Source organism: Duganella rhizosphaerae (assembly GCF_040364205.1).
Classification (GTDB): Bacteria; Pseudomonadota; Gammaproteobacteria; order Burkholderiales; family Burkholderiaceae_D; genus Rugamonas; species Rugamonas rhizosphaerae.
Genome location: NZ_BPWK01000025.1, coordinates 1 through 47,577, shown reverse-complemented (window position 1 = coordinate 47,577; position 47,577 = coordinate 1). Strand labels below are relative to the sequence as shown.

The following is a 47,577-nucleotide window of genomic DNA, read 5'->3' as shown; positions in this document are numbered from 1 at the left end:
CGGTTATGCACAAACTGGCCCACTTAATTTATGGGGTGATACACAATGACAAGCCTTTCGATCCCAATTACCTATCGAAAGGGCTTGTCATTCAAGACGGTATCTGACCCCCGGGGTTTAGAACTTGTAGTTGGCGCGCACGTAGTAGTAGCCGCCGTTGATGCCGATCGGCGAGAACGATGGCAGCACCGTCACCGCCGCGTTGTCGCCGGCAGCGCGCTCGTCCGCCAGCAGCGCCGGATTCACGCCGTTCGGATACTTGTTGAACAGGTTGTTGGCGCCGACCGCCACCGACCATGCGGGACTGATCTTGTAACCCACTTCCAGGTCGGTGATCGCCTTGGCCGAGATTTCGGTCAGGTGATAGACCGAGCCGTCCTCGCTGCCGTACTCCGACGACTTGCCGTAGATCGCCTCGCGCAGGTTGATGGTCCAGGCGCCGATCTTCCACAGCGCGCCCAGGTTGATGCGCACTTTCGGCGAGGCCGTTTCCAGGTCGGAGATGGCGGTCTTGTCGAGCAGCGTCTGCGGCAGCAGCTGGGTCGGCGCCTGGTTGATCTTGGTGACCTCCACCTTGTTGTAGTTGGCCGCCACCGACCAATCCACCTTGCCCGCCGTGCCGTAGTTCTCGTTCAGCGTGGCGACGAATTCCAGCCCGCGGCTGCGGGTGTCGACCGCGTTGGAGAAGATGTTGATGCCGGTCTGGCTGACGGTGCTGTCGAGCACATTGCCGTTGGCCTTGATCGCCGCCACCACCGCCGGCGAGTTGACCGATCCGCCCGAGCCGTACAGCGCGCCTGAACCGACGATGCGGTCGCGGATCTTGATCTGGTAGGCGTCCAGCGTGATGGCCAGGTTGGCGGCCGGGTTCAGCACCAGGCCCAGGCTGAAGTTGGTCGAGCGTTCAGGCTTCAAGCCATCCACGCCCACCAGCTTGGCGCCGGCCGAATTCGGCGCCAGCTGCACGAAGGCGGTGGTCGGGCCGACGTTGGTGGCCGAATAGTATTCCTCGGCCAGGGTCGGCGCGCGGAAGCCGTTGCTGAAGGTGCCGCGCACGCCCACCAGCGGCGAGACGTCGTAGCGCGCCGTGAACTTGCCCACCTTGGCGTTGCCGAAGTCGGAGAAGTGTTCGTAGCGGGCCGCCAGGTCCAGCGTCAGGTCGGCGACCGGGTTGCCGGCCAGGTCGATGTAGGCCGCTTCGTTGGTGCGGCGGTGGCTGCCGGCGTCGGTTAGCGAGAAGCCCGGATAGGACTGCGAACCTTCCTTGTAGCGCGAGGCGGCGTCGCCCGCTTCGATCTCGTACTTGTCGATGCGGTGCTCCAGGCCTGCGGCCACGTTCAGCGGCTTGGCCCAGCCAACCGCGAACTCGCGGCTCGCCTCCAGCGACGTGGTCAGCTGGCTGGCGATGAAGGAACCGGCGCGGAACACGGTGGGCGTGGTGCCGGTGTCGTTGAACAGCGAGACGTTGCCCGAATCGGCGACGCCGATCTTGCTGGTGTCCTTGCCGTAGGTGGAGCTCAGGTCCAGATTCCAGCCGGCCAGCACGCCCTTGACGCCGCCGGTCAGCGCGTAGTCGTCCTGCTTCATGGTTTCCTTCGGCGAGAAGCCGGTCGGATAGACCTTCGGCAGGCGGCTCGGCAGGCGGTAGTTCTCGTAGGCGCGCGCTTCCTTGTGGCCCCAGGTGGCGATGGCGTACAGCTGGCTGTCCGGCGCGAAGTCGTAGCCGAAGTTGGCCGCCAGGACGTTCAGGTGGTATTGCGCGTCGCCCGAGATGTGGTTGACGTGCGGGTAGCCGGCCTGCTGGAACATGCCGGGATAGGCCGCCATGTTGGCGGCGGTGATCACGCGCGGATCGATGCCGCCACGGTCGCTGTAGCCGTGGTACTTGGATTCGGCGGTCAGGCTCAGGTAGGCGTCCTTGAACGGTTCGACGCCGACGTTGGCCGAGGCGTCGCCGGTGCGCCCGCCGCCGTCGGAGTAGCCGCCGCCGGTGGCGCTGGCGGTGCCGCCGTGGTTGTTCGATTTGAGGATGATGTTGATCACGCCGGCGATGGCGTCGGAGCCGTATTGGGCGGCGGCGCCGTCCTGCAGCACCTCGATGTGGTCGATCGCGGAGACCGGGATGTAGTTCAGGTCAGCCGCCGCGCCGCCCTGGTATGGCCCGCCCAGCACGGCCAGGTTGGCGGTGCCGTGGCGGCGTTTGCCGTTGATCAGCACCAGCGTGTTGTTCGGGCTCAGGCCGCGCAGGCGGGCCGACAAGGTCAGGTTGGCGGTGTCGCCGCCGAAGGCCTGCGCGGTGAACGACGGCAGGTTCTGCGCCAGCGCCTGGATCAGGTCCGGCTGGCCGGTGCGTTGCAGGGAGGCCGCGTCCAGCACCTGGATCGGCGAGGCGCTGTTCTCCACCTTGATGCCGCTGGAGCGGGTGCCGGTGACGATCACCGCGCTGACGACGGCGTCGTCGGCTGCCGCCGCCGCGTCGGCGGCGTAGGCGGAACCCATCGACAGGGTGGACAACACGGCGGCGACGCCGGTCTTGAGTATGGCCTTATGCATAGTTAATCCCCATTGAATAAAAAAGAAAGTAAGACCCTGCTACGTAATTATTTTTTTGCGGCGACGACTTCGATTTCCACCAGCCAGCCCGGATTGCTCAGGGCCGCCACCTGCACCACGGCGCGCGCCGGCAGCTTGGTCTGCGCACCCCCGAAGTGCTGGGTGTAGGCCTCCATGAAGCCCTTGGTGTCGGCCTTGCCGCCCTTGGCCGGATCGCCGACCAGGTAGACGGTCATCTTGACCACGTCCGTCATATCGAGCTTCATGCCCTCCAGGACTTCCTTGATCTTCTTCAGCACCGATTCGGACTGGGTTTTGGTGTCGCCAAAGGCGGCCAATGAATCCGGCGCGGCGCTGGCGTCGGCGATGGCGGGCACCTGGCCGCTGACGAAGTGGATGGTGGCGGTGGCCGGCACCGTGACCGCCAGCGCGATCGGGAAGTCCGAGCCGGGGATCTTGTGACGGACGATATCGGCGGCGGCGGCTTTCGGCGCGGCGCTGGCGGCGCCCGGCAGGAGCGCCAATGCGGCAGGAATCAACAGTGTGGCGAGTGCTTTGTTCATGCGTTCTTCTTTCAGTGTTTGTTGGACATCTGGCCGTTACTAAAATGGTCGACTTGCAGCGCATCGCGCAGCGCCAGCACCTCCGGCTCGCTCAGAGGCGCGGCCTGGTTGCCCCAGTTGCTGCGCACGAAACTGAGAACAGTGGCGATCTCCTGGTCGCTCAGGCTGTCGCTGAAGTCGGGCATGCCGCCGCGCCCTTTCAGCAGCACCGTGGCGACGTCCGCGCCTTTCCCCTGCACGAACTTGTTCCCCGCCAGCGCCGGGAAGGCGCCAGGTATGCCCTTGCCGCTGGCCTGGTGGCAGGCCGCGCAGTTTTTCATGAACAGCGCCTTGCCGTCCGCCGTCGCCGCGTCCTGCGCGCGCGACGGCGCCGTGGCGCCGGCCGCCAGCACGGCGATGATCGCCATCGCCGCCTTGATCAACGCCTCCTTCATGCGCTGGCCCTTTCATGGATCTTGGCGATCTGCTGCCACGCCGATTCGATGGCGCCGGCCTGCCAGCCGGTCAGGTAGCTCAGGTGCTCGCCGGCCAGCAGCACGCGGCCCTCGCCCTCCACCAGGATTGGATAGGCGGCGGCGCGGGTCTTGTCGGTCCACTCGGCCCAGCCGCCCAGGTTGTACTGCACGCGATGCCAGGCGACAGAGAACGCGGTCTCGAAGTTCTCCGTGTATTGCGGGAAGATCTTCTGTCCCGCCTCCAGCGCGAAGGCGGCGCGCTCCTTGGGCGACAGCGCGCTGATCTCGATCGCGGCCGTCTGGTACTGGTAATAACCGAGCAGCACGCCCTTCTTCTTTTGCCAGCCGTAGGACGGCATCGAGATGGTGTTGATGCCTTTGAGGTCGGTGAGCACATGGCCGCCGTACAGATGCTCGTCCTCTTCCCAGAAGCGGCGCTTCATCTGCAGGCCGATCTTGCCGACCGGCGCGTAGGCCACAGTGGCGACGGCCTGCTTGAACTTGTCCGAGAAGTCGGTATCGATCTGGCGCAGCACCGACAGCGGCATCGCCACCAGGCAGTAGTCAGCGCCGATGCTGCCGCTTTTGCCGGTGCCGGTATCCTTGTAGGTGACCGTGACGCCCTTGTCGTTCTGGCGGATGGTCTGCACTTCGGCGCGGTAGCGGATGTTCTTGCCGACGCGCTTTTCAAACGCCTTGGCGATGGCGTCCATGCCGCCGACCGGCTGGAACATGGTGTTCTGCATCGGGAAGTCCTGCACCGCGCTGTAGACGTTGCCCAGCTTGGAGGCCAGCAGGTCCTTGAAGCCCAGCGGGTCGGACGGCGTGCCCGCTCCCGGTGAGATGCCGGCGCCAGGGTTGACGGCGAAGCCGCGGCCAGTGCGGCCCTTGTATTGCAGGTCGGCGCCGGCCAGCTGGCCTTCGTGCGCCAGGTAGTCCAGCAGCAGGCGCTGGTCGTCGGCCGTCAGTTCGGCGTCCAGCTGCTTGCTCTTGACCGACTTGGCCAGCAGCTCGGAGACGTGGCCGCGCATGTCGGCCTTGATCTCGGCCACCCGCATGCGCTTGCCGGCGTACGGGCCGGCGTTTTCCGAGTAGACGAAGGAGTGGTCGTTATCGTTGACCATCACTTCCAGCGGCACCTCGAACAGCCGCGTGTAGTGCAGCGTCGACTGGTGGTGCAGCGGGATGCGCCACGGGCCGTGGTTGATGTACTGGCCGTCGTCGAACTCGCAGGTCTGCTTGTCGCCGCCAAGCTCGGTGAGGCTGAAGCCCTTGCGCGCGGTCTGGCAGCGGCCGCCGGCGAAGGCGCGCGCTTCGAGGATCTGGCAGTGGTAGCCCAGCTTCCCCAGCTCGTAGGCGGCGGTCATGCCGGCCAGGCCGGCGCCCAGTATCAGCACCTTCTTGCCTTTGCCGCTGCCGCTCAGCGCCGGCGGCGCCGAGGCCGTCGAGCCTATGCCCATGCCCCAGGCGTTCATGGTGTTCAACAGCAGGCCGGTGCCGCCGACCGCCGCCGCCCGATACAGGAAATCCCGCCTTGTTAACGCACTAAACGATTTAAACGATTTGGCTGTTTTACTATTCATCGATTTCCTCTCGTGACTTGCGTATGTATAGTCCTCATCTAGCAATCGCCGTGCCACAAATCCAAGCAAAATAAACATGCTTCGTCGCTGAAGCGATCCTTATGGAATAAGGCGATACGCCATCCTGAAAGGCACTTGCGGCGACAGACTTTATTTGCGGATTATTCAGCGCGCGGAGCAGGCAAAAACGGCGCGCCGCACCAGCGGGAGGCGTGCACCGGAATGGCGAGAAGTGGCATGCACGGCGCTGGACAGCGCCGTGTGCTATCGACTTTGGAAATCAGTTAGCGTAGCTGGCGACAGCGTGCGTAGTGCTACGTAGGGGCGCCGCAGAGGCGGCGGGGATGGGGCGCGGCAGGCAAGCGATTTCCGCCGCCGAGAGGTGGCGCTGCGCGCTGCTGCTGTCGGCCATGTGGCAGGCGTGGAATTGCATGGGCGCGCCGGCGTCCAACAAATAAATCATGTCCATGTCGGCCGGGTCGTAGGCGACCCGCACCTGCCACTGCCCGCGCTGGCGCGCCCGCTCGAACCAGTGCTCGTTGATGGCGCGTGCGCAGGTGTAGACGCTGTCGAACAGCACGATGCCGTCGGCGCTGACGGTGGCTTGCGTGGCCGGCATCAGGCTGCAGCGCAGCAGCTGCTCGGGATAGGTCTTCAGGCTGCCGCCACGCTGGGCGACGCCCCACTCCCACAGTGCGCGCGGCGTGGCGTCGCCGGCGTGGCGGCTGTTGTTGTGGTAAAGGATGGCGTCGATGACGATGCGGGTGAACTGGTCCAGGTCGAGCACGCCGTCCAGCCGGCAGGCCGTGCCGGCGTCGCCCGGCGCCAGTAGCAGGAAGCGTTTTTCCAGCACGGCCTTCCATTCGTCCGGGCCCTCGCCGGCGTCGGTGCAGCGCAGGTTGAAGTTGTTGAGCAGTGTTTCGCACTGGGCGCCGCCGCTCAGGGCGGCGTTGGCGGTCAGGGTTTCCGGCAGGTGGCGGCAGGGCCACTGTCCGGCCTCGATGGCGCGGCCGTATTGCTGGCTGTAGCGCTGCTTGTCGGCGCCGCAGTTGGCCAGGGCCAGCATGGCGTGCTGCCAGCTGGGGGCGCCCAGGCCGATGTAGACGCCGGCCACCATGCGGCTGAAGGCGTCGACCGCCACGTACACCAGCGGACGGCCGATGGCCCGCTGGCGGTCGGCGCGCGAGACCAGCTGCACTTCGGCGCGCACCACGTCCAGATAGAAGCCGGCGCCGGGCCGGCCGGGCGGCGCCGCGGCATCGACGGCCAACTGGCGGGCGTCGCCGCTGCGGCCAACGGCGCCGTGACCGTCGGCCTGCGCGCCGCGCGCCGTGGCGGCGGCGCTGCGGCGCACCACTTCCGGCGGCCGGTCGTCGTCGTGATCGAGCCAGTAGTTGAACTGGCCGAAGGTCGGCAGCGCGTCCGGCAGCGCGCCGGACGCCGCCAGCACGCGGCCGCTGTCGGCGTCGATGCGACGCTCGCAGAAGAAATCGGCCAGCATCTGCTGGTAGGCGCCCAGCCGCGAGAACTTGGCGTGGCCGGCCGCGTAGTGCGCGATGGCGACCCGGAAGGTGCGGCGGATTTCCTCGTCGGCGTTCATGCCGGGACCATCGTCGACGCCGTTCTTGCGCGGGCGGCCGCGCTTGACGCCGGCCGAAGCCTGGCGCACCTTGCCGCGCCCGCCGGAGTTGCAGTAGTCGGGCAGCAGCGCGTTGGGCGTCTGGCCGCGCTGCCAGTAGCGGCGCAGGTAGCGGTAGATGGTGGGATGCGATACGCCGTGGGTGGCGGTGGCCTGGGCGATCAGCTGGCCGCGCTGGCGCGCTTCGTAGATGCCCGGCTCCAGCGCCACCAGCGCTTCGACGATGCGCCACGCGCGCGCGCGCAGCTGCAGGTGCTTGGGCGGCAGCAGCTCCTGGCTGACCACCATCAGGTAGGGATCGGCCGCCAGCACGCGCGCATGGCCGGCGCGGATGTCGGCGTGCAGCGCCGGCAGCGTCACCAGCTCGACGTCGGCCGACCGCGCCGCGACGTCGAACACGTAGGCGTGGCTTTGCTCGGGGGCGATCCACAGCACGCGGACGGTGCGCGGAGACGGGTGCGTGTAGTGCAGCAGGTCATTCCGCAGCAGCATCGGCGCCTCGTGTGCGGGAGTGTAGAAACAATGCGGTCATTCCGTGCTCCTTGCTCAACGACTTGTCGGTTATCCTATCTTCAATGCAATAAACGGGCCAGAGGCCGCGCTCCTATGAAAACGCCGCCGGCCGGACCGGCCGGCGCCCACGCCGGGCGTGCTTGTGGTGCAAGGCGGCCGCCGGGCGCACCGTGCGCGTGCAGGCGGCCCATATGAAAACAGGGCCTTGCGGCCCTGTGGTGTGAAACGATCTATAAGCGATCTATAACCGATCTATAACCTAGCGATCAATACTTCTTCTTGAACGCACCCTTGGCGCCCGGCGCCGGCTTTTTAGGCGGCGTCGATTTGCCGGACTCCGGCGGCATGCGCTCGGCGTGGCTGATCTTCAGCTGCGCGCCGCCGACCCATACCTTGCCCAGGTGCTTGAACAGTTCCGGCGGCATCCCGTCCGGCAGCTCCAGCATGCTGTAGGTGTCGAAGATCTCGATGCGGCCGATATGCTTGGCTTCCAGGCCAGCCTCGTTGGCGATGGCGCCGACGATGTTGGACGGCGTGGCCGCATGGTTGCTGCCCACTTCGATGCGGAATGCGCTCATCGGCAGGGTGACCTTGCCCGGCTTTTCCTTTTTCTTCTTCGGCGCGGCGTCCTCTTCCACTTCGGCAGATTCAACGCGCGCGGCCTTGGCCAGCGGCGAAGCGGCCGGCGCAGGGGCTGCCGGCGCGCGCGCCGGTACCGGACGGGCCGCAACCGGCGCAGGTGCAGGCGCCGGCGACGGCGCGCCCTCGCCGCCATCGCGGCTGATGCGCAGCTGCTGGCCGGCGACCTTGATGCTGGCCAGGTGATCGAGCACGTCACCGGTCAGGGTGTCCGGCATATCGAGCACGCTGTAGTCGTCGTAGATCTCGATGCGGCCGATGTTCTTGGAGTCGATGCCGCCTTCGTTGGCGATCGCGCCGACGATATTGCCCGGCTTGACGCCGTGCTGGTAGCCCACTTCGATGCGGAAGGTCTGCATGCCCGGATCGGCGGCGCGTACGATGCGTTCCTTTTTCGGGAAACGCTCGCTGCGGTCCGGACGTTCGCCGCGGTCGGCGCGTTCGAAACGGTCGCCGCGATCACCGCGGTCGCCACGGTCACCGCGGTCGTTGCGCTCGAAGCCCACTTGACGGCCCGGACGCTCGTCCCAGGTGGCGGCGGCCACTTGCTGCTTTTTGTCCAGCAGCAGCGGCACGTCGCCGCGCGCCATCTTGGCCAGCGCGGCGGCGATCTCGATCGCCGGGATGTTCTGTTCGCGCTCGAAGTCCTCGATCAGCGACTGGAACTGTTCCAGCTCGCCCTGGGCCAGGGTTTCGCTGATCTGCGACTTGAACTTGGCGATGCGGACGTCGTTGACGGCCTGGATGGTCGGCAGCTCCAGCATGCCGATCGGCTGGCGGGTGGCGCGCTCGATCGATTTGAGCAGGTTCTTTTCGCGCGGGGTGATGAACAGGATCGCCTCGCCGCTGCGGCCGGCGCGGCCGGTGCGGCCGATGCGGTGGGTGTAGCTTTCCGGATCGTGCGGCACGTCGTAGTTGACCACGTGGCTGATGCGCTCCACGTCCAGGCCGCGCGCGGCGACGTCGGTCGCCACCAGGATGTCGATCTTGCCGTCCTTGAGCTGCTGGATGGTGCGCTCGCGCTGCTGCTGCTGGACGTCGCCGTTGATGGCGGCGGCGGAGAAGCCGCGTGCCTGCAGCTTGCTGGCCAGTTCCTCGGTACCGAGCTTGGTGCGCGAGAAGATGATCATGCCGTCGAAGTTCTCGGCTTCCAGGATGCGGGTCAGCGCGTCCAGCTTGTGCATGCCCGACACCAGCCAGTAGCGCTGGCGGATGTTCTCGGCGGTGCCGGTCTTGGCGGCTACCGTGATTTCCTTCGGATTGCGCAGGTAGGTGTTGGCGATGCGGCGGATGGCCGACGGCATGGTCGCCGAGAACAGCGCGGTCTGGCGCGATTCCGGGGTCTCCTGCAGGATGCGTTCGACGTCGTCGATGAAGCCCATGCGCAGCATTTCATCGGCTTCGTCCAGCACCAGCGTTTTCAGCTTGGACAGGTCGAGCGAACCCTTGTCCAGGTGATCGATGACGCGGCCCGGCGTGCCGACGACGACGTGCACGCCGCGGCGCAGCGCCGACAGCTGCGGGCCGTAGCTTTGGCCGCCGTAGATCGGCAGCACGTGGAAGCCGGGGATATGCGCGGCGTAGGTCTGGAAGGCTTCGGCGACCTGGATCGCCAGTTCGCGAGTCGGCGCCAGCACCAGCGCCTGCGGCGTGGTCTGTTTGATATCGATGCGCGACAGGATGGGCAGCGCGAAGGCGGCGGTCTTACCCGTACCCGTTTGCGCCTGGCCCAGGACGTCCTGGTTGTCCAGCAGCGACGGGATGGTCGCGGCCTGGATAGGCGACGGCGACTCGTAACCGACATCTTTCAGCGCTTTGATCAGGGGCGCGCTGAGGTTCAGGTCGGTAAAAAGGGTAATTGGGGAGGTTGGGGTTTCAGACATGGCGTCACTCACAAGTATGTTCGAATCGCCTAATTGCGAAAGAAATTTGTGCGTAGTTTACTCCCTATCGACGCTTTGAGCCGAATTTTGGGCAAAAACGGCCATTTGCAGGCAAAAGCGCGACGTTCTCAGCCAAAAAAAGGGACAGGCCTGAGCCTGTCCCTTTTTCTTGCGCCGCCCAGGCCTGAGGTCCGGGGCGGCACGTCCTGCGCTAGCGGATGCGACTTACTTGCTGGCGGCTGGAGCCGATGCTGCCGGCGCCGGGGTCGAAGCTGCCGGGGTTGAAGCTGCCGGTGCGCTGGCGGCTTTGACTGCCTTGGCCTTCTTGTGATGCACTTTCTTGGCCGGTGCGCTCGCTGCCGGCGCCGACGCGGCTGGCGCCGGGGTCGATGCGGCGGCGGTTGCGGAGGCCGAAGCGGCTGGAGCTTGAGCGAATGCGGCGCCCGCGAACAGGGTGGCGATCAGGGTAGCGATTACTTTTTTCATGATGTGATTCCTTTAAAATGGTTTATATAGTTTTTTAATTACTTGACTGCTGCTACTTTGGTGTCTGCTTTTGCCGCGGCGACTGGGGCTGCGACTTTGGTTTCTACTTTCGCATCGGCGACTGGCGCTGCGACTTTGGATTCTTTGGCTTTGTGATGGCCCTTGGTCTTCGCGGTCTTCACTTCAGCTTTGGCTTCGGTTTTCACTTCAGGCTTGGCTTCGGTTTTGACTTCTGCGGTTTTGACTGCGGCGGTTTTCACTTCGGCCTTCGCTTCGGTTTTCACCACGGCTGGCTTGGCGGCTGGCGCGGTGGTGGCGGCGACTGGCGCTTGTGCGAATGCTGCGGTAGCGAACAGGCCGGCGATCAGGGAAGCGATAATTTTGGTCATGATGAATTTCCTTTTTCTGGGTTTCGGCATCGGGACTATCCCGTGTCGCATGAGCAAAAAACGGCGCAGCCACCCGATCAGTTGACGCCCATTACAAGCGCTTACCGACTCTTACACTCGCTTACAACTCGGATCAACCATTTTTGCCCGCGCCGTTGGCATGCACAGGGCGGATCCGGTTTTTTCGGCTTTTACTAAAACGCGATAACCACTACTACCCAGCGCTAGCTATCGATATTTCGTGCGACTCCGCGCTATTTTCGGAACTAAAAAGTGCTAACCGCCTCTAACGAATACAGGCCGAAAAATATAGCGGTGTTTAGTATTCGGCCCAGCATTTTTAGTAATTGATAGCGCGCTGTAGTACAGGTCAGTAGTGGTTAGCAGCGCTTAGTATGCGCCTTCCCGGCAGTGACGAATGGCTGCTGGCCGAGGTTTGCCGGTCGGCGCGGAAAGCGGCGATCGCACGTTTGCATGGGGACGACAACAACTTCCCGGAAATCCGCGATGAACCCCAAAAAAAATGCCGCCCAGTGTGATCTGGGCGGCATTCGGGCCGAAGCCGTACTGCGTCTTGGATTACTTGCTGGCGGCTGGAGCCGATGCTGCCGGCGCCGGGGTCGAAGCTGCCGGCGCCGAAGCTGCCGGTGCGCTGGCGGCCTTCTTTGCCTTGGCCTTCTTGTGATGCACTTTCTTGGCCGGTGCGCTCGCTGCCGGTGCCGATGCAGCTGGAGCCGGGGTCGATGCGGCGACGGTTGCGGAAGCCGAAGCAGCTGGAGCTTGAGCGAATGCGGCGCCTGCGATCAGGGTGGCGATCAGGGTAGCGATTAATTTTTTCATGATGTGATTCCTTTAAAATGATTTATATAGTTTAACTAATTACTTGAATTATTTGAATTACTTGGCTGCTACTTTGGTGTCTACTTTCGCAGCGGCGACTGGCGCTGCGACTTTGGATTCTTTGGCCTTGTGATGGCCCTTGGTCTTCGCGGTCTTCACTTCTGCTTTGGCTTCGGTTTTCACTTCAGGCTTGGCTTCGGTTTTGACTTCTGCGGTTTTGACTGCGGCGGTTTTCACTTCAGCCTTCGCTTCGGTTTTCACCACGGCTGGCTTGGCGGCTGGCGCGGTGGTGGCGGCGACTGGCGCTTGTGCGAATGCTGCGGTAGCGAACAGGCCGGCGATCAGGGAAGCGATAATTTTGGTCATGATGAATTTCCTTTTTCTGGGTTTCGGCATCGGGACTATCCCGTGTCGCATGAGCAAAAAACGGCGCAGCCCAGCGATCAGTTGACGCACATTACAAGCGCTTACCGACTCTTACACTCACTTACAACTCGCCGCAACCGCTCTCAATGCGGTTTCACGTCATCCTTCAGCGCCGCCAGCGCCATGCGCTCCACCAGCCCGGGCGCGATCAACTTCATCCAGCGTCCCAGCTTGCCCTTGGCCGACATCACCACCTCGCGCCGGCGCGCCTGCATGCCGTCGACGATCAGCCGCGCGCACTCCTCCACCGGCATCGCCTTGTCCTCTTTCAGGCTGCTGCTGCCCAGCGCCCCGCCGGCCGCGTTGTAGCCGCGATAGCGGATCTGCGTCGCCACCACGCCCGGATAGGCGATCGTCACACTGACACCGGCCGCCTTCAATTCAGCGCGCAAGGCCTCGAAGAAGCCGCTCATGGCGAACTTGCTGGCGCCGTAGGCGGTACGCCCCGGCACCCCGACCAGCCCCGCCAGCGACGACACCGCGACGATGCTGCCGCGCGACTGCTTCAGATACGGCAGCGCCGCGTGGGTGCACCACACGCTGCCCCACAGGTTGATCTTCATGAGCTCCTCGTACCAGGCCAGGTTGTCGACCTCCTCGAACAGCGCGTGCGCCGAGCGGCCGGCGTTGTTGATCAGCGCATCGACGCGGCCAAAGCGCGCCACGCAGGCCGCCACCAGCGCCGTGCACTGCGCCTGCACCGAGACGTCGGTCGGCGCCACCAGCGTCTGCGCGCCGGCCGCCGCGCAATCGGAGGCCACCAGCTCCAGCGCGGCCGCGTTGCGCGCCGCCAGCACCAGCGCCACGCCGCCGCCATGGCTGCGCGCCAGCTGGCGCGCCATCTCGGCGCCGATGCCGTCCGAACTGCCGGTGATGATGATGACTTTCATGGCTCTCCTTTATTTGGGCAAATAATTTTGACAAGTACAGTAAGATAGCCCGCTTCTGCACCGAATCACACATCATGGAGTAAATATGCGTCTTCCAGCCCTCGCAATCGCCGCCGGTCTTGGCCTGGCTTCCCTCCACGCCGCCGCCCAGGAGGCGCCGGCGCTGACGGAAGCGCCGCTGCGCGCCCACCTGTCCTTCCTGGCCGACGACCTGTTCGAAGGCCGCGGCACCGGCCAGCGCGGCGGCGACCTGGCGGTGCGCTACCTGGAGACCCAGGCGGCCGTCATCGGCCTCAAGCCGCTGGCCGGCGGCGGCTACCGCATGCCGGTCAAGATCGAGGGCACCAAGCTGCTGGCCAACAGCGTCGTGCGGTTCGACGCCAACGGCAAGAGCATCACGCCGCAGAACGGCAGCGAGATCGTGTTCGGCACCGCCGGCGGCAAGGCCGACCTCACCATCGACGCGCCGCTGGTGTTCGTCGGCTACGGCGCCATCGCGCCGGAAGAGAAATGGGACGACTACAAGGGCGTCGACATGAAGGGCAAGGTCCTGGTCATGATGGTCAACGATCCGCAGCCCACCGCCGCGGAGCCGAACCGCTTCGCCGGCAAGGCCTACACCTACTACGGCCGCTGGCTGTACAAATACGAGGAGGCGGTGCGCCAGGGCGCGGCCGGCGTGCTGCTGATCCACACCACGCCTTCCGCCTCCTATCCGTGGAGCGTGCCGGCCAACGGTTTCAGTCACGAACGCTTCCACCTGACCGGCGCCGGCAATCCGCTCGAGGGCTGGCTGCAGGAGGACACCGCACGCGCGCTGTTCGCCGCCGCCGGCTTCGACCTGGACGCGCTGCGCGCCCGGGCCGAGACCCGCGAATTCCGCCCGGTCGACCTGAAGACCAGCGTGCACGCCGAAGTCCACAGCGCGATCCGCCGGATCGAACAGTTCAACGTGGCCGGCATCGTGCCCGGCACCGACGCCAAACTGAAGGCGCAGGCGGTGGTCTACTCGGCCCACTGGGACCACCTGGGCATGGACGAAGGCGTGCGCCGCGACGACCGCAGCGACCATATCTGGAACGGCGCCATCGACAACGCCTCCGGCGCCGCCGCGCTGCTGGCGATGGCGGCCGAGGCGGTCAAGCATCCGACCAGGCGCACCCAGGTCTTCCTGTGGCCGGCCGCCGAGGAACAAGGCCTGCTGGGCAGCGCCGCCTACGTGCAGAAACCGGCCTGGCCGCTGGCGCAGACCACGGCCGACCTCAATCTGGACAGCATGAACTTCGTCGGCCCCACGCGCGACATCGGCGTCGCCGGCGCCGAGCGCAGCAGCCTGTACGAGGCGGCCGGCGTGGTGGCGCGCAGAATGGGGCTGAAGCTGGCGCCGGCCATCCCCGACCTGTCCGGCGCCTACTTCCGCGCCGATCACTTCAACTTCGCCAAGGCCGGCGTGCCGGCGTTTAACGTCGGCTCGGCGGTGTTCTCCGGCGACGGCCACTTCGAGTTCGTCAAGGACCCGGTCAAGTCGGCCGCGCGCCTGGTCGCGTTCAAGAAGGACTACCACCAGGTCAGCGACGAATACCACGCCGACTGGGATTTGTCGGGCATGGTGCAGCAGGCGCAGTTCACGCTCAACCTCGGCTACGCGATCGGCAACGCGCCGGCCATGCAGAGCTGGAAGGCGGGCGACGCTTTCGGCAAGGTCAAACGCTAAACCGCAAAAAAAGGTAGGATGGCCGCTCCCCCGAACCACCGTACAAGGAACAGCATGGAAACCAACAGCCACTGGATCGATATCGCCACCGCCGACGGCAGCTTCGGCGCCTATGTCTCGCTGCCGCGCGGCGGCAAGGGGCCGGGCATCGTGCTGCTGCAGGAGATCTTCGGCGTCAACCAGCATATCCGCAACGTCGCCGACCAGTACGCGGCCGACGGCTACGTGGTGATCGCGCCGGACCTGTTCTGGCGCCACGGCGCGCGCATCGAGCTCGGTTACGACGACGCCGGCTGGAAGCGCGCCGTCGAACTGATGAACGCCAACGACTTCGCGCTGGCGCAGTCCGACATCGCCGCCACCGTCAAGGCGCTGCGCGCCACCGACGGCGTGGCCGACAAGATCGCCGCGATCGGCTACTGCTACGGCGGGCGCCTGTCCTACCACACGGCCGCCAACGGCCTGGTGGACGCGGCGGTGTGCTACTACGGCGGCGGCATCCACAACGCGCTCGAGCGCGCCGGCCAGATCACGGTGCCGATGCTGATGCACTTCGGCGGCGCCGACAGCCACATCCCGCCGGCCGCCGTGCAAAGCATCGCCGAGCGTTTCGGGGACAACGAGCAGGTCGAGATCCACGTCTACCCGGGGGCCGAGCATGGTTTCAACTGCAACCATCGCTCGTCCTACCACCAGCGCGCCGCCGCCCAGGCGCACGGCAACACGCTGCTGTTCCTCGGCGAGCAGCTGTAATCAGAAGGTGAGCCCATGGCCCGTTTAACGCTGGTCTTCCCGGAAGACCAATACTACTTTCAAACCCAGCTGACGGTGCGGGTGACCGACATCAACGGCGCCAACCACCTGGGCAACGACTCGATGATCTCGATGATCTCCGAGGCGCGCGCGCGCTTCCTGTACGACTTCGGCGTGCAGGAAACCGGCAGCGACGGCGTCGGCATCATCGTCACCGACCTGGCCACCACCTACAAGGCCGAAGCCCACGCGCGCGACCAGCTGCTGTTCGAAATCGGCGTGATGGACTTCAACGCCTACGGCGGCGACATCACCTTCCGCATCAGCCGCCCCAAGGACGGCAAGCTGGTGGCGATGGCCAAGTCCGGCTTCGTCTTCTTCAACTACCAGACCGGCCAGGTGACGCCGATGGCGCCGGAGTTCCTGGCCAAGTTCCCCAAGGTCAACCGCCTCGACTGAGGCCCGGCCTCGGCTCAGCGTGTGGCCACCTTCGGCACGACGACCTTGTTGAACCAGTCGTCGAGCATCTGCTTTTCATAGCGCAGCGTGTCGCTGTCGCTGTAGCGGCTCATGCCCTGCATGTAGTTCATGTTCGACAGCTGCTCGTCGCCGCTGCGCAGCACCTTGCCGTCCTGCTCCAGCGTGTAGCGCAGGTGCATGCGCGGCCAGTCGGCGCCGCCGTTCAGCACGCGGATGTCCTCGCCGCCGTGACGGCGCGGCCACATGCGGCCCGCCAGGTCGATATCGAGCACCTCGATTTTCAGGTTCTGGCCGGCCGGCAGCTTCTTGTTCAGGGTGGCGAAATAATCGCTGAAATCCTTCAGCACGCGTTCGCGGTCGACGGCGTTGCGCGGCACGTCGGCGTAGTCGTCCGGCTTGACGTAGCTGACGCTGACGTCGGCCCAGGCGGCGCTGGCCAGCAGCGCCAGAACGGCGGCCAGCATGGTACGGGTGAATACTCGCATTTGCTTCTCCTTCACTGGTTATGCTCAATATATGCTTTCAATATAGCCCGTTTCGCCGCCCCCGGCCCGCGCTGAATTGCTTTGTTACCGGATTTACTTTAGCCGCCGTTTTGCCCGATGTCACGCTCCTGTCATATCAAATCACTAATATTGCGCCCGTCGAGGTGAAGCCACCGCCTCGCATGATGCCGCGCCCGGCGCGGCACATGGAATGGCCACTATTACAACAGGATTCCCCCATGACCGACTCGCTCGATCTGTCCCGCCGCAGCATCCTCAAATTCTTGTCCAGCGCGCCGCTGCTGCCGCTGGCCGGCGGCAGCGCCACCGCCGCCCTGCTGGCCGCCTGCGGCGGCGGCGACACTGCCGCGCAAGCGCCGCAGCTGCTGTCCGTGACCTTCACCGGCATGGCCGCGCCGTCGCTGAGCGACGCCGCCGCCATGGCCACCACCACGGTCGGCTCGACGCTGAACATGACCTACTCCGACGGCAAGACCCAGCCCTACTCGCTGGCCTACCAGACCTTCTTCATCACCGGCGCCAAGGTCTCCAACGGCAGCGGCGGCACCGTGCTGGCCGGCGGCTACTACGACATCAACAACCAGCCCATCGTCGACAAGACCGACGCCGCCCAGCGCCAGTTCTTCTCCGACTGCCCGGACGGCACCTCGCTGCTCAAGCTGGCCGCGCCGACCGTGGCCGGCGTCAAGGGCAACACCGTGTTCGCCGTGGTGCAGTTCGAATACGCCACCCGCAACGTCAAGGGCGACTCGATGTACGGCATGCTGCCGTCGCCGATCGCGGTGCTGACGCTGGACCAGGACAAGACCACCGGCGCGCTGACGCTGGTGAAATACCACAACGTCAACACGGCCGGCGTCAACGGCCTGTGGATCACCTGCGGCGCCAGCCGCTCGCCGTGGAACACCCACCTGTCGAGCGAAGAGTACGAGCCGGACGCGACCACCATCGCCAGCAACAGCCAGTTCGCCGCCTTCAGCAGCAACCTGTTCGGCGACGCCGCCAAGGCCAACCCTTACCACTACGGCCACATGCCGGAAATCACCGTCAACCCGGACGGTACCGGCAGCATCAAGAAGCACTACTGCATGGGCCGCATCTCGCACGAGCTGGTGCAGGTGATGCCCGACGAGCGTACCGCGCTGATGGGCGACGACGCCACCAACGGCGGCCTGTTCATGTTCGTCGCCGACAAGGCGCAGGACCTGTCCTCCGGCACGCTGTACGTCGCCAAATGGAACCAGAAGACCGCAGAAAACGGCGGTTCGGCGACGCTGTCGTGGATCAAGCTGGGCAGCGCCACCAGCGCCGAGATCAAGGCCCTGGCCGACACCCTGAAGGCGGCCGACATCCTCAGCGCCAAGACCAGCGACCCGGCCGACGCCAGCTACACCAAGATCCCGTTCAGCGGCAAGAGCAACTGGGTCAAGATCGTGCCGGGCAAGGAAAAGGCCGCGGCCTTCCTGGAAACCCACCGCTACGCCGCGCTCAAGGGCGGCAGCATGGGCTTCACCAAGATGGAAGGCACCACCGTCAACGCCAAGGACAAGATCGCCTACTCGGCGATGAGCTACATCAACGGCGCCATGAAGGACGGCTCCGGCGGCATCAAGATCCAGGGCCCGAGCGCCGGCATCGTCTACGCGCTGAACCTGAAGGCCGGCCAGGTCGACGACAGCGGCGCCGCCATCAACAGCGAATGGGTACCGGTCGACATGGCCGCCGTGCCGGCGCTGGTGGGCGAGGACCTGGCGAAACCGGACGCGCTGGGCAACCTGGCCAACCCGGACAAGATCGCCAATCCGGACAACATCAAGTTCTCGGAAAAGCTGCGCACCTTGTTCATCGGCGAGGACAGCGGCCTGCACGTCAACAACTTCCTGTGGGCCTACAACGTCGACACCAAGGCGCTCACGCGCGTGCTGTCGACGCCGGCGGGCGCCGAGTCGACCGGCCTGCACGCGGTCGACGACATGAACGGCTTCGCCTACATCATGAGCAACTTCCAGCATCCGGGCGACTGGGAGACGGCGCTGCACGGCAAGGTGCAGGCCACGCTGGACCCGCTGATCCGCGCCAACTACCGCGACCGCTTCGGCGCCGCCGTCGGCTACCTGACCGGCCTGCCGACCTTGAGCTAAGCGCTTGAACTAGTTACCCCGGCTGTCCCGGCCCGCAACGAGCGTCAAGCTCCTTGCGGGCTTTTTTGCGTCCAGCGCTCCAGGCGCTCTACCAGCAGGCGCTCGTCGGGCAGCAGCATCTGGTACTCGGCGGCGACGATTTTGTTCGGCAGGCTGTCGAGCGCATAGCGCGCCTCAGCCGCGCCCTTGGCGGCGCACAGGATCAGGCCGACGGGTGGATTCTCGTCCGGCTTGGTCCAGTGCTCGCGGGCGTAATTCAGGTAGAGGTGCATCTGGCCGGCGTCGGCGGCGCCGAACTTTCCGGTCTTTAGTTCGATAACCATCTTGGTCTGATTCCTGGAAAGCACGGTACGTTCGTAGAACTGGCTATTCACCTGACGATCCAGCTGACGAACCGACCAGCCACCACGCAGCGCCTCCGTTTCGTAGAACAGCCGGGCGGCGGAGGTCTTTACGGACATCAAGCGAACATAGGCCGACCAAGGCAATCGCAATTCTCCAGACGGTGTCTGGAGAATTTCCGGCCAGAATAAATAGAATTTACGCATTTGCAACAAATTCTGCTTGCTGAACCCGCGACCAAACCGCGCAGTGAGATCGCCTCCAAGCCGCTCAATCAGTTCTTCACCATAAGATGCGCGGTTCGTTCCGGCCTGCTCACACTCGACAATCCGCCGCCCGAGCGCCCATCGGGCCGCCAACGCTTTGTTGCACGCCACGACAAAATATTTTTCACAGAGATAGCAATATTGCCAAAAACGAAGTATTGTTTCGGCTGCACATAAGCGTTACAGAAGACTAACGCTGCGCCGCCGCGCTCAGGCGCGTCGTACAATCAGAGCGCCCGGAAACACCTCGGGAGTGTTGTGCAAAGCAACAGGAATTTTTGTTGCCTGTTGTTAATAGCAGTGGGTAAGACTACAATCGAAAAACTATTTGGTAGTGCCATTTTGCGGAACCCGTCCCTATGTCTTTTTTGTCTTCTGCCTCGCCTAAGCTAGCGCCCTGGAAAGTCCTGTTGGTCGACGACGAACCGGACATCCATGACATTACAAAACTGACGCTGAGCCGCTTCCGCCTCGACGGCCGCGCCCTGAGCTTCGTGCACGCCTACAGCGGCGCCGAAGCCAAGGAAGTGCTGGCGCGCGAAACCGACATCGCCCTGGTGTTCCTCGACGTGGTGATGGAGAAGGAAGACAGCGGCCTGGAGGTGGCGCGCTGGATGCGCCAGGACCTCGACAACCAGTTCACCCGCATCGTGCTGCGCACCGGCCAGCCCGGCCAGGCCCCCGAGGAACGCGTGATCGTCAACTACGACATCAACGACTACAAGGAAAAGACCGAGCTCGACCGCACCAAGCTGTTCACCACCACCTTCGCCGCGCTGCGCGCCTACCGCGACATCATGAAGGTCGAGGAAGCCCGCCGCCAGCAGCTCAACTACCGCGAAGGCCTGGAGCGCGTGATCGCCGCCTCGGCCCACATCTTCCAGCAGCGTAATCTGAAAGACTTCGCCAACGGCCTGCTGCAGCAAGTGGTGGCGCTGCTGCGCCTGGAGCACAGCATGCTGCTGCGCCTGCGCGGCGCCACCGCCATCAGCGGCGAGAACGACTACGAAATCCTGGCCCAGATCGGCGACGAGGACGGCACCCTGCTGGACGCCGCCGTGCTGGCCCAGCTCGACGCCGCCAAGAGCAACAAGATCTCGCGCGTCGAAGGCGACACCTACATCGGCTACTTCCCCAACAGCAGCGGCAAGGCGTCGCTGCTGGTGCTCAAGGGCGTCGAGGAAATCTCCGAGATCGACACCAAGCTGCTGGAAGTGTTCTGCTCGGGCGTCGCCATCGCCTTTGACAACATCCTCTTGACCCAGGAAATCACCGACACCCAGGCCGAGCTGATCCTGCGCCTGGGCGACGTGGTCGAATCGCGCTCCAACGAGGCCGGCAACCACGTGCGCCGCATGTCGGAAGTGTGCTACCTGCTGGCCCAGGCCTCGGGCATGCCGGAAGACGAAACCGCCGTGCTGCGCCACGCCGCGCCGATGCACGACATCGGCAAGATCGCCACGCCGGACGCGGTGCTGCTCAAGCCGGGCAAGCTCGACGCGGCCGAGTGGGAAATCATGAAGCAGCACCCGACCGTCGGCCTGTCCATCCTCGACGGCTCGCAGCGCCCGATCCTGAAGGCGGCCGCCGTGATCGCCCACCAGCACCACGAAAAGTTCGACGGCAGCGGCTATCCGCAGGGCCTGAAGGGCCACGACATCCACCTGTACGCGCGCATCGTCGCCGTGGCCGACGTGTTCGACGCGCTGATGCACAAGCGCTGCTACAAGGAAGCCTGGCCGATCGACAAGGTGGTCGAACACCTGCGCGAAGTGGCCGGCCATCACCTCGACCCGCTGTATGTCGACCTGCTGTGCCAGAACATCGACAAGGCGGTCGCCATCAACGAGCGCTTCCCGGACTGAGCACCGGGCGGCCGCAGCGTTCCGCACGGAGCATCCATGAAGCGTCCACGCAGCGCCCTCCTGTTCGCCGCAGCCTGCCTCAGCACGCTGATGGCCGTGCAAGCCCACGCCACGAATGTTGACCCGCACGCCCTGGTGCTGCTGACCGACTTCGGCACCTCGGACGGCGCCGTCTCCGCCATGCACGGCGTGGCCTACGGCGTCGATCCCAGGCTGAACGTCTCCGACCTGACCCACAACATCCCCGACTACGACATCTGGCTGGGCGCCTACCGCCTGTACCAGACCGCCAACTACTGGCCGCAGGGCAGCGTGTTCGTCGCCGTGGTCGATCCGGGCGTAGGCACCAGCCGCAAGTCGGTGGTCTTAAAAACCAGGGAAGGCCGCTACTTCGTCGGCCCCGACAACGGCCTGTTCACCTTGATCGCCGAGCGCGACGGCGTGGCCGAGCTGCGCGAGATCGACGAAAAGGTCAACCGCCTGGCCGGCTCCGGCGAGTCCTACACCTTCCACGGCCGCGACGTCTACGCCTACGTCGGCGCGCGGCTGGCCTCGGGCGCGATCAGCTTCGAGCAGGTCGGCCCGGTGCTGCCGAGTGAATCGGTGGTGAAGATCGCTTATCAGAAGGCGGTCCGCCAGGGCAACGTCGTGCGCGGCATCATCCCGGTGCTGGACATCAAATACGGCAACGTCTGGACCAATATCCCGAAAGCCCTGTTCGACGAACTGGGCATCGGCGTGCACCAGCGCGTGCAGGTGCGCATCCTGCACAAGGGCAAGCAGGTGGACAAGGTGGTGGCGCCGTTCGAGCACACCTTCGGCGGCGTCGCGCAGGGCAAGCCGCTGGTCTATTTGAACAGCCTGCTGGACGTGGCGCTCGCCATCAGCCAGGGCAACTACGCCAGGCAGCACCACATCGATTCCGGCGTGGACTGGGAAATCGAGATCAGCAAGGCACCGAAGTAACCCGGCACAGCGGGGTCAGACCCCGTCCGGGGTCTGACCCCAGAGCGTCATTGCCGTGCGGGGTAGACCCGACCCTACTTGCGCTTGACCTTGGGGAAGCGCAGCTTGTAGTGCAAGCCCATGCCCGGCGCGCTGACCACCTTGATGGTGCCGCCCAGCGCGCCGGTGACCAGGTTGTACAGGATGTGCGCGCCCAGGCCGCTGCCGCCCGAGCCGCGCTTGGTGGTGAAGAAGGGATCGAACAGCTGCGCCAGCGTGCTGCTGTCCATGCCGGCGCCGTCGTCGCTGTACTCGAAGTCGACGAAGTCGCCGTCCACCTTGCCGGCGATCCTGATCTTGCCGGACTGCCCTTCCTCGAAGCCGTGCACCAGCGAGTTGACCACCATATTGGTGAGGATCTGCGACACCGCGCCGGGGAAGCTGGCCATGTTGATATGCTCGTCGCAATCGATCTCGACGGCGATCGGCTTGCCCTTCAGCTTGGGTTGCAGCGACAGCAGCACCTCGTCCAGGTATTTGCGCAGGTTGAAGCTGCGGATATCGTCGGACGACTGGTCCACCGCCACCTGCTTGAAGCTGCGCACCAGCGCCGCCGCGCGCTGCGTGTTGGTGGTCATGATGCGCAGCGATTGCGAGATGATGTCGAAGAACTGGTTCAAGCCGTCTTCGTCGAGCGTGCCGGCCGCCATGTCCTCGCGCGTCAGCTTGAGCTCCTCGACCAGGTGGCTGGTGGCCGTCACGCAGATGCCCAGCGGCGTGTTGATCTCGTGCGCCACGCCGGCCACCAGCCGGCCCAGCGAGGCCAGCTTCTCCTGCCGCACCAGTTCGCCCTGCGCGTCCTTGAGCGAGGTCAGCGCGCTCTCCAGCGCCGCGTTCTGCTCCTCCAGCGCCTCCTTGGCGCGGCGGATCTCGCGGTCGGCCTGCATGCGCGCGATCGCCACCGCCACGTGGCTGGCCATGAAGGCCAGGATGTCGAGGTCGGCCTGGGTGTAGGTCACCGAAACGTCGTAGCTCTGCACGATGATCACGCCGTAGGCCACGTCGCCCAGCAGCATCGGCGCGCCCATCCAGCTGGCGATGTCGACGTTGCCCAGCGGGTGGTCCATCTCGCCGCTGGCCACCAGCGCCTGGAAGCCGGCGCGGTCGAGCAGCATGGCCTGCTTGCGCTGCAAAACATACGACGACATGCCGACGCCGTAGTCGAAGCGCTTGACCGGCGCCTGCGCGTCCTTCTCGTCGACGAAATAGGGGATGCTGATTTCCTTGGTGTCCGGGTGGTACAGCGCCATCAGGAAATTCTGCGCCGGCACCAGCTCGCTGATGATCTGGTGCAGCCGCATGTTCAGGCGGCTGCCGCCGGTGGCCGTGGCCGACAGGTTGGCCAGCTCGTACAGCGCGCGCTGGATGTTCTCGGCGCGGCGCCGCTCGGCCACCTCGTGCGCCAGCAGGGCGGTGCGCTCCTGCACCGCGCGTTCCAGCCGGTCCATGCTCTGCAAGCCTTGCAGCGCGCTCGACACGTGGTTGGCGATCAGCGCGAACAGCGCCTGGTCTTCCTCGCTGAAGGTGTGTTCCTTGTCGTAGCTCTGGATCACGATGGCGCCCAGCGACTGGTGGTTCTGGTCCAGCAGCGGACAACCCATCCAGTGCTCGGCGATGGTGCCGATGCCGAAGCCGGCGTTCGCTTCCCGGCGCGACTGGTGCTCGGCCGCCGTCATCACCATGCGCGCGCGGGTGTTGATCACGGTCGCCGTCGGCGATTCGCCCTCGATCAGCTCGAACAGCTCGTCGCGGCTGGGAGGATCGTCGACCTCGTCGACGAAATACACGAAGCGCACCTGGTTGACCGGGCCGTCGCGGTCGCTCAGCGCCACGAAGAAATTGGCGGCATACATGATGCGGCCCAGCGCCGCATGCACGGCCTGCAGGAACTCGCTGATATCGGTGCAGCTGCTCGACTTCTGCCCGATTTCCAGCAGCATGGTTTGCACGGCTTCCAGGCGGGTGAGACGACTTTCCATCGATTTTCCTATTGTGAGGTAATGCGCATAGGAAATACTAGCAGGTCCGGCCCGCCCCGGCCACAGAAACAAAAACAGCCAGGCCGTCGCAACGGCCTGGCTGTTCGTCAGTGCGGCAAAGGCTTAAGCCTGCTTGCGCTGGCGGCGGCGCACCATGGCGCCGACCAGGCCCAGGCCACCCAACAACATGGCATAGGTTTCCGGCTCCGGCACGGCCGTCACGGTGACGCCGGACGAATACACGCCCGCCGAGTTGGACATGGCGCTGCCACTGATCAACACGTAGTAGTTGCCGGCGCCCAGGACAGCCGAATCGAGCTGCCACTGGTCGGTCGCGCCGGTCGACAGCTGATTGCCGCTCAGCAGCAGGCCGCCGGCGTTGTACAGCGCCAGGCCGCTGATGTCCAGGCCGTTTTTCGCATTGCCCGAATGCGAGTAGACGTCGGCCGAAATGGTCGAGGCGCCGGTCAGGGTGAAGGTGTATTTGTCGGCAAAGGTATCGTCCTTGTGGCCACCGGTAATGAAGTGACCGCCGAAGTCGGCACCGCTGCTCAGATCGAGCGGGGTGTCGGGATTGCTGATGTCTGCCGCGAACGCGCCTTGCGACAGCAAAGCGGCGCCAGCCATGGCGACCGCGCCAACCAGAACTTTGACTTTTATCATATCGAACTCCTTAAAAATGGGAGTCCAAAATGTAGCAGTCTCATCATTTCCAACCGGCCGCGCACGATACAATGTTACATTCCCTTACACGTTTATTTAACGAAATCTTAATTCCAGTAAAGAACAAATGACGCAGGAAACTATGGCTTGCGGTAGCCGTTTTCCATCCACGCCGACGCGCTGGCCACGCTCAGCTTGAAGGTCGGCGCCACCCGCACCCGCGCCAGCTCTTCGCCGTAGGGGTCGAAGGCGCTCAGCGTCGCGTAGGGGTCGTCCTCGTCGGGCACGATGTCGAGGCAGACCTTGACCTGGCCGTCCTCGCCGCTGACGAAGACGTTCTTGTGCAGCTGGGCGTGCAGCTGCTGCTCGTGGCGGCGGATCACCTCGTTGGCGGTCTTGACCAGGGTGTTGAAGGCGTTGACGTCCAGCGGCTTGGGGTTCTTCTTGTCGCGGCCCATGGTCCACGGCCCCACCAGCGCCGGTTCCGGCTCGCCATCCTTGATCATCGCCACCGCCCAGCCCTCGTCGTCATCGTTCTTGATCACGCGCGCGGTCCAGCCGTTCCCCTGCCATACGCGCGCCTCCTGGATCGGGGCGTCGTCGTCCTGCTGCTGTTCGGTGTCGGGGTGGTCTGCGCTCATGCTGTCGGCTCGTCGTGAAAAATGGGATGGGGGTGAAATGATAAGCGCCCCGCCGCATAACAACAATAAAAAGTCGTAGATCAAGTACCAAGCCGCCGGCGCCGGCCCGGCGCGGCCGGCTGTTTGTTTTTCGCACCGAACTGTGACCCGCACGGCGCACAGATTTAACTTTCCAATTGGAAACTCAACCGCCGCGCAGGGGCAAAACGCGGTATTTCCACCGTCGCGCGCCGCCGCCATCTCACAAACAGGCACAAGATTTAACACAAACCGAGCAAATCCTCTAAATTTTCCAGAGCGTTGCCAAGGAAATATTACTATTATCAATCTTGAATCATCAGTTTCCAGTAGTTAATAAAAGTCCAAGCCCGGCGCAATCGTTCGCCGGGCTCACATAAGGAATGTCCAAATGTCCATATCCAAAACCTTGCTGGCCCTCGGCCTGGCCGGCGCGGCGCTCAGCGCCAGCGCCGCCGTCACCTACACCGCCACTGCCGGCCTCACCTCCGGCGTCGGCGGCGTCACCACCAACACCTTTGACGACGGCCTGCTGCCGGCCGGCTTCGCCAGCTACGATCAACCTGGCGCCTTGATCCCGTCGCCGGGCAATTCCGGCTATGCGGCGCAGCCGCCGGGCGACCCGACCGCGTTCTTCTCGGTCGGCGTCAGCAACGGCCAGCCGTCGTCGTCCAGCGTCGCCTTCGGCGGCACGGGTGTCAGCTACTTTGGTTATTACATGGGCTCACCGGACACCTACAACATCGTCACCCTGTACAGCGGCAATACGATGGTGTTGCAGATCAACGGCGGCGACATGGCGACCGCCGCCAGCCTGATGGCCGACGGCAACCAGCACGTCGGCTTCTACATGAATTTCTTTACCGACAGCGGCACGACCATCACCCGGGTCACGTTCTCGTCCAACCAGAACGCCTTCGAGTCGGATAACCACTCTTACATCGCGGCGGTTCCCGAACCCCGCACCTACGCGATGCTATTGACCGGCATCGGTCTGCTGGGTTTCGCCGGCCGCCGACGCCAAGACATCAACCCGCGTTTTTACTAACTTAGGTTCGACAAGATGAAAAACATATTTCCAAAACTCGCCGCGGCGGCGCTGCTGTCGATCTCCGGTCTGGCCTCGGCCACGCCGGCCCCGCCCACCCCGCTGGCCCACTGCGGCCCGGGCGATATTTACTTCGACGTGCCCGGGGTGGCGGCGACGACCTGCTACGGCTACGTCGCCGGCAACCTGATCAACGACTCGCCGCCGGACCTGCACACCGTCAGCGGCATCCTGGGCACGACGTTCTCGTTCTCCGGCCAGAGCGGCGCGGCGATCGAGCATATCAACGTCAGCGCCGATCCCGTGACCCACATCACGACCTACGACTTTGCGCATCTGTTGACCGGCAACGTGATCGTCAGCCTGCACTTCGGCAACGGTACCGGCGGCCCGGGCAACGGCACGGCGTTCTACGCGTTCAACGCCGGCAGCGGCGTGGACAAGTTCTACACCACGCTCCAGGCCAGTTCCAACGCCGGCCTGTACCGGGTCACCTCGCCGGTGCCGGAACCGGAAACCTATGCCATGCTGCTGGCCGGCCTGGGCCTGGTGGGCGCCATCGCCCGCCGTCGCAAGGCGCGGGCATAAACACCCCGCCCAGCACAAAAGCCCGCGGCTAGCGGGCTTTTTTTACGTCTGGCGGGTTGGCGTTCAGCCGGCGGCGGTCAGCACGAGATGCACGGCCGCGGCGGCGGCATGATCGGCGGCCGCAGGGGCGTGACGCGCGGATCGATGGCCGGATCCGGCATGTGGTAACTGAACGGCGTGATGATGATAGGCGGTATCGTCGGCGGCGCCGATGGCGGGCCCTTCGGTCCCCCGCCGGAAAGCTGCTGGACGCTACGTTGGCGCCGAGTCCGCTTGCACATCGAGGATATCGATTGACCCTCGCTTAAATCTAGCCAAGCCATGTTAAAGCCCTCCCTGCATTGGTCAGAGTATCAGTATAGGCAGGCATAACTTTAAATCAAGGAACTTTCCCCGCTCATCGCGCCGGACCCGCATTCCATCCCGCCAATTTGCCGGTCTGTCGCAATCCGCTGGCCGCTGCCGGGCCGGCTCGGTACAGTTCAACCATGCCAAACGGCACAAGAACTACGGAACAACCCAACCACCGAGGTCCGCCATGAAAATCACCGCTAAAAAACTGGTATTCGCCGCCTTTATCGTCCTGCTGGCCGCCTGCGCATGGCAGTCGGTGTTCGGTGACGGCATGCACGTCAACATCGACGGCGACGAGATCGACGGCCCCGTCGGCTTCCTGCTCGGCACGCTGTTCGCCGGCGGCGGCCTGCTGATCGCCGCCGTGGCCGTCACCTGCGCGACCGTGTTCGTCGGCGTGCTGTTCGCCGGCCTCGGCATCCTGATGATCAGCGGCATGGTGCTGCTGGCGGTGGTGGTGGCGGCGGCGGTCTCGCCCCTGTTGCTGCCGCTGCTGATCCCGGTCGGCATCTACATGATCTTCCGCTCGCGCTCGCGCAAACAGCAGCAGCGCGCCATGCTGGAACACGCAGTCTAAGCAGCACCCACCGTTTCAATCGGAAGCGGCCGGGACCTGAGCTCCCGGCCGATCCGCCTCTGCCGCCATCCCCGCCTTCGTCCCCGCCTTCATCCCGCCTCCGCCCGTCCCGCCTGGGCGCGGGGGAACAACATCTACCCCTCGGTGCCCGCGAACTGCCGGTAGCCGCGCGCCCGCAGCGCGCACGCCGGGCAGGTGCCGCAGCCATAGCCCCAATCGTGCAGCGCGCCGCGCTCACCCAGGTAGCAGGTGTGGGTGCCGTCGCGGATCAGGTCGACCAGCGCCTGGCCGCCCAGCTCCTGCGCCAGCTCCCAGGTCTGGCGCTTGTCGCGCCACATCAGCGGGGTTTCCAGCTTGAGGCGGGTGTCCATGCCCAGGTTGAGCGCCACCTGCAGCGCCTTCATGGTGTCGTCGCGGCAGTCCGGGTAACCGGAGAAGTCGGTCTCGCACATGCCGCCCACCAGCACCGTCAGGCCGCGGCGGTAGGCCACGGTGGCGGCCACCGTCATGAACAGCAGGTTGCGGCCGGGGACGAAGGTGTTCGGCAGGCCGTTGGCCTGGGTTTCGATGGCGATATCGTGCGTCATCGCGGTCTGCGAAATCTCGGAGATCAGCGACAGGTCGATCATGTGGTCCTCGCCCAGTTTGGCGTTCCACTCGGGCGAGTGGGCGCGCAGGCGTTCGATCACGCTCGGGCGCACGGTCAGCTCGACGGCGTGGCGCTGGCCGTAGTCGAAGCCTATGGTTTCCACGCGCGCGTAGTGCTTCAGCGCCCAGGCCAGGCAGGTGGTGGAATCTTGGCCACCGCTAAACAGGACCAGGGCGGTATCGGTAGGCAGCATTACTTTGTTCTTTCAAGGACTTGCAAGGCGTTGCAACGTTATAAGTACGCCATCTTTTAGGGCAATCCGGTAACATGGCAGGCAGCGTACACCCAGATGGAGTCTCATGTTACCGGCATCGCCAGCAAAAATATTGGCAGGATCACGAATTTTGGCACAAGTTGTGGCAAAAGTATCCGGCCGCCTCGCCATAGCGGGCATATCGGCCGCAGTGTTGGCGCCCCTCGCGCCGCCCGCCGCCGCCCAGGGCCTGAAATACGAAGTCCACATCGACGCCCCCGGCCCGCTGGAGGAACTGCTGGAGCAAAACCTCGACCTGGTGCGCTTTCGCGGCAACGCCCGCATGGACCGCGAACAGCTGGTGCGGCTGGTGCGCGCCGCGCCGGCCCAGGTCAAGACGCTGGTCGCCACCGACGGCTACTACTCGCCGGTGGTCAGCGCCCGCCTCGACCGCGAAGGCGACACGCCCAGGGTCGAGATCAGCGTGCAGCCGGGCGAACCGGTGCGGGTCGGCGAGATCGACCTGGTGCTGCAAGGCTTCGCCCCCGTGCCCGGGCTGGCCGCCGACAAGCAGTTCGACACCGCCGCGCTGAAGGCCGGCTGGACGCTGAAAAAAGGCCAGGTGTTCCGCCAGACCGACTGGGAACAGGCCAAGCGCGGCCTGCTGCGCCAGGTGGTGCAGACGCGCTACCCGCGCGCCCAGCTGACCGACAGCCAGGCCACCGTGGACCCGGACAACCACCTGGCCGCACTGCGCGTGGTGCTCGACAGCGGCCCGGAGCTGCGCTTCGGCGAGCTGCGCATCGAAGGCCTGAAGCGCTACCCGGCCGCCATCATTAGTAACCTGAACCCGATCCATCCCGGCGACTACTACAGCGAGGCCGCGCTGCAGTCCTACCAATCGCGCCTGCAGGACACCGGCTACTTCAGCAGCGTGGAAGTGAGCGCCGACATGGGCGCCGTCCTCAGCGAGCAGCTGGAAGCGGGCGCCGCCACCCCGGCGCAGAACGCCGACGCCGCCATGGCGCCGCTGCCGCTGCTGGTGCGCGTGACCGAGAACAAGCGCCGCAACGTCAGCGCCGGCCTGGGTTTCAGCACCAACACCGGCAACCGCGCCTCGCTGAGCTACGACGACCTGTCGGTGTTCGGCCTGCGCATGAAAAGCGCGCTGACGCTGGAGACCAAGAAGCAGACCGCGCGCAGCGACTTCTACTTCCCCACCACGGCCGACGGCTACAACGACAGCTTCGGCGCCTCGTTCGAGCGCAGCGACATCGCGGGCGAGGTCACCAGCGTGGCCAGCGTGGCCGGCAAGCGCGCCTGGGGCACGCCGCTGCTGGAGCGCAGCCTGTCGCTGGAGCTGCTGACCGAGACCAAGACGCTCGACGGCGTGCCGTCCAGCACCAGCAAGAGCTTGCCGCTGACCTACGGCGTCACCTGGCGCAAGCTGGACAACCTGCTGTTCCCGACCAAGGGCTACGCGCTCAACGCCCAGCTGGGCGGCGCGCTGCTGCCCATCCTGACCGACGAGGCCTTCGTGCGCGGCTACGCGCGCACCGTGTGGTACCGGCCGCTGACCGCCAGCACCAATTTGATACTGCGCGGTGAACTCGGCGCGCTGGCCTCGCGCGACAAGAACGGCGTGCCGGCCGTGTACCTGTTCCGCGCCGGCGGCGACCAGTCGGTGCGCGGCTACGCCTTCCAGGAGCTGGGCGTGCGCGAAGGCGCCGCCATCACTGGCGGCCGCTACCTGGCCACCGGCAGCGCCGAGTTCCAGTACTGGTTCAAACCCACTTACGGCATGGCGCTGTTCTACGACGCCGGCAACGCCGGCGACACCTTCAACGCGCTGCATCCGAAATCCGGCTACGGCGCCGGCGGGCGCTGGAAGAGCCCCGTCGGCCCGATCAACGTGGACGTCGCCTACGGCCACGCCGTACGCAAATATCGATTGCACTTCTCGCTGGGATTCACCTTCTGATGGCCGACAACAAAAACAATCCGCCACCGGTCGCATCGGACGCCGCTGCCGCTACTGCACCGCCGCGCCGCCGCTGGCCGCGCCGCGTGCTGATTTCGCTGGCGGTGCTGGTGGCGCTGCTGGCCGGCGCCTTCTGGCTGCTGGGCCGCGAATCGACCTTGCAGCAGCTGGTTCAGCGCATCGCCAACGCCAGCGGCGGGCAAGTCGCCGTCAGCGGCGTGAGCGGCTCGCTGTACCACCGCATGCACATCGGACGGCTGGTCTACCGCAGCAAGGACAGCGTCATCACGGCCGACAACGTCGACATCAACTGGTCGCCGCTGCAGTATTTTTCGGAAGGCCTGTCCATCAGCGAGCTGCATGTGGCCGCGCTGACGGTGCAAAGCCTTGGCCCGTCGGAGCCGGCCAAGATGCCCGAGTCGCTGGCCGCGCCGTTCCGCCTCAATCTGTCCGACGCGCGGCTCGACAAGCTGACGCTGACCAGCGCCGCCGGCAGCAACGTCATCGAACGCCTGCGCTTCAAGCTATACGGCGACAAGAGCAGCTGGCACCTGGAAGACGCCAGCGCGCACACCGCGTTCGGCGACGCCAGCGCCGACCTGACGATAGCCGCCACCAAGCCGTTCGCGCTGCAAGGCAAGGCATCGCTGGCGCAGGCTCCGGGCGCCGGCGCAGGCGCCGCGCAACTGTCGTTGCAAGCCGGCGGCAACCTGGCGCTGATGACATTGAAGGCGCAGGGCAGCGCCAATGGCGCCAGCGGCAACGCCAATGTCGCGCTGGCGCCGTTCGATCCCATCATCCTGCGCGCGCTGGACCTGAACGCCAGCGATCTCGATCCGGCCGGCTTCCATGCCGGCTGGCCGCAGGCGAAATTCAGCCTCAAGGCCAGCGCCGCCATCACGGCGGACCAGAAACTGTCCGGCCAATTCGCGCTGCAGAACCAGGGCAAGGCCGCCCCGCTCGACCAGCAAGGCCTGCCGCTGCAAGCCTTCAGCGGCAAGCTGGCCGGCACGCTGACCGCCTCCACGCTGGAAAACGTGCTGCTCGACCTGGGCGCGGCGGGACGCTTCACCGGCGGCGGCCAGGTCAAGCGCAGCGGCGTCGAAGCCGGCATCGACGCCGCGCAGTTCACGCTGCACACCGACCGCCTGGACCTGAAGAACATCCACAGCAGCATCAACAAGACCAGCGTCGCCGGCGACATCACGCTGGCCAGCACGCCGGCCAAACAGACACTGGACGCCAGGCTGTCGCAGGACGGCCTGCGCCTCGACCTGCAAGCCACGCTGGCGGACGCCGTGCTGCAACTGCACCAGGCGCGCCTGCTGGCGAAGAAAGGCAGCATCATCGCCACCGGCCAGGCCAGCCTGAAAGACAAGCAGGAATTCAGCGCCAAGCTGCGCGCCGAGCACTTCGACCCGTCCGCGCTGGGCGCCGGCTATCCGATCGCCGACCTCAATGCCGACATCACCGCCAGCGGCCACGTCGCCCCCGCATGGCAAGTCGCTACAAGCTTCGACCTGAAGGCCAGCAAGCTCGCAGGGCAGACCCTGTCCGGCAACGGCAAACTGAATGCCGACGCCAAGCACATCAGCGGCGTCGACGCCCACCTGGCGATGGCGCAGAACACGGCAGACATCAGCGGCAGCTTCGGCGCGCCGGGCGAACAGCTGCGCTGGAAAATCGACGCCCGCCAACTGTCGGCGGTGGCCGGCGATTTGATCGGCGCCGTCAGCGCCAGCGGCATCGTCAGCGGCAGCATGGAAGCGCCGCGCACCACCTTCGAAGCGGACGCCAAAGGCCTGGGCCTGGCCTCCGCCAAACACCCCGCGCCGGATAGCCTGATCCACGCCGCCGGCGACATCGCGCTGGCCGGGCCGAAGAAAACGCCCGAGCTGAAAATGAACGGCGCCATACAGCGCCTGAATCCCGCCGCATTCGGCGCGGCGCAGGCGGGCTCCGTCAACGCCACGTTCACGGCCGACGCGCGACTGGCGAGCGACTGGCGCGCCGGCTTGAACCTGACGCTGCAACCGTCAACCTTCGCCAACGCGCCCTTGAGCGGCTACGCGAAACTGAACGCCGACAAGGACAGCATCAGCAACGCCGACATCGACCTGCGCCTGGCCGCCAACAGCCTGCAAGCGAAGGGCAACTTCGGCAGCGCGCTCGACAAGCTGGAATGGAAACTCAATGCGCCGCAACTGGCCGCGCTGGGGCCGCAATTCGCCGGTACGCTGCGCGCCAGCGGCACCCTGTCCGGCACCACCGCCAAGCCGGCGCTGGCCCTGACGCTGGACGGCGCCAACCTGCGCGCGCCGGGCCAGCAGCAGATCGGCACGATACGCGGCAACGCCACGCTGGGCAGCACCGTCGCCATGGCGGCCGGCACCACGCCAGCGGCCACGCCGGGCGCGCGCGCCACCGCAGCACGCGGCCGCGCCGACACCGACACCTACGCCGACGTGCCGCTGGTGAGCGACATCGAGATCACCCGCTACGTCTCCCCGTCCCTGACGCTGGACAAGGCGCGCCTGCAAACCAGCGGCACCCGCAGCAACCACACGCTGCAAGTGAGCGCCAGCAACGCCGACTTCGACGCCGCCGTGCGCGTCAAGGGCGGCTGGGCCAACGACAGCTGGACCGGCGCCATCGACACGCTGCAAAACCGCGGCCGCTTCGCCCTGACGCTGGCCGCGCCGGCGCCGCTGAAGCTGACCGCGCCGGCAGGCAGCGGCGTGGCAGGCCTGCTGCACCCGGAGCAGATCGCCCTGGGCAGCGCCACCATCAAGCTCCCCGACGGCAGCATCCGCATCGACAGCCTGGAGAAAACCGGCCCCGCCTGGCACAGCAAGGGCCAGGCGGCCGGCGTGCCGGTCAATTACCTGGCCCAGCTCTCCGACGCCTGGCGCGACAACGTCCGCAGCAACATGACCGTCGGCGCGGAATGGAGCATGAACCTGCAGGCGGCCAGCAAGGGCAACCCGCCGGTGCTCGGCGGCATGCTGCACGTGTACCGCGAACAGGGCGACCTGACCATCACCGGCGCCGACCTGCCGCAACCGCTCGGCCTGCGCACGCTGGACGGCCGCGTCGACGTCAACGACGGCACGCTGCACCTGCAACTGAACCTGGACGGCACACGCGCCGGCCAGGCCCGCATCGACGCCACCGCCCAGCTACACGAAGGCCGCCTGGCCGAGAGCAGCGCCATCACGCTGAACGGCAACGCCAATATGGGTTCGCTGGCCTGGCTGGCGCCGCTGGCCGGCCAGCCGGGACTGGAAATCGACGGCGCCCTGAAGCTGGCCGTCAGCGGCAGCGGCACCCTGGGCGCGCCGCAGCTGAACGGCGACATCAGCGGCGACAAGCTGGTGCTGAACTGGGTGGACCAGGGCATCAAGCTGCGCAACGGCCAGTTGCAGGCGCGCCTGGCCGGCGACCAGCTGCAACTGCAAAAGCTGGCCTTCGACGGCGCCGAGGGCCACGCCCAGGCCGACGGCTGGATACGCTACGCCGGCAACGAAGCCACCATGAACCTCAAGCTCAGCGCCGACAAGCTGGAAGTGCTGGCGCGTCCCGACCGCGTGCTGGTCATCAGCGGCCAAAGCACGCTGGTGCGCGACGCCAAGCGCTTCCAGCTGGACGGCAAATTCCGCGCCGACCGCGCCAACATCGAGCTGGCCGGCGAGAACACGCCCACGCTCAGCGACGACGTGGTCATCATCGGCAAGGGCGCGGCGCCGGTCAAGACGCCGCAAGGCCAGCCGCTCAGCATCGACCTCGAGGCCGACCTGGGCGACGCCTTCAAGCTCAAAGGCAAAGGCCTGGACGCGCAACTGGCCGGCACGCTGCGCATCCGCGTGGCGGACCGCCGGCCGCCGCGCGTCACCGGCAGCATCCGCGTGGAAAGCGGCACCTATGCAGCCTATGGACAGAAGCTGGCGATCGACCGCGGCGTGATCAACTTCACCGGCGCCTACGACAACCCCGGCCTGAACATCCTGGCCGTGCGCCGCGGACCGGAAGGCGAAGCGCTCAGCGAGACCAATGTGGAAGCGGGCGTGGAAGTGCGCGGCACGGCGCTGGCGCCGGTGGCCAAGCTGGTGTCGACGCCGGCCGTGTCGGACAGCGACAAGCTGGCCTGGCTGGTGCTGGGCCACGGCATCGACAACACCGGCGGCAACGACATGGCGCTGCTGAGCGCCGCGGCGGGCGCGCTGTTCGGCGGCGGCCAGGGCAAGCTGGCCAATGCGCTGGGGGTGGATGAACTGGGCGTGAGCCAGGCCGCCGGCACAGCGGCCGGCGCGGCGACCGGTTTGCAGACCACGGTGGTCACGGTGGGCAAGCGCCTGTCGTCGCGCGCTTACCTGAGCTTTGAACAGGGCGCGGGCACGGCGACCAGCCTGGTCAAGCTCAAATACAAGCTGAACCCGCGCATCTCGCTGCAATTCCAGACCGGCACCAACAACGCGCTGGACGTGCTCTACACCTGGGCCTTTGATTAAGCTCTAACTCGGGTTGTGGTCCGGCACCGGGTCGTCCTGCGGCACGGGATGGGGGATGGCCGGCGGCGCCGGATCATCCACCGGTACGGGATCGGGGGCGCGGTGAACGTTGTGCATGGTCGGTACTCCTTGAGCTGACACGTATCGCCATTTTACCCCGGCGGCTTCGGCATGGGGTCAGACCCCGTACGGGGGCATCTCGCACCGCGAGATGCGGGCGTAGCCCTCCCCAGCCCCTCTACCGGGGTTGGGCGTGCTTGACGTATTTATCCAGCCACGCATTGGTTTCGTACAGCATGTGCAGAATCGACTCGCGCGCGCGGTAGGCGTGCGATTCGTTCGGCAGCATCACCAGCCGCGCCGTGCCGCCCAGGCCTTTGATGGCCTGGAACATGCGCTCGCTCTGCAAGGGGAAGGTGCCGGTGTTGCTGTCCTCGGCGCCGTGGATCAGCAGCATCGCATCCTTGATCTTGTCGGCGTTATTGAACGGCGACATGGCCTGGTACACCTGCTGCGCCTGCCAGAACGGCCGCTCCTCGGACTGGAAGCCGAACGGCGTCAGCGTGCGGTTGTAGGCGCCGCTGCGCGCGATCCCGGCGCGGAACAAACGCGTGTGCGCCAGCAGGTTGCCGGTCATGAAAGCGCCATACGAATGGCCGCCGATGGCGATGCGGTGGCGGTCGGCCACGCCGCGCCGCACCACCTCGTCCACCGCCGCCTGCGCGTCCGCCACCAGCTGCGGCAGATAGCTGTCGTTCGGCTCCTCTTCGCCGGCGCCGATGATGGGGAAGGAAGGATTGTCCAGCACCGCGTAGCCCATCGCCAGGAAGGCCGCCGGCCCCCAGTAGCTGACCGCGTTGAAGCGGTAGGGCGAACCGGTGGTCTGGCTGGCCGCGCCGGCCGATTTGAATTCCTGCGGATAGGCCCACATCAGCAACGGCAGGGGGCCGTCGCGGACGGCGTCGTAGCCGGAGGGCAGCATCAGCGTGGCCGTCAGCTCGACTCCGTCGTTGCGCGGGTAGCGGATCTGCTCCTTGTGCACGTCCTTCAGCTGCGGGGTCGGATGCGGATAGTTGGTCAGCGCGGTCAGCTGCGCGTGCTCCGGCTTGGTCAGGTCGCGCAGATAGTAGTTGGGCCGCTCGGTCGGCGATTCGCGCGTCGTCAGCAGCAGCGTGCCGTCGTCGTTCAGCACCGCCGCCACGTTCTCGAAATACGGCGCGGCGCTCTGGAACAGCCGCACCTTCTGTTTGGTGGTCAGGCTCAGACGGTCGATGAAGGGACGGTCGCCTTCCGGCGTGGCGCCGGCGCCGTCCAGCAGCACCGTGGTGCCGGGGCCGATCAGCAGGCGCGGGAAGCCGCTGGCGTCGGCCCGCATCACCGGCGAACCGGGGCTGTTGTAGCGGTCCTCATACGAACCGGCGTAGATCAGCTCCGGCGGCGTGGACAGGTGCTCAGGCTCGATCATCCACTGCTTGTAGTCGCGCGTCTTGTGCCAGCGTTCGTTGATCAGCGCGACATCGCCGCGCCCCCAGGCGATGCCGGCGTAACGCATCGTCAACCGCGCCAGCACCAGCGGCGGTTCGCGGAACGGCGCCGCGTGCACGTAGACCAGGTCGCGGATATTGTCGATCACCGGGCGCGCCGGATCGCCGCCGTCCTGCGCCTCGGTCCACACCAGCGTGGCCGGCACGTCGGCCCGCCACGACACGTGGCGCACGCCTTCCGACACCGCGTCATTCCCCTGCGGCAGGCCCTCTTCCAGCGGCAGCGTGGTCACGATGTGCAGCACGTCGCCATTCAGGTCGCGCACCTCGACCCGCTCGCCGAAGCTCGACGCCGGCACGATGTAGGAATACGGCCGCGTCACGCTTTGCGTCAGCAGGTACTGGCCGCCCGGCGCGATCGAAGTGCGCGAGAACTGCCCCGGCGCGCCGATCAAGCGCGGCTTGCCGTGCAGGTCCAGCAGCACCATCTGCACCGTGATGTAGTACTCGAACAGGCGCGCGTCGTCCTCGTTCTTCAGCAGATCCTGGTAGGTGCGCAGCTGGCGCACGGCGCCACCGGGTTCGCTGTCCTGCTGGATCGGGCCGGTGGGCACGCCGTCCGACTGCGGCGCCTTGCCGATGCCGGCCGGACGCCAGTGCACCAGCAGGCCGCTGCTGTCGGGCAGCCAGTTGAAGCCGCGCGTGAGCACCGCCGACAAAGGCTGCGCCGACAAGCGCTTGGCCTTGCGCGCGGCGATATCGACCAGCCACAGCTCCACCGCGCCGCGCTCGCCCTTGTAGGCCACATGCGAGAACGCCAGGTAGCGCTGGTCCGGCGACCACGCCAGGTCCGCCAGGCGCAGCGCGCGCGGCAGCCCGCGGATGCGGCTTTCCTTTTGCGTGGCGATGTCGAGCAGAGCGAGGTCGGTGCCGAACGAGAAGCGGGAGGAAGAACAGGTGCGTGGGTTGATGCGCAGGCCGGCCAGCTTGAGCTCCGGCTGCGCCACTTCGGCGATGCCCGGCAGCGGCGGCGTTTGCACCACGGCGACCAGGTTGCGCTGGGGGCTCAGGCTGAGCGCCGGCGCGCGCGGCGCGTCGACGATGTCCAGCAGGGCGGCAGGCGGCAGGCGGTAACCGCCCTCCTGCGCGCCGGCCTGCGGCGAGGCGGCCATCAATCCCAGATTCAGGGGCAGCAAGGTTAACGGTTTGTTCATGGATATCCTTTCGGTCCAGAAGCGGGGCTGCTGCAGTTCAGTTTGCTTATGCTATCCGGGATTGTCAATCACTGCCGGATAATGCGTGACAATCTGTAACGCTGGGGCGCGGCGGCCGCTTGGCGTACAATCGCGGTTCTTCGAATCACGCCGTTGGAATCGCTTATGGATATGCCTACTATCGTCTTGTTGCTGCTGGTGCCGCTGGCCATCTGGCGCATCTACTCGCGCCTGAAACGCATGATGGGCCGCAACAAATCCGAACTGTGGCGCCACGCCGCCTACGCGGCGGTGGCGGGCGTGACGCTGGCCGTGCTGGCCGTGGTCCTGATCGGAAAATGGCAGGCGCTGGCCGCGCTGCTGGCCGGCGCCGCCGTCGGCGCCGCGCTGGGCCACCGCAACATGAAGCTGACCCGCCTGCAAAACACCACCGAGGGCTTCTTCTACACGCAGAACCGCCGTTTCGGCCTGCTGGTGACGATGCTGTTCTTCGGCCGCCTGATCTACCGCCTGTTCGAAGCCTACCTGCACATGCACGACCACCTGCCGCTGGATCCCGACTTCGTCGGCAATCCGCTGACGGCCGTGGTGTTTGGCTTGACCGCCGGTTTCTGGGGCTGCTACCACCTGCTGCTGATCCGCTGGCGCCGTACCCAGAAGCCGCTGCCGCGCCCGATCGATATCTTCGATATCAAGTGAAATGCCCCGCATGCTTAAGCGATACGCAAGCGGCGCCACTTAGGGGTCAGACCCCGAACGGGGTCTGACCCCGCCTGGCCGTGCGGGGTACTACCGCGCCGCCAGCTGCTGCACGAACTCGCAGTAGGCCGGCCGCACCGCGGCGCTGGACAGCACGTCATTGTGTCCGGCGTCCGCCACCATCACCATGCGCTTGGATTGCGTCGGCAAGGCGTCGTAGACCTGGCGCGCCAAACGTGGCGGCGTCACCTTATCGTCGCTCCCTTCCAGCACCAGCGCCGGCCCGGCGAAGCCCGAAGCCGCCGCCACGTTGTCTATCCCCTTCAGCGACTCGCTCACCTCCACCCGCACGAACGGCCACGCATACCAGGGCAGCATATTGTTGGCCCAGTCGCGCGCATTGGTGGTGGTCGATTCCAGTATCAGCCCGCGCACGGCGGGCCGCTGCTGCGCCACGTAGGCGGCGATGAAGCTGCCCAGCGACTGGCCGTGCACGATCACCCGGCCCGGCGCCCGGGCGTTGACCAGGTCGAACTCGCGCAGCGCGTCGGCCTTCATGGTGGCGATGGTCGGCTTGCCGCTGCTGCGGCCATAGCCGCGATAATCGATCATCACCACGTCCGCGCGGCACGGGCCGACGGCGGCCAGCACATGGTCGCCATGTTCGTCCAGATGGAAGCCGTTGCCGCCGAAGTACAGCACCGTCAGCGGCATGGCGTCATCACCGGTGGCGGTGGCGCTGACGCCGTTCAGTTGCGCATCGTCCGCCGCCAGCGTCAGGGGCGCCAGCTTGTAGGCGCCGCCGCCATCGCCCAAGCGCGCCGCGGAACGCACGTCCCCCGCGCGGTCGGGCCGCACCACGCTGCCCTCGCCGATCTGCACCGCGCAACCCGACAACATCGCCACCATTAGTACCAAGATGAGTTTCATAATTATCTCCAGTGAATGTACAATATATTACAACAAAGTTTTAATGTAAAACGATAATTTTTTACTGTGTTACGATAAATATGAAAATCACCCTGATCCGCGCGCTGCTGTGGTTGTGCGTTGCCGTGCAAGCGGCCTTCTTCGTGCTGGCCTGGACCACCTATGCGCCCAGCATCGGCGCCATGGTCATCGACATGACCGCCATCGGCATGCCCTTCGGCGCCAAGCTGGCGCTGACGCCGGCGCAGCGCGCGATCGGCGCGGCGCTGGCGCTGCCCACCACGCTGGTGCTGTTCTATGGACTGTGGCGGCTGGACCGGCTGCTGCTCAACTTCCGCCGCCAGGATCTGTTCACGGCGCAGTCGATCGGCCACTTGCGCGCCTTCGCCGGCGCCACCCTGCTTTCGACGCTGCTGTCCATCGTCGAACTGCCGGTGCGCACGCTGGCGTTGCGCATGGCCGGCAACGGCGACCGGCACTTCGCCATCGGCGTCAATTCCGAGCAGCTGATGCTGATGCTGGTGTGCGGCATGTTCTACCTGATCACGCGGCTGATGCAGGAAGGCCGCCGCCTGCGCGAAGAGAACGAGGGCTTTGTCTGATGGCGATCCTGATCAACCTCGATCTGATGCTGGCCAAGCGCAAGGTCAAGTCGCGCGAACTGGCGGCCTACGTCGGCATCACCGAGCAGAATCTGTCGCTGCTCAAGTCCGGCAAGGTAAAGGGCATGCGATTCTCCACGCTGGAGAAGATCTGCGAACGGCTCGCGTGCCAGCCCGGCGACATCCTCACCTGGGTGCGGGACGAAGGCGAGACCGGGGGCGACGCCGGCGAACTTCTATAAGGCGACGTCTTTTTAACGACAGTGCTATCGTATTTCTGCGTTGTGGAGAAGGTTTGGTGGTATTCTGAGAGTATCCACAGGGCAACTAATTTGCACTTTCATGAATACTTCGATTTACGACAAGACCGCCAAGGGCCGGGACGAGATCGCGACGCGCAAGTACCAGCTCGCACCACGTCTTCGCAGCCTGCTGGTATTAGTCGACGGCCGTCGTACGGAAGAGGAATTGTTGCGCAATGTGGCGGGGTTGGGATTGACCATCACCGCCCTGGACGAACTGCTGGAGGAGGGACTTATCGTGCTATCGACTAGCTATGCAACGATGCCGGCGGCGTCGGTCGCCGATCCCGCACCAGCCGCACCAGCCGCAGTGGCCCCGGCAACCCCGGCGGCGGTCTCACAGGCCGGCCAGTTCCAAGCCTTGTATGAATTTTATAACAAGACTATCAAGAGCACGATAGGCCTGCGCGGCTTCACCCTGCAGCTGAAGGTGGAAAAAGCCAGCTCCGTCGAAGAACTGCGCGAACTGCGCATGCCCTACCTGGACGCGGTGCAGAGAGCCAAGGGCAACTTCGCCGCCGCCACCCTCGCCGAACAGCTGGACCGGCTGCTCGACGAGCGGCCGGCCCAGGCCCGGACCTAGGCCACCTTCGCCGCCTCCACAGGGCGGCGTTGCAGCACGAAGATGGGTTGCGCCCACTCCGTGTCCTTCTTCTTTTTGCTCGTGATGAGCGTCAGTTCCGAAGGATCGTAGACGTCGGTGTTGTGCGTCAGCGGCGTCGTCATCAGGTACTGCGCGTCTGTGTTCTTCAGGAACTCGCCGACCAGCTGGATGTTACGGATATCCAGGTGGGCAAACGGTTCGTCGATGAACACGAAGCCGCCGGAACCTTCTTCCGACTTCAGCAAACCAATCAGCAGCACCAGCGATTTCATCACCTGCTGGCCGCCGGACGCTTCGCCGTCGTTCATGCCGATGATGCCCTTGCCGTCGAACTTGAAGCGTACGTGCAGGCCGGCCTGCGACAGCAGCGTATCGTCGTTCTCCAGGCGCACCGGATCGGAGTGCACCTCGATGCCCGCCAGCTCGCCCAGCTCCTTGATGTTCTTGGAGTAGGTCTTGATGGTGTAGCGCAGCCGCTCCATGTAGGCGCCGCGGGCGTTGCCGGTGGCCTCGATGGCGCGGTTGTTCTGGTAGCGGCGCTCCTCGGTTTCCGACTGGCGGCCATGCAGCTGGTCGTTCAGGCGCTGGTACTGGTCGATCACGGTGGCGTCCAGTTCCCAATCGCTGCGGGCCAGGCTGGCTTCGAGCGAATGGACGCGCAACACCACCTGGTGCGAGTTCTGATGCTCGCTGACCAGGCCTGCACGGCGCGCCGGACGACGCCAGCTCTTCGGCAGGTGACGCCAGGCCTTGCGCAGCGTCAGCAAGGCGCGCGCATGGTCGGAGCGCTGCTCGATCTGGCGCTTGTTGTTCAGGCGCAGACCGGCTTCCGATTCCGACAAGGCAAAGCGCGCGTTCTGCCACGTCGTGTCGGCGCGGGTGCGCGTGACGACGGCGTTCTTGATCAGCGTTTGCAGCTCGCCCAGGCGGGTGCCGACTTCGGTGCGTTCCTCCTTCAGCGGCACGGCGTTGCGCGCCGCCTCGTCGAATTCCTCCTGGCGCGCGGCCAGTTCCTTGGCGGCGTCCACACCGGCCAGGCGCGATTTCAGCGAGCTGATTTCGGTCGCCAGCTTGGACACGATCAGCGTCAGTGCATCTTCCTGCGCCTCCAGCGCCGGCAGCGATTTCTGGATCGCTTCCATACGCTGGGTGCGGCCGGCGGAGCCGAAGCGGTAGCGCGAAGCTTCCACGAACAGCGAGCGGCCGCCGCGGCGTTCGCGGTGGTAGGCGTCCGGCGTGATCCACTCGTCGTGGCTACCCAGCTTGGCGCCGGCGTCCACGGTGTCCACGCGGGTGATGCGCGACAGCTGCTCCACCAGCCAGGACGGAACCTTGGCCGAGAACTTCACCACCGACATCAGCGAGTCGTCCTTGACCGTCGGCGCGTGCACCAGGTCCGGCACGATGAAGTGGCGATAGCGTTCCTTCTCCGCCAGGCGGTACGCGGCCGAAGCGTCGGACGATTTATCCAGCAGCACCACGGAGGCATAGCCACCCAGCACGCCTTCGATCGCGCCCTGCCAGCGCGCATCCGTCACCTCGACGATGTCGGACAGCATGGCGTGGCCGATGCCGGCGTCGTTCAGCGCGCGGCGCATGCCGCGTTGCGCTTCCGGTTCCGGCATCGCGGTCTTGCCCTGCAAGGCGGCGATGGTCGACAGCTCGCCGGCGATCTTGGCGGCGACGGCGTCGCGCGCCATGCGCTGGCGCGCCAGTTCGATTTCTTTTTCCTGCAACTGCTGCGCCACCGCGGCCAGGTCGCCGCCGGCGTCGTCGGCCAGCTTTTGCAGGCGGACCTTCTGTTCCAGCAGGCTGTCGAGCGGCTTGAGTTTGCCGTTGATCTGATTCAGGCGGCTTTGCAGCGCGGTCGATTCCTGCTCCAGCACCGTTTCGTGCTGCTGCGCGTCGGTCAGCGCCTTGGCTTGCGCGGCCAGCGCGTTGCGCTTGTCGGTCAGCTGGGCGTCGGCCTGCATCAGCGGCTTGCGGGCGTCGCGCAGCTGGCGGCTGATGTTGGCGTGCTTCTCGCGCGCTTCGTGGTACTCCAGCGTCGGCAGCACTTCTTCCTGCAGGTTGCGGCGCTCCTTGTTCAGGTCTTCCCACTGGTGGTAGTTGGCCACGCGCAGACGCAAGCCCTCCAAATTGGTCTTGGAGGCTTCCAGCTCGGTCTCGAAGCGTTTCAGTTCGACTTCGGTGTCGCGCTGGTGGCGCTTGGCTTCGTCGTAGGCGTCCAGCACTTCCTTGTCGCCGAAGACCTGGAACACCAGGTCCAGCAACTGGCGCGGCGCGTATTCGCACAGCTTGTCGGTTTCGCCCTGCTCGAGCGCCAGCACTTTCGCCATCGCCGGCGACAGGCCGGCGTTGGCCAGGCGCTTGCGGTAGTTCTCGACGCCGAGCCAGTCGTTGCCGGCCTCGCCGATGTCTTCGATCTGCACGTTACCGGGGCGCATAAGGTACTGGCGCTTCCAGTCGCCGCCGTTCTTCTGGATCTGGCAGAACAGCGTCACTTCGTCGTCGCTGAAGAAGCCGGAGCTGCGGAACGGACGGTTCGACAGCTGCTTGCCGACGTTCTTGTTGTCGACCACGGCGCGCAGCCAGGCGGTCTGCTGGCCGCTGTGGCGGGCGTAGTGCTTGTAGGTGCGGCCCATCGAGCAATCGAGGCCGAACAGCGTGCGCAGGGCGTCCAGCAAGGTGGTCTTGCCGGAACCGTTCTGGCCCGCGATGGTGATGATCTTGGCGTCCAGCGGGATGTTCTTGATGCGCTGCCAGTAATCCCAGTGGACCAGTTCTAATGATTTAATGTGAAACACGTTTAGTCCTCGGCTGGAAGTTCGGAGTCGGGGGCGGCATCTTCAGCCACCTCGTCGTCGTTGGCGGCGATCGGCGGCGCGCTGCGCGGCACCGGAATGATCTGCGCCGGCGAGCGCTTGAACACGTCGGCCAGCGCGCCGTTGATGATGCGCTCTTTCAGCTGGTCGGTGTCCATCATCAGGTCCAGCAGCGGGCCTTCGACGATGATGTCGCCGCGGCGCTCGATGAAGCCCAGCTTGGCCAGGATGCCGAGATTCATGTCCAGGCGGGTTTTCTTACCGAGCTTGTCGCCGAAGTCGGCCAGCAGCGCCTTGTAGGCGATGCCGATCGAGGTGTCTTCCGCGCGCGGCAGCGGCTTCTCGACGCCGAACATGTCGTTCTGGTCATCGTCCGCGTGCTGGTGGGTCTCCTGGCGTTCGCGCTTGGGCAGGATGATCTGCGCCCACAGCACCACCAGCAGGGCCACGCCGTCGCGCGACAGGCCGAAGTTATTGTTCTGCCAGACGTCGCGGGCGCCGAAGATCTTCGGCTCGATGGCGCGGTGCAGCGCGATCGTCACGTGGTCGGCGTAGACGTTGTCCAGCAGTTTGAGGCCGGTGGCCAGCAAACGCGCGTCGACTTCGGCGCGGAACAACTCGTCCGACAGCACGCGCTTGACCAGTTTGTCGTCGCGGCGCAGGGTTTGATGCGTCAGCAGGCGCGCGATCAGGATTTGGTAATCGTCATTCATCTGACTTGTCGCCTTCCGTATTCAAAGACAGTGAGAGGGAGGCCAGGGACATCGCCGCCACGTGCAAATCGGGCAGCTGTATCATTTCGTCGGTCGGGGTAAAGGTGACGGGCAGGCGCGCCAGTTCGGCGGTGGCGCCTTGCAGGCGGGCCTCGTCGGCGTCGCCCAGCAGCGGCAGCAGCGAGGCGCGGTAGGACGCCACGGCGAACGACGCCGGCAGCAGCGAATCCTGCACCGGTATCGATTTCGGACCTTCGTCGGCGATGCTGGGGAAGTTGCCCAGCGCGGCGAAGTCGGACAGGCGCGCCAGCCAGTCGTCCAGCTCGCGCTGCATCTGCGGGCCGTCGCTGATGGTGGTCGGCGCGTCGGTGCCGGCCGGCAGGCCGCTGGAGACGGCGCTGGCGACGCGGTCCTGCAGCAGCTCGGTTTCGGCGACGTCGATCATCTCGGCCGGCGTGATAAACAGCGGCACCACGGGCTGGTCGATCGCGCCTTCGGCCAGCGAGGCCAGGTCTTCGTGCAGCAGCAGCCAGCGCTTGATGTCGGTGGTGGACAGGCCGGACTGGCCCAGGTGCACGCGCTGGCGTTCGATCTGGTTCAGCGCGCGCGAGAACATGCCCTGCATGTTCAGCAGCGCCGATTGCGCGCGGCCGATGGCCTGCGCCGCCTTGTGGGTGGCGCCGTCGGCGTTTTCATCGGACAGGATGGCGCGCAGGATCTCGGAGCCCTTCTCCACCCAGTCGCAGGCGGTGTGCCACTTGGCCTGCGAGGCGCGCAGGCGGAATTCGGAACCGGAGGCGATGGCGTCCGAGAATTCCTCCGTCAGGTCGACCAGGCGGCCCAGCAGGTGGTTCAGCTGGTCGACGGTGACGCCGCCCATCACCTGGGCGCCGGCCACCTGTGACAGCAGGAAGCCCATGTCGGCGTTGTCTTCGTCCTTGCCCAGCGCCAGCAGGCCGTCGATGGCCGACAGCACGTTGCGCGCCATCGGCGTGACGCGGTAGACGGCTTGCTGCGCGTCCCAGGCCAGCAGCTGGTTGGTGCGCAGGCGCATCAGCACCGTTTCCAGCGACTCGGGCAGCAGGTAGGCCAGGCGGGTGTTGATGTCGGCGCGCGAGAAGGTGGACGAGGCGGCGTCCGAGGCCAGCTCGCGCAGCACCAGCAGGCGCACCAGCACGCCGTCAAAACCGCCGTGGAACAGCGCGGTGAATACTTGCAGCAGCGGCTGCGCGCGTTTCAGCTGGTAAACCTGCTCGATCTCGTCGGCCGAAAAATTCGGCTGGAAGTGGGCTTGCAGGCTGTCCTGCTGCTGTTGCTGATCCAGCTCACTTGTTATAATTTCTATCATTCTTTGCCATTCTGTACGCATCGCAACGACTGGATTGCGGGGGCGTCAGTATAACAGCCACCCGGGGTCAGATCTGACATTCGGACACGGCCTCTACCGTAATGTGCGCATTTCGGTAGAGGCCGTGTCCGAATGTCAGATCTGACCCCGCATTTATGACCCCGCATTTAAGCTTACTTTTTCACGGCCTTTTCCAGTGTCTGGTCGACGAAGTCGCCATCACTGTCGTTGAAGCGCACACGCACCGGGTACCAGTCCATCGATGGCGCCAGCCACAGGTCGACCTGCTGGCCCTGCGCGTCCGGCGGCGGCGCCTTGACCAGGTGGACCGCGTTGACCTCGCCCGCGCCGACCTGCACTGCCTCATTTTTCATCACCTTGAAGCTCCACACTTCGGCGTCGCGGCGGCCGGCCACGAAGTATTTCCATTCGCTGCCCGGCTTGAACTTGTCCGGCGTGGCGCGCGCCTGCGCCGCCAGCTGCCACTGGATGCTGGTGCGATCCTGCTCGCCGCCCTTGATCGGGTAGCTCTCGTCGCCTTCGCTGAAGGTGATGGCCTTGGCGTCGCGCTGGAAGGTGGTGGTGCTCGGGTCCTTGCGGAAGCGCTTTTCGTAGAAGGTGGTCGGCGCCAGGCCGAAGTCGTCGATCTCACCCTCGCTGCGGTTTTCCAGGATCTTGCCGAACAGCGCGGCGCGGCTTTCGGTGGCCACCGAGTACTTGCCGTCGCCGGCGCGCCATTGCACGGTGGCGGTGCCGCCGATGCTCAAGCCGTGCTGCTTGGCCTTGATGGTGTAACTCAGGTCGGCCGACGGCGGCAGGCTGTGCGGGCGCTTGACGCTCGGGTGCTCGCCGGCCGGAGCGTCGGCGGCGTGGGCCGCGCAACTCAGCAGGATGGCGGCGCTCAGGGCCAGCAGGCGCTTGGTGTAAATAGTATGCATATTATTTTCCGGATTCTGTCATGGTGATTTTGGAGACGGTTTGCGTCGTCAGCGCGCCGCTTGCTTCGGTATTGCGCAACTGGACCGGGTACCAGTTCAGGCCCGGCGCCAGCCAGATGTCCAGCCGCGACGAGTAGCTGCCGGGGCGCGGCGGACGGCTCAGGTGCCAAGTCACCACCTTGCCCATCTTGGTGTTCAGTTCTTCCTCGCCCACCAGCTGGAAGCGGAACAGCGTCGCTTCGCGCTCGTCGCCGACCTGCATCTCGATATCGCTGCCGAACTGGTTGACGTCGGCGCGGCCGATGCCGCCCAGCTGGAACGGCACCGTCGCCATGTCCTGCGCGCCCACCATCAGCGGGTAGCTGCGTTCGGAGGCCGAGAAGGTGATGGTGCCGGCGTCGCGGTTGAAATGGGTCGCCGTCTCGGCGCGGCGGCCGCGCTTCTGGGTGCTGGTGACGGGGGCGATGCCGTAGTCGTCGATGCTGCCGACGCTGCGCATCACCAGCGCGTTCAGGCGCGTGATCAACAGGCTGATGCCCGCTTCCGCCGAGGCCTGGTAGTTGCTGCCGTCGGTATGCCAGGTCATCACGGCCGAGCCGCTCCATTTGGTGCCGTCGGCGTCGACCCGCGCCACGTCCATGTCCATGCTGGCCGACGGCGGCAGGTTGACCTTGTAGCGGCGCATGCCCTGCGGCGGCGGCGCGTCCACCGGCACCGCGGCGACCGGCGTGGCGCCGCTGGTGTCGGGCGGCGCCGGCGTGCCGGTCTGCGCCTGCGCGGCGCCGGCT

General features: G+C 65.6%; 40 protein-coding genes. 15 read left to right on the top strand and 25 right to left on the bottom strand.

Translation table 11 applies throughout. From position 1 onward, the window contains the following. Window positions 1-117: 117 nt before the first annotated feature. The 11 genes from RUGAMON1_RS31495 to RUGAMON1_RS31445 all read right to left on the bottom strand — a co-directional run bounded on the left by RUGAMON1_RS31495 (window position 118) and on the right by RUGAMON1_RS31445 (window position 12,859). On the bottom strand, window positions 118-2,553 hold the full coding sequence (locus RUGAMON1_RS31495) for a TonB-dependent receptor plug domain-containing protein (RefSeq protein WP_445234214.1): 2,436 nt from the start codon (window positions 2,551-2,553) through the stop codon (window positions 118-120). A 47-nt stretch (window positions 2,554-2,600) separates the two neighbouring features. Continuing rightward, window positions 2,601-3,116, bottom strand: a complete 516-nt coding sequence (locus RUGAMON1_RS31490) for a RidA family protein (RefSeq protein ID WP_445234213.1) — start codon at window positions 3,114-3,116, stop codon at window positions 2,601-2,603. Window positions 3,117-3,127: 11 nt separating this feature from the next. Then, the gene (locus RUGAMON1_RS31485) at window positions 3,128-3,550 is read right to left on the bottom strand and encodes a c-type cytochrome (RefSeq protein ID WP_445234212.1); all 423 of its coding nucleotides are present in this window, start codon (window positions 3,548-3,550) and stop codon (window positions 3,128-3,130) included. Further along, window positions 3,547-5,154 carry a flavin monoamine oxidase family protein gene (locus RUGAMON1_RS31480; protein ID WP_445234211.1) on the bottom strand — a complete coding sequence of 536 codons (1,608 nt, stop codon included), beginning with the start codon at window positions 5,152-5,154 and terminating at the stop codon, window positions 3,547-3,549. Before RUGAMON1_RS31480 ends, RUGAMON1_RS31485 begins: the two co-directional genes overlap by 4 nt. A 280-nt stretch (window positions 5,155-5,434) precedes the next feature. Continuing rightward, window positions 5,435-7,285 (bottom strand): TnsB C-terminal domain-containing protein, encoded by a 1,851-nt coding sequence (locus RUGAMON1_RS31475; RefSeq protein ID WP_445234210.1) that lies wholly within the window; start codon window positions 7,283-7,285, stop codon window positions 5,435-5,437. 287 nt (window positions 7,286-7,572) lie between these two features. Beyond that, complete coding sequence (locus tag RUGAMON1_RS31470; RefSeq protein WP_445234209.1) at window positions 7,573-9,828, bottom strand: DEAD/DEAH box helicase; 2,256 nt, start codon at window positions 9,826-9,828, stop codon at window positions 7,573-7,575. A gap of 225 nt (window positions 9,829-10,053) precedes the next feature. Beyond that, window positions 10,054-10,314 (bottom strand): hypothetical protein, encoded by a 261-nt coding sequence (locus RUGAMON1_RS31465; protein ID WP_445234208.1) that lies wholly within the window; start codon window positions 10,312-10,314, stop codon window positions 10,054-10,056. Between the two features lie 38 nt (window positions 10,315-10,352). Next, a complete protein-coding gene (locus RUGAMON1_RS31460; protein WP_445234207.1) occupies window positions 10,353-10,703 on the bottom strand; it encodes a hypothetical protein in 351 nt (116 codons plus the stop codon). 579 nt (window positions 10,704-11,282) lie between these two features. Beyond that, complete coding sequence (locus RUGAMON1_RS31455) at window positions 11,283-11,543, bottom strand: hypothetical protein (RefSeq protein ID WP_445234206.1); 261 nt, start codon at window positions 11,541-11,543, stop codon at window positions 11,283-11,285. Window positions 11,544-11,600: 57 nt separating this feature from the next. After that, the gene (locus RUGAMON1_RS31450) at window positions 11,601-11,909 is read right to left on the bottom strand and encodes a hypothetical protein (protein WP_445234205.1); all 309 of its coding nucleotides are present in this window, start codon (window positions 11,907-11,909) and stop codon (window positions 11,601-11,603) included. Between the two features lie 143 nt (window positions 11,910-12,052). Continuing rightward, window positions 12,053-12,859 carry an SDR family oxidoreductase gene (locus RUGAMON1_RS31445; RefSeq protein WP_445234204.1) on the bottom strand — a complete coding sequence of 269 codons (807 nt, stop codon included), beginning with the start codon at window positions 12,857-12,859 and terminating at the stop codon, window positions 12,053-12,055. Window positions 12,860-12,944: 85 nt separating this feature from the next. On the opposite strand from RUGAMON1_RS31445, the gene RUGAMON1_RS31440 reads away from it, so the two are divergent. The 3 genes from RUGAMON1_RS31440 to RUGAMON1_RS31430 are packed head-to-tail and all read left to right on the top strand — an operon-like array spanning window position 12,945 to window position 15,785. Continuing rightward, window positions 12,945-14,573, top strand: a complete 1,629-nt coding sequence (locus RUGAMON1_RS31440; RefSeq protein WP_445234203.1) for a M28 family peptidase — start codon at window positions 12,945-12,947, stop codon at window positions 14,571-14,573. A 54-nt stretch (window positions 14,574-14,627) separates the two neighbouring features. Next, entirely contained in the window at window positions 14,628-15,326 is a 699-nt protein-coding gene (locus RUGAMON1_RS31435; protein WP_445234202.1) for a dienelactone hydrolase family protein, read from the top strand. Window positions 15,327-15,341: 15 nt separating this feature from the next. Further along, window positions 15,342-15,785 (top strand): thioesterase family protein, encoded by a 444-nt coding sequence (locus RUGAMON1_RS31430; protein ID WP_445234201.1) that lies wholly within the window; start codon window positions 15,342-15,344, stop codon window positions 15,783-15,785. A gap of 14 nt (window positions 15,786-15,799) precedes the next feature. On the opposite strand, the gene RUGAMON1_RS31425 is transcribed toward RUGAMON1_RS31430, so the two are convergent. Beyond that, window positions 15,800-16,291, bottom strand: coding sequence for a DUF3016 domain-containing protein (locus RUGAMON1_RS31425; RefSeq protein ID WP_445234200.1), 492 nt, complete (start codon window positions 16,289-16,291; stop codon window positions 15,800-15,802). A gap of 239 nt (window positions 16,292-16,530) precedes the next feature. Between RUGAMON1_RS31425 and RUGAMON1_RS31420 the strand changes: the two genes are divergently transcribed. Then, window positions 16,531-18,453, top strand: coding sequence for a PhoX family protein (locus RUGAMON1_RS31420; RefSeq protein ID WP_445234199.1), 1,923 nt, complete (start codon window positions 16,531-16,533; stop codon window positions 18,451-18,453). 44 nt (window positions 18,454-18,497) lie between these two features. Here the strand turns inward: RUGAMON1_RS31420 and RUGAMON1_RS31415 are convergent, their stop codons facing one another. Continuing rightward, a complete protein-coding gene (locus tag RUGAMON1_RS31415; protein ID WP_445234198.1) occupies window positions 18,498-19,172 on the bottom strand; it encodes a PDDEXK nuclease domain-containing protein in 675 nt (224 codons plus the stop codon). A 248-nt stretch (window positions 19,173-19,420) separates the two neighbouring features. Here RUGAMON1_RS31415 and RUGAMON1_RS31410 point away from each other — a divergent pair, with 248 nt between their 5' ends. Both RUGAMON1_RS31410 and RUGAMON1_RS31405 read left to right on the top strand, forming a co-directional pair. Further along, complete coding sequence (locus RUGAMON1_RS31410) at window positions 19,421-20,926, top strand: DUF3369 domain-containing protein (protein WP_116992652.1); 1,506 nt, start codon at window positions 19,421-19,423, stop codon at window positions 20,924-20,926. A 36-nt stretch (window positions 20,927-20,962) separates the two neighbouring features. Then, window positions 20,963-21,892: an SAM hydrolase/SAM-dependent halogenase family protein gene (locus tag RUGAMON1_RS31405; RefSeq protein ID WP_445234197.1), complete on the top strand. Its 930-nt coding sequence runs from the start codon at window positions 20,963-20,965 to the stop codon at window positions 21,890-21,892. A gap of 74 nt (window positions 21,893-21,966) precedes the next feature. On the opposite strand, the gene RUGAMON1_RS31400 is transcribed toward RUGAMON1_RS31405, so the two are convergent. From RUGAMON1_RS31400 to RUGAMON1_RS31390, 3 genes are all read right to left on the bottom strand, one after another. Beyond that, window positions 21,967-23,910, bottom strand: coding sequence for a GAF domain-containing sensor histidine kinase (locus RUGAMON1_RS31400; RefSeq protein ID WP_445234196.1), 1,944 nt, complete (start codon window positions 23,908-23,910; stop codon window positions 21,967-21,969). Between the two features lie 123 nt (window positions 23,911-24,033). Beyond that, window positions 24,034-24,573: an FxDxF family PEP-CTERM protein gene (locus tag RUGAMON1_RS31395; RefSeq protein WP_445234195.1), complete on the bottom strand. Its 540-nt coding sequence runs from the start codon at window positions 24,571-24,573 to the stop codon at window positions 24,034-24,036. Between the two features lie 140 nt (window positions 24,574-24,713). Then, window positions 24,714-25,214 (bottom strand): hypothetical protein, encoded by a 501-nt coding sequence (locus tag RUGAMON1_RS31390; protein WP_445234194.1) that lies wholly within the window; start codon window positions 25,212-25,214, stop codon window positions 24,714-24,716. Between the two features lie 409 nt (window positions 25,215-25,623). On the opposite strand from RUGAMON1_RS31390, the gene RUGAMON1_RS31385 reads away from it, so the two are divergent. Together RUGAMON1_RS31385 and RUGAMON1_RS31380 are read left to right on the top strand one after the other, a co-directional pair. Beyond that, complete coding sequence (locus RUGAMON1_RS31385; protein ID WP_445234193.1) at window positions 25,624-26,280, top strand: Npun_F0296 family exosortase-dependent surface protein; 657 nt, start codon at window positions 25,624-25,626, stop codon at window positions 26,278-26,280. Between the two features lie 15 nt (window positions 26,281-26,295). Continuing rightward, window positions 26,296-26,868: a PEPxxWA-CTERM sorting domain-containing protein gene (locus tag RUGAMON1_RS31380; protein WP_445234192.1), complete on the top strand. Its 573-nt coding sequence runs from the start codon at window positions 26,296-26,298 to the stop codon at window positions 26,866-26,868. Window positions 26,869-26,945: 77 nt separating this feature from the next. Here the strand turns inward: RUGAMON1_RS31380 and RUGAMON1_RS31375 are convergent, their stop codons facing one another. Then, entirely contained in the window at window positions 26,946-27,149 is a 204-nt protein-coding gene (locus RUGAMON1_RS31375; protein WP_147328174.1) for a hypothetical protein, read from the bottom strand. Between the two features lie 257 nt (window positions 27,150-27,406). Here RUGAMON1_RS31375 and RUGAMON1_RS31370 point away from each other — a divergent pair, with 257 nt between their 5' ends. Further along, complete coding sequence (locus RUGAMON1_RS31370; protein ID WP_445234191.1) at window positions 27,407-27,799, top strand: hypothetical protein; 393 nt, start codon at window positions 27,407-27,409, stop codon at window positions 27,797-27,799. A 134-nt stretch (window positions 27,800-27,933) separates the two neighbouring features. On the opposite strand, the gene queC is transcribed toward RUGAMON1_RS31370, so the two are convergent. Then, a complete protein-coding gene (queC, locus tag RUGAMON1_RS31365; RefSeq protein ID WP_445234190.1) occupies window positions 27,934-28,641 on the bottom strand; it encodes a 7-cyano-7-deazaguanine synthase QueC in 708 nt (235 codons plus the stop codon). Between the two features lie 106 nt (window positions 28,642-28,747). On the opposite strand from queC, the gene RUGAMON1_RS31360 reads away from it, so the two are divergent. Beyond that, window positions 28,748-30,622: an autotransporter assembly complex protein TamA gene (locus RUGAMON1_RS31360; RefSeq protein WP_445234189.1), complete on the top strand. Its 1,875-nt coding sequence runs from the start codon at window positions 28,748-28,750 to the stop codon at window positions 30,620-30,622. Continuing rightward, entirely contained in the window at window positions 30,622-35,130 is a 4,509-nt protein-coding gene (locus RUGAMON1_RS31355; protein ID WP_445234188.1) for a translocation/assembly module TamB domain-containing protein, read from the top strand. The genes RUGAMON1_RS31360 and RUGAMON1_RS31355 overlap by 1 nt, the downstream gene beginning before the upstream one ends. A gap of 238 nt (window positions 35,131-35,368) precedes the next feature. Here RUGAMON1_RS31355 and RUGAMON1_RS31350 read toward each other — a convergent pair whose 3' ends face one another. After that, window positions 35,369-37,828 carry an alpha/beta hydrolase family protein gene (locus RUGAMON1_RS31350; protein WP_445234187.1) on the bottom strand — a complete coding sequence of 820 codons (2,460 nt, stop codon included), beginning with the start codon at window positions 37,826-37,828 and terminating at the stop codon, window positions 35,369-35,371. 165 nt (window positions 37,829-37,993) lie between these two features. Between RUGAMON1_RS31350 and RUGAMON1_RS31345 the strand changes: the two genes are divergently transcribed. Beyond that, the gene (locus tag RUGAMON1_RS31345; protein ID WP_445234186.1) at window positions 37,994-38,527 is read left to right on the top strand and encodes a CcdC protein domain-containing protein; all 534 of its coding nucleotides are present in this window, start codon (window positions 37,994-37,996) and stop codon (window positions 38,525-38,527) included. A gap of 90 nt (window positions 38,528-38,617) precedes the next feature. On the opposite strand, the gene RUGAMON1_RS31340 is transcribed toward RUGAMON1_RS31345, so the two are convergent. Then, window positions 38,618-39,457 (bottom strand): alpha/beta hydrolase, encoded by an 840-nt coding sequence (locus tag RUGAMON1_RS31340; protein ID WP_445234185.1) that lies wholly within the window; start codon window positions 39,455-39,457, stop codon window positions 38,618-38,620. A gap of 80 nt (window positions 39,458-39,537) precedes the next feature. Between RUGAMON1_RS31340 and RUGAMON1_RS31335 the strand changes: the two genes are divergently transcribed. From RUGAMON1_RS31335 to RUGAMON1_RS31325, 3 genes are all read left to right on the top strand, one after another. Continuing rightward, a complete protein-coding gene (locus RUGAMON1_RS31335; RefSeq protein ID WP_445234184.1) occupies window positions 39,538-40,059 on the top strand; it encodes a DUF2975 domain-containing protein in 522 nt (173 codons plus the stop codon). Continuing rightward, window positions 40,059-40,301, top strand: coding sequence for a helix-turn-helix domain-containing protein (locus tag RUGAMON1_RS31330; RefSeq protein ID WP_445234183.1), 243 nt, complete (start codon window positions 40,059-40,061; stop codon window positions 40,299-40,301). Before RUGAMON1_RS31335 ends, RUGAMON1_RS31330 begins: the two co-directional genes overlap by 1 nt. A gap of 100 nt (window positions 40,302-40,401) precedes the next feature. Then, entirely contained in the window at window positions 40,402-40,944 is a 543-nt protein-coding gene (locus RUGAMON1_RS31325) for a hypothetical protein (protein WP_445234182.1), read from the top strand. Here RUGAMON1_RS31325 and RUGAMON1_RS31320 read toward each other — a convergent pair. The 5 genes from RUGAMON1_RS31320 to RUGAMON1_RS31300 form a co-directional block, all read right to left on the bottom strand. Beyond that, window positions 40,941-43,772 (bottom strand): ATP-binding protein, encoded by a 2,832-nt coding sequence (locus tag RUGAMON1_RS31320; protein ID WP_445234181.1) that lies wholly within the window; start codon window positions 43,770-43,772, stop codon window positions 40,941-40,943. The two genes, RUGAMON1_RS31325 and RUGAMON1_RS31320, sit on opposite strands and share 4 nt — an antisense overlap. A gap of 2 nt (window positions 43,773-43,774) precedes the next feature. Beyond that, entirely contained in the window at window positions 43,775-44,503 is a 729-nt protein-coding gene (locus RUGAMON1_RS31315) for a hypothetical protein (RefSeq protein WP_445234180.1), read from the bottom strand. Continuing rightward, window positions 44,496-45,851 carry a hypothetical protein gene (locus RUGAMON1_RS31310; protein ID WP_445234179.1) on the bottom strand — a complete coding sequence of 452 codons (1,356 nt, stop codon included), beginning with the start codon at window positions 45,849-45,851 and terminating at the stop codon, window positions 44,496-44,498. Before RUGAMON1_RS31310 ends, RUGAMON1_RS31315 begins: the two co-directional genes overlap by 8 nt. 173 nt (window positions 45,852-46,024) lie before the next feature. After that, window positions 46,025-46,789: a DUF3108 domain-containing protein gene (locus RUGAMON1_RS31305; protein WP_445234178.1), complete on the bottom strand. Its 765-nt coding sequence runs from the start codon at window positions 46,787-46,789 to the stop codon at window positions 46,025-46,027. 1 nt (window position 46,790) lies between these two features. Then, on the bottom strand, window positions 46,791-47,577 hold a 787-nt coding region (locus tag RUGAMON1_RS31300), incomplete at its 5' end, for a DUF3108 domain-containing protein (protein WP_445234177.1).

Excerpts from the sequence above, each read along its gene's own strand:
- RUGAMON1_RS31495 (WP_445234214.1), bottom strand. The coding sequence starts at position 2,553 with ATGCATAAGGCCATACTCAAGACCGGCGTCGCCGCCGTGTTGTCCACC.
- RUGAMON1_RS31490 (WP_445234213.1), bottom strand. The coding sequence starts at position 3,116 with ATGAACAAAGCACTCGCCACACTGTTGATTCCTGCCGCATTGGCGCTC.
- RUGAMON1_RS31485 (WP_445234212.1), bottom strand. The coding sequence starts at position 3,550 with ATGAAGGAGGCGTTGATCAAGGCGGCGATGGCGATCATCGCCGTGCTG.
- RUGAMON1_RS31480 (WP_445234211.1), bottom strand. The coding sequence starts at position 5,154 with ATGAATAGTAAAACAGCCAAATCGTTTAAATCGTTTAGTGCGTTAACA.
- RUGAMON1_RS31475 (WP_445234210.1), bottom strand. The coding sequence starts at position 7,285 with ATGCTGCTGCGGAATGACCTGCTGCACTACACGCACCCGTCTCCGCGC.
- RUGAMON1_RS31470 (WP_445234209.1), bottom strand. The coding sequence starts at position 9,828 with ATGTCTGAAACCCCAACCTCCCCAATTACCCTTTTTACCGACCTGAAC.
- RUGAMON1_RS31465 (WP_445234208.1), bottom strand. The coding sequence starts at position 10,314 with ATGAAAAAAGTAATCGCTACCCTGATCGCCACCCTGTTCGCGGGCGCC.
- RUGAMON1_RS31460 (WP_445234207.1), bottom strand. The coding sequence starts at position 10,703 with ATGACCAAAATTATCGCTTCCCTGATCGCCGGCCTGTTCGCTACCGCA.
- RUGAMON1_RS31455 (WP_445234206.1), bottom strand. The coding sequence starts at position 11,543 with ATGAAAAAATTAATCGCTACCCTGATCGCCACCCTGATCGCAGGCGCC.
- RUGAMON1_RS31450 (WP_445234205.1), bottom strand. The coding sequence starts at position 11,909 with ATGACCAAAATTATCGCTTCCCTGATCGCCGGCCTGTTCGCTACCGCA.
- RUGAMON1_RS31445 (WP_445234204.1), bottom strand. The coding sequence starts at position 12,859 with ATGAAAGTCATCATCATCACCGGCAGTTCGGACGGCATCGGCGCCGAG.
- RUGAMON1_RS31440 (WP_445234203.1), top strand. The coding sequence starts at position 12,945 with ATGCGTCTTCCAGCCCTCGCAATCGCCGCCGGTCTTGGCCTGGCTTCC.
- RUGAMON1_RS31435 (WP_445234202.1), top strand. The coding sequence starts at position 14,628 with ATGGAAACCAACAGCCACTGGATCGATATCGCCACCGCCGACGGCAGC.
- RUGAMON1_RS31430 (WP_445234201.1), top strand. The coding sequence starts at position 15,342 with ATGGCCCGTTTAACGCTGGTCTTCCCGGAAGACCAATACTACTTTCAA.
- RUGAMON1_RS31425 (WP_445234200.1), bottom strand. The coding sequence starts at position 16,291 with ATGCGAGTATTCACCCGTACCATGCTGGCCGCCGTTCTGGCGCTGCTG.
- RUGAMON1_RS31420 (WP_445234199.1), top strand. The coding sequence starts at position 16,531 with ATGACCGACTCGCTCGATCTGTCCCGCCGCAGCATCCTCAAATTCTTG.
- RUGAMON1_RS31410 (WP_116992652.1), top strand. The coding sequence starts at position 19,421 with ATGTCTTTTTTGTCTTCTGCCTCGCCTAAGCTAGCGCCCTGGAAAGTC.
- RUGAMON1_RS31405 (WP_445234197.1), top strand. The coding sequence starts at position 20,963 with ATGAAGCGTCCACGCAGCGCCCTCCTGTTCGCCGCAGCCTGCCTCAGC.
- RUGAMON1_RS31400 (WP_445234196.1), bottom strand. The coding sequence starts at position 23,910 with ATGGAAAGTCGTCTCACCCGCCTGGAAGCCGTGCAAACCATGCTGCTG.
- RUGAMON1_RS31395 (WP_445234195.1), bottom strand. The coding sequence starts at position 24,573 with ATGATAAAAGTCAAAGTTCTGGTTGGCGCGGTCGCCATGGCTGGCGCC.
- RUGAMON1_RS31390 (WP_445234194.1), bottom strand. The coding sequence starts at position 25,214 with ATGAGCGCAGACCACCCCGACACCGAACAGCAGCAGGACGACGACGCC.
- RUGAMON1_RS31385 (WP_445234193.1), top strand. The coding sequence starts at position 25,624 with ATGTCCATATCCAAAACCTTGCTGGCCCTCGGCCTGGCCGGCGCGGCG.
- RUGAMON1_RS31380 (WP_445234192.1), top strand. The coding sequence starts at position 26,296 with ATGAAAAACATATTTCCAAAACTCGCCGCGGCGGCGCTGCTGTCGATC.
- RUGAMON1_RS31375 (WP_147328174.1), bottom strand. The coding sequence starts at position 27,149 with ATGTGCAAGCGGACTCGGCGCCAACGTAGCGTCCAGCAGCTTTCCGGC.
- RUGAMON1_RS31370 (WP_445234191.1), top strand. The coding sequence starts at position 27,407 with ATGAAAATCACCGCTAAAAAACTGGTATTCGCCGCCTTTATCGTCCTG.
- queC (WP_445234190.1), bottom strand. The coding sequence starts at position 28,641 with ATGCTGCCTACCGATACCGCCCTGGTCCTGTTTAGCGGTGGCCAAGAT.
- RUGAMON1_RS31360 (WP_445234189.1), top strand. The coding sequence starts at position 28,748 with ATGTTACCGGCATCGCCAGCAAAAATATTGGCAGGATCACGAATTTTG.
- RUGAMON1_RS31355 (WP_445234188.1), top strand. The coding sequence starts at position 30,622 with ATGGCCGACAACAAAAACAATCCGCCACCGGTCGCATCGGACGCCGCT.
- RUGAMON1_RS31350 (WP_445234187.1), bottom strand. The coding sequence starts at position 37,828 with ATGAACAAACCGTTAACCTTGCTGCCCCTGAATCTGGGATTGATGGCC.
- RUGAMON1_RS31345 (WP_445234186.1), top strand. The coding sequence starts at position 37,994 with ATGGATATGCCTACTATCGTCTTGTTGCTGCTGGTGCCGCTGGCCATC.
- RUGAMON1_RS31340 (WP_445234185.1), bottom strand. The coding sequence starts at position 39,457 with ATGAAACTCATCTTGGTACTAATGGTGGCGATGTTGTCGGGTTGCGCG.
- RUGAMON1_RS31335 (WP_445234184.1), top strand. The coding sequence starts at position 39,538 with ATGAAAATCACCCTGATCCGCGCGCTGCTGTGGTTGTGCGTTGCCGTG.
- RUGAMON1_RS31330 (WP_445234183.1), top strand. The coding sequence starts at position 40,059 with ATGGCGATCCTGATCAACCTCGATCTGATGCTGGCCAAGCGCAAGGTC.
- RUGAMON1_RS31325 (WP_445234182.1), top strand. The coding sequence starts at position 40,402 with ATGAATACTTCGATTTACGACAAGACCGCCAAGGGCCGGGACGAGATC.
- RUGAMON1_RS31315 (WP_445234180.1), bottom strand. The coding sequence starts at position 44,503 with ATGAATGACGATTACCAAATCCTGATCGCGCGCCTGCTGACGCATCAA.
- RUGAMON1_RS31310 (WP_445234179.1), bottom strand. The coding sequence starts at position 45,851 with ATGATAGAAATTATAACAAGTGAGCTGGATCAGCAACAGCAGCAGGAC.
- RUGAMON1_RS31305 (WP_445234178.1), bottom strand. The coding sequence starts at position 46,789 with ATGCATACTATTTACACCAAGCGCCTGCTGGCCCTGAGCGCCGCCATC.